The sequence below is a fragment of the Ferruginibacter sp. genome (assembly GCF_014377975.1).
Classification (GTDB): Bacteria; Bacteroidota; Bacteroidia; order Chitinophagales; family Chitinophagaceae; genus Ferruginibacter.
The window spans coordinates 1-57,671 of the sequence record NZ_JACMOO010000435.1; the positions used below are offsets into that span (position 1 = coordinate 1).

Sequence of the window (57,671 nt, forward strand, 5' to 3'; positions counted from 1 at the left end):
ACCAAAATGTTCGCCAATAGTTTTTAACGAATTTTTAGTAAACGCTTTGGCCAAAAACATCGTGATTTGCCTGGCTTGTACAATTTCCCTTTTGCGGGTTTTTTGAAGTAGCTTATCATAAGCCACATCAAAATACTCGCAAACCATTTTTTGGATAGCGTCAATCGTAATCTCCTTACTGGAAGATCTCACAAAATTTCGTAGTACTTTTTTTGCCAATTCAAGGTCTATTTCTCTTTTGTTGAGCGAAGATTGTGCCAACAATGATATCAAAGCCCCTTCAAGTTCACGAACATTACTGCTTATGTTGTAAGCAATATATTTTACCACTTCTTTAGGCATTTCCAAGCCGTCATTCTTCATTTTCTTCTCTAAAATCTCAATCTTGGTATCGTAGTCAGGCACTTGTATATCTGCGCTTAAACCCCACCTGAAACGACTTAAAAGACGTTCCTGTACACCTTCAAGATCTTTAGGGGGTTTATCACTGGTAAGTATTAGCTGTTTACCACTCTGGTGAAGGTGATTAAAGATAGAGAAAAAAGCATCCTGTGATTTTTCGGCCCTGTTAAAAAACTGTACGTCATCAATAATCAATACATCAATCAACTGATAAAAATGAATAAAGTCGTTGATTGCACCATTGCGCCCATGATCTATAAACTGATTTATAAATTTTTCTGAACTTACATACAATACCACTTTGTTATTGTGGATACGTTTTACTTCGTTGCCGATGGCCTGTGCAAGATGTGTTTTACCCAATCCAACACCTCCATAAATTACCAATGGATTGAAAGAAGTAGTACCCGGCTTTTCTGCTACCGTTTTACCTGCACGTCTTGCTACCCTGTTGCAGTCTCCTTCTATAAAATTATCAAATGTATACGCATGGTTTAACTGCGGATCTATCTGCATCTTTTTAAGACCAGGAATTACAAATGGGTTTTTAACCGGGTTGTTTATAATAAGAGGAAAATCCATTTCATTATTTGAATATGATTTAAAACCATGACCAGGTACATCCATTGTAAGCGGCTTATTTTTACTGTTACCGCTATCTACCATTATCCTGTATTCCAAACGGGCATCTTTACCCAACTCTCTCTTTAATGTTTTAGCAAGTAAGCTAATGTAATGTTCTTCCAGGTATTCAAAAAAGAACTGACTTGGTACCTGAATTGTTAATACTTTTTCTTTAAGTGCTACGGGTTTAATAGGTTCGAACCATGTTTTAAAATGTTGCCATTCTACAATGTCTTTGATTATCTCTAAACAATTAGACCATACTTTATCAAAAACTTTATCCATTGTTCCTTAAGCAATTTACGAAATTATAAAATTATCCACACTCAAAATATTTCAGCATCTTCTATTTATAGTAATTGAGAACCTATATTTGTTGGGGGGAGCGAATATCAAAATAATTTGTTGAAAAAAAAATTTTTTATTCACTTGTTTTTTACATTGTAACTACAGTATGGTACTTTGAGAAATTTTATTTTTCATTTTTTTAAAAAAACTATACAAATTTATCTCTGTAATTCAGTTCCAGTCTATGTTATATTTAAAACATTTTTTTCTGAACGTAGTTTTACTCTAATTTTTATTTTTGAACCTAATGCGCTTTTTATTACTTCGAAAAATAATATTTTTTTGGTTGAATCAAAGCTGCAGATTGCCCTATCAATCTTAGTAACACTATAAAAATAAAAACAGCTTCAACCGGTTCTTTTTATAGCTTACCGTTACGCGTTTATCTAACCCCCAACAGCAATAAATATTTTTTTCAGCTGATAATTTTAGTATCAGTACAATCAAAGCTAAAAGAGCAATATGTTACAAAAAACATTTTAAAGATTTTGGCATCGCATACTAAACCGGGTTTAGATACATGATAATTTAAACCACGGAAGGTATTCAATAAATATTGTAGCAAAGAAATAAAGAGTTAAAAATTTAATACTAATTAATATTACTTTTACACCCTAAAAAGCAACATTATGAGTTATGAATTAACCGGCAAATTGGTGGCCAAATACGATACAGTTCAACGTACCGAAACTTTTAAAACAAGGGAATTTGCAGTAGAAAAAATAGAAGATATAGGCGGCAGAACAATTACCAGCTATGCAAAATTTCAGTGTATTCAGGATAAAACTGCCATCATTGATAAAGTAAATATCGGCGATGAAATAAAAGTGTCTTTTAACATAAAAGGAAGTAAGTGGGAAAAGGATGGTAAGGTAAATTACATCACTAATTTAGATGCATGGCGTATTGAACAAGTATTACAGGCAGCCACAGATAAGGGCGTTGCCGATACTGAATATATGGAGCCATTGGATACTTTTTCTGCAACATCACCCGATGCAATTGATGATTTGCCCTTTTAAAATCCAATGCCATTGAAGCAATGAGTACACAAACTTTCCAACTTTTTACAATTCAAAAATAAAAGAAATAAGCTTTGAAGAAAAGTACTGATTTTCATACTTTTCAAAACGCCCTTTTAGGCAATTCAGAAGTATGCAACAACAAATTTCTCTTAAATTACTTCCTGAACAAGCAGCAGATTACAAAACTGTTATAGACTTGCTGGCAAAAACCACCGGTAAAAATGTTACTGCTATAACCGGTTATAACACCCTCAAAAAATCTGTTGATGCAAGAGGTAAATCCATCTGGGTAACCCTCACTGTTACTGCATTTATTGATGAACCCTTTCATAAAAGAATAATCCAACCGTTTGATTTTAAAAGTGTGCACCAGTCTCAAAAAAAAGTAGTAATTATTGGCGCCGGACCTGCAGGTTTATTTGCTGCATTACAGCTGATTGAACTTGGTATTAAACCTTTATTGCTGGAAAGAGGGAAAGATGTAAGGGCAAGGAGAAGAGACCTTGCCCTATTGAATAAAGAAGGTATCGTAAACCCCGAAAGTAATTATTGCTTTGGGGAAGGTGGCGCAGGAACTTACAGCGATGGGAAATTATATACCCGAAGTAACAAGCGGGGAAATATCGACAGAATATTGCATCTGTTTGTACATTTTGGTGCCGAAGAAAAAATATTATACGAAGCCCACCCACACATTGGAACCAACAAATTACCCGCCATTATAACTGCCATGCGGCAACAGATAGAAGCATGCGGCGGTGACTTTTTATTTGAAAAAAAAGTAACAGACATTATCATTGTAAATGAAAAAGTAAAAGCAGTTAAAACGGCTGATGGAAATATGTTTGATGGTGATGCGTTTATTTTGGCAACCGGCCATTCGGCCCATGATATTTTTGAACTGCTCCATCTAAAACAATTACTGATTGAAGCTAAACCATTTGCCTTGGGTGTCAGGGTAGAACATCCGCAAAGTTTAATAGACGCAGCACAATACCACTGTGCTGCAAGAGGAGAATTTTTACCTGCAGCAGCCTATAGCCTGGTGCAACAAATAAATGGCCGTGGTGTATTTTCATTTTGCATGTGTCCCGGCGGTATCATTGCTCCGGCTGCAACTTCACCCGGTCAGCTGGTGGTAAACGGATGGAGCCCATCTAAAAGAAATAACCCTTATGCCAACAGCGGTATGGTAGTGCAGGTAGGACTGGATGATGTAGTTAGAAAAAAAAATGTAAATACTACCAGTGAATTAGCGATGCTGGAGTTTCAGCAATATATAGAAGAAAAGGCATTTACTGCAGGCGGAGGAAAATTTGTAGCCCCTGCACAACGGATGGTTGATTTTTCGAGAAAAAAACTATCTGCCGATTTACCTGGATGCTCTTACCAGCCAGGAATTATAGCGGCGCCGCTGAATGAGGTTTTACCTGAATTTATTTACGATGCACTTGCAAAGGGATTTGTTGCATTCGGCAAAAAAATGAAAGGCTATTTTACCAATGAAGCGGTGGTAGTTGCCACGGAAAGCCGTACATCATCTCCAGTAAAAATACCCAGAGATGCAGAAAAATTAACCCATCCCCAACTTACTAATTTATATCCCTGTGCCGAAGGCGCCGGTTATGCCGGTGGCATTGTAAGTGCTGCCATGGATGGTGAACGCATCGCCAGGCAAATAGCAAATGTAAAAATTTGACAATTGCTCAATTCGAAAATGTGAAGATGTGAAAATTGCTTCATGTGAAGATGAAATCTTGCTTTAATATTATTATCTGTATTGAAAGAACTTTAAATTGAGCAATTTTCATATGTTCTGATTTTCTAATTATTTTCTTTAATCTTACATCCTAATAAAATAACCCATGAATATTCTGGAGCTGAAAAATGTACAAAAATATTTTACCACTCAAAAAGCTGTCGACAACATAAGTTTTTCTATCGAACAGGGAAGTATATTTGGATTGCTTGGGCCCAATGGCGCAGGCAAAACAACTTTGCTCCGGATGATCACAGGAATTTTTTATCCTGACAATGGTGAGATTTTTTTAAATGGTAAGCCTTTTGACCCGATAAAAGATGTGGGCCATATTGGTTATATGCCCGAAGAAAGGGGGTTGTATAAAAAAATGAAAATTGGCGAACAGGCGCTTTACCTGGCACAGTTAAAAGGCTTAAGCAGGGCCGATGCCATGAAAAAAATAAAGGCCTGGTTTATAAAATTTGAAATGGAAAGCTGGTGGAACAAAAAGGTAGAAGATTTAAGCAAAGGCATGAGCCAGAAATTACAATTTGTTATCACCGTTTTACATGAGCCTGAATTAATTATACTCGATGAGCCTTTTAGCGGATTAGACCCTGTAAATGCCAACCTGATAAAAAATGAAATTTTTAACCTGGCTAAAAATGGCAGTACGGTTATTTTTAGTACACACCGAATGGAGCAGGTAGAAGAAATTTGTAATCATATAATGTTAATCAATAAGGGTAAAAAAATTTTAGATGGCACAGTTACGCAAATAAAAAATCAGTTTAAACAAAATATTTACAGGCTGGGTGCCAGCACCAATGCGTATAATCTGATTACCCACATTTTTGAGGTAATTAAACATCAACCAAATGAGTTGATGCTAAAACTATTGCAGGACAGTACTACCAATGATGTACTAAAGTTTTTCATCAGCCAGGATATTCCTGTTCATTCTTTTAACGAAGTATTACCCACTATAAATGAAATTTTTATTCAACTGGTAGAAGGTACTCCCGAAGCAAGGCAATTTGAAACAATTAATTAATTTTTGATTACCATTTTACATCATCATATATGAATAAGATCTGGCTGATACTAAAGAGAGAATACTTAACCAGGGTACGCAATAAAACATTTTTATTGTCTACTTTTTTACTGCCCGTTGTAATGTTGCTGTTTATTTTTGGCAGTGCTTTTTTTGCTATATCATCAAAAGAAAAATTAAAAAAAGTTGCTGTAACCAATGACCCGGGTATATTTAGGGCAAATTTAAAAGGCGATTCTGTCAGTTTGATTTTTGATTTTACAACCAACGTTGACAGCACCAGTTTTTCTGCCAAAGGATATGATGCAGTATTGAATTTAAATAACGATTCTGTTACAAGGAAATTTACCATCCATTCAAAAAAACAATTGGGCATTGATGCACAGGGACTGATAGAAAGCAGGCTGGACAGAGCTTTTGAAATTAACCAATTGCAAAAAAAAGGCATCCGTAAAGAAACGCTTGATAGTATCAGCAAACAATCAACCGGAGCTTTTACCATTTACAACCGCTTAACTTCAGAAAAGGGAAAATCGCAGGAAGTGAATGCGCAGCTAAATTATGGGATAGGTTTTGCAAGCGGCATCCTGATTTATATTACCATGTTTATTTTTGGCGCCATGGTAATGAGGGGCGTAATGGAAGAAAAAACAAACCGCATTGCTGAAGTAATTGTGAGCAGTGTAAAACCATTTCAACTGATGATGGGTAAAATTTTAGGTATCGCCGCTGTAGGGTTAACACAATTTTTTTTATGGATTGTTTTAATATTGGTTTTGTCTACCGTAATAAGCGCATTTATTCCGCATGAGTTGGTACAGCAGGCTGGTGAAATGAACAAGAATATGCCCATGGGCGGTAACAATGCCCTGGCACTAAAACTGATGGATGTTAAACAAACGATAAGTCATGTAAACTGGATACAGATTATCAGTTGTTTTATATTTTATTTTTTGGGCGGTTATCTTTTCTATGCTTCCTTATTTGCAGCCATTGGCAGTGTGATAAATGAAGATCCGCAGGAAGCGCAATCACTGATGTTGCCCATCACCATGCCCATTATTTTTGCGTTTATAATTATGGCAAGTAATTTAAATACTCCTGATAGTACAGTAATGGTTTGGGCAAGTATGATCCCTTTTACATCACCCATTGTAATGATGGCGCGTATTCCAAGCGGTATTCCGTGGCAACAACTGGTGGTATCAATGGCCCTGCTGATTGCCGGCTTTTTATTTACTACCTGGCTTGCAGCTAAAATTTACAGAACCGGTATCTTAATGTATGGCAAAAAAGCAAGTTGGAAAGAGATGTTTAAGTGGGCTTTCAGAAAATCATAAAGGAAGCGGTAATTCAGGTTCATCTCCAAAAACACTTTTATAAATTTCTGATTTTGCATAGGTATATATTAAACCGCTAATTAAGAATAAAGTGCAGATAAAACAGCCGGCAAAAAACCCTATAATACCAAAAATAACAGAAGATGTTTTTACCATTATAAAAGGTTCAGTTGGTTTGTCAAGTACTGAAATGATGGGAGTAGCTTTTTGCAAACGCCAGGTAGCTTCTTCTCTGTTGTTTACAGATAAATCCCGCTGCCTTAAAATGCGGCTTTTTTCCATTGATAAATTTTCTTTCGGCAAGCCATATTCCAATCGGTCGGCTGGGGTAAAGTAAGTTGTATTTTGCAACACGACGGCTTTTTTATCTACCTGGGTTAGCATATCCTGCAATGAATCTATTTTCTTTATTGTAAAATAATAATCGGCCAGTGCTTTCGAAATTTTTAAATCTATGTAAAACTGTGATAATTTTTCTATAAAAACATTTGTAATGGGAGTTATCAGTTTTTTATCGGAACTGCTAAAATATATTTCCAGTACACCATTTTTACTCATCTTCGCAGTAATATCTTCACTTAATAATTCGCCTCCTAACGATGCTATTGCTTCACTATCAGCAGGTATTTTAATGGTATTTTCCCAAAAAGATGCATGAGCATTTAAATCATCGGCAATTAATTCGGTAATCGTTTTATTATCAAATTGCGGTAAGCGGGTAAGTGCTACTTTCTGCCTTACATTGCGGCTTAAAGTAAGTTCAACAATATTAATAGCCGCATCGCCACTAAAGCTTTTAGAATTGCCTTCTATTCCTAAAATACCATTTAAAGCACTGGTTGAAATTGAATTTTCGGTTTGAGTGGATAAGGGAAAAACGGTTGCTTTAGCTGTATAAACCGGCCTGTTATGCCTTACATAAAAAAAGAATAATAAGGCAAAGAAAATACCACACCCTATCACGGCTATTTTGTACTGTTTAAGCTTATAAAAAATGCTTCTTATTAATACTGTACTTGTCAATTTTTTTTATTTAATCTTAAAAATCAGATAGGTAATAATTAATGGAATTGCCGTTGTAGCAGCGGTTGCCAATGCATTTGTAAAATCTTTATTTTCTGGCCTTGTTGGAACAGTAATGGTAGCCCCTTCCTCCACTTTAGGATAAAGATGAAAAAATAAAACATTCCTTGTCTGCTTGCTTTTACCATTGGCATAAGTTACGTAAATTCTTTTACGCCATGGCCGTACACCAAAACCTCCGGCCTTATCAATATAATAATTCAGGTTGGCATGTTCTTTATCAAAAGTAATTTTTAAAGGGGATTGTACCTTTCCGCGTACTGTAATAAATGGATTTATTTCGGGAATATATACGACATCATTTTCCTGCAATATAATATCGTAGGCAGAATTCTGATATTTTATCGCCGAGTATAAATCTATACTTACTGGTTCTTCGAGGTTAAGTATTGCACTGTCCTTAATTAAATTTCCGAGTGAATCTTTCTTTGGTTTATATAGAATTTTTTCTCTTAAAAAGTCAAGCTTTTTTCTAAACAGTATTGCGCCTCCAATATTGGCATTTTCTAAAATACCTCCTGCCCGCTTTATATAAGATGATAACCGTTCATACCTGTTAAGCCGGGGATAATACCCTGCATATTTTATCAGGCCTAAAATCTGAATATTTTGCTGTAATTCAAAGGTTGGATTTTTTCTTACGAATACCTGGTCGTATGGTTTTAAAATAACTTTAGCTGCGGCAGAATCCAGTTCCAGGTTTGATTGAATAGCGTATGACCTAATTATATTACGGGTTGGTTTTAATCCTTGCCTGGCAGAATCAATATCTACAATGCTCGAAATTTCAAGCCTGCCGTATTCTGCAGATTCCTTTAAACCTCCTGATAAATATAGCAAGTCCTGCAGGTTCATACCGCCGTATTTCCTCACATGTCCTTCCTTGCGTACCTCACCAAAAATATCAACGAATTGCTGGTCACCAAATTCATTAGATGAAAATAATTGGACTATATCATTTGGCATTAATATCACATTATTGATACTTGAACCGTTGTTGCTATTTTGAAAATCACTTAGATCTACTTCCAGCCTATCCGATTTGATACTGGTAGAATCTCCTGCACCGCGAAATATGTAGGCTCTTGAGAGGTAAGTACTTTTTGTAATTCCACCAGCCCTGTTAATTACATCAAACAAATGATCATTTTTTCTTATTTCGTAAGTGCCTGGATATTTTACGGGGCCTTTTATCTCAACTTTATTTACAAACCCCGCTTTTATTAAATCTGCTCTTACAACATCTCCATCTTTTAACTCATAATCCTGATTGGATAATTTTATGATGGCTGTTACATTTACATCATGAATTACCTGGTCTTCATTTTCATTTCGTATAACTTTCACGGCCGATGTAAGGGCATCAGATGTAAACCCACCCGAAAATTTAATCAATGCTTTTATGCCTTCGTCTTTCTTAAGTTGATAATACATGGGGCGTTTAAACTGGCCTGTTGCCAGTACTTTCATCACTTCATTACTTACAAATACAAAATCATTATTTTGCAAATAAATACGGCTTTGCATCTCGCCCGAGGCAAGGTATTTATATACATCAATTGTTTCAATAATTTTACCGTTTCGCTTAACCTGTATGTCTCTTAAACTACCAAATTCGGTAACCCCTCCTGCCAGGCCAATTACATTGTAAGCATTGGAAAATGCAGAAACGGTAACAGGCCCCGGGCTTTCAACCTCTCCTCCAACATTTACATTAATAGTACGTGGCGCTCCCAGGGTTATTTGTATATTGGTATTTGCCGGTACCACACTTTTAAACCTTGCATAAATTAATGAACGGGCCATTTCAAAAGTTAGCCCCTGTACAGAAATTTTACCCAAACTGTTGGGAAAGATAGCACCATCGCGGGCTACCACATAATCCTCCTGGTATTCGCCGCCGCCCCATAAAGCCACTACTATATGATCGCCTACACCAATTGGATAATCAAGCGGTGGCGTGGATAGCTCCCCGATATCATACATAGCTGCATTCTGAAAAACATTTGCACCATATATTTTTTTAGGGCTATACATTAACGTCCCTCCGTTTTCATTTAAGATGCTGTCTTTGTCAAGCGTTTTATTTTCAAGCCTTTTGGCTATTACCGGATTTTCCTTGCTTCTGTCAGTCCCTTTTTTACTTTGGTTATTGTCTTTAAAATAACTATCAAAGCCCGATTTTGTCAACTGCGTTGGATCCACCCCAGCGGGTAATAATTCCTTCAGGCTTTGTGAGGAAGGCTCTGTGTTTTGGCTGTAAGCGGATAGGGAAAGAAACGTTATACTAAATAACACCACTGCAAATTTCTTCACTAAAAACTTAAAAATACATTGCATTTGTTATGGGTTAATGAACAATAATTTTTGAAACTAAGCAAATATAATAATTTATTTCAGTGGACGTTGTAAAGCAAATTCAAACTCTTTCCACAGCTCATCTACAATATCGGCGGCGGGTTGAATGTTTTTGATCAGAGTACTTACCTGTCCGATTTCTAGTTCTCCATTCTCAAGGTCGCCTTCAAACATTCCGTTTTTTGCCCTTCCCTTTCCCAATAAATTTTTTAAAGTGTCAACAGAAACGCCGTTCAGTTCTGCTTGTTGCACATCTGTAAAAAATTTATTCTTCAGTAGTCTTACGGGAGTTAGTTGTTTTAATGAAAGCTGCGTGTCTCCTTCAGCGGCGTTAATTACAGCCTCTTTAAATTTTTGATGTGCGGATGATTCGTAGCTGGCAACAAAACGGCTGCCTGCCTGTATCCCTTCGGCACCTAACACCATAGCAGCCAGCATTTGCCTTCCGGTAGCAATGCCGCCTGCAGCAATTACCGGTATGGCTACTGCATTGCAAACTGCAGGAATTAAAACAAGGGTAGTTGTTTCTTCTCTTCCATTGTGGCCACCTGCCTCAAAACCTTCTGCTACAACAGCATCGCATCCTGCCTGTTGCGCCTTTACGGCAAACCTGCTGCTACTAACCACATGCACTACTTTTATACCGGCCTGTTTTAGTACTGTTGTCCATGTGGCAGGGTTACCCGCAGAAGTGAATACCACCGGTACTTTTTCTTCAATAATTATTTGAATGTGCTGATCAATATTTGGATACAACAGCGGAACGTTTACTCCGAAAGGCTTATTTGTAGCTGCCCTGCATTTTTGAATGTGTTCTTTTAACACCAGCGGCTGCATACTGCCACTTCCAATTAAACCTAATCCGCCGGCATTGCTTACTGCACTTGCCAGCCGCCAGCCACTGGCCCAAACCATCCCTGCCTGTATAATGGGATAACGGATACCAAAGAGTTGTGTAATTCTGTTAGTGAAAGACGACATGTGTTGCTGCTTTTGCTAAACTTGTAACAATAAATAAATCGCAGACTGCTACCGGCTTATCCGAGGTCAATATCTGTGTTATCCCCAATATTCAACGACCTTGTTTCTCCTTTAATACCCGTATCGCTGCCTATTAAAGAATCGTCAAGCACCACATCATATAATTTTGAAAACGATCCGATGATAGAGTCTTTTACAATGGTGTAATTCAATAAAGTATTATCGCCTATTGTAACATTGGGACCAATGACAGAATTTTTTATATCACAACCTTCGCCAATACTAACCGGCGGAATGATAATGGTATTTTCGTACTTATCCAGCTCTGGTACTTTACCACCAAATTTTTTCAGCAGGGTGGCGTTGGATAGCAGCAGGGTTTCTTTTTTACCACAATCAAACCAGTTTTGCACCTTAAAAAATTTGAATTTTGTACCGCTTTGTATCATGCATTCCAATGCATCTGTAAGGCTTAATTCATTGCGTGCAATATCTTTTTTCTCTATAATTTTTTTAAGACAGGTAAACAATAAATCGGTTTCCCTTATTTTATAAATGCCCACCAGTGCCATATTACTTTTAGGAATGGCCGGCTTTTCAACAACCCGGCTTATAAACCCGTCATCCTCAATTTCCGCCACACCAAAATTGCGGGGATCATCTACTTTTTTTACGCCCAGCATGGAGAAAGGAACATTCAGTATTTGTTTTACGTCATACTCGGCAATGGTATCTCCCAATACTATAAACACTTCTTCGCTGCCAATAATTTCTTTGGCAAGATCAATGGCATGGCCGGTTCCGTATCTTTCGTTCTGATAAACAAAATGACAAACAAGGTGTGGATATTTTGCCTTTACATAATCCTGAATTTTTTCTCCCAGGTAGCCTACAATAAATATAAAATCATTGATCCCTGCTTCGTGCAACTGATCAATAATAATACTTAAAACGGTTTTACCCGCTAAAGGTATTAAAGCCTTTGGCTGTGTGTAAGTGTGTGGACGCAATTTTGTGCCTGCGCCTGCAACGGGAATAATGGCCTTCATGATAAAACCTTACACTGCTAAGTGCTGTATTTTTATTGATAATAAGATGTTACTCTATTTAAACAGTTTGTGAATGTAGTGATTTTTGTGTAGACTTTACATCATAAACAATGCCCTTATTTTTAAAGGGACTGTCAAAGTAATATTGGCTTTGTATCTTTGCAACTTAAAAATATCGCATGCAGAGAGATACATTGGTTTTTGATTTAATACGCCAGGAAATGAACCGCCAAAGGCATGGCATTGAACTGATTGCTTCAGAAAATTTTACTTCCCTACAGGTAATGCAGGCATCGGGCTGTGTTATGACCAATAAATATGCAGAAGGTTATCCGGGCCGAAGGTATTATGCAGGGTGCGAAATTGTAGACCAAACGGAACAATTAGCCATTGACCGCCTGAAACAGATTTTTAGCTGCGATTATGCCAATGTACAACCCCATAGTGGAGCACAAGCCAATGCAGCCGTAGCTTTAGCGGTGTTGCAGCCTGGTGATATCATACTGGGACTGGATTTAAGCATGGGCGGACATCTTACCCATGGCTCACCGGTAAATTATTCCGGCAAATTGTACGAAGCACATTTTTATGGCGTAGTAAAAGAAACAGGGTTAATTGATTATGATACTTTGGAAGAAAAAGCCAGGGCATTGAAACCAAAACTGATTTTTTGCGGAGCCTCTGCCTATAGCCGCGACTGGGATTATGCACGCATACGAAAAGTGGCCGACGAAGTGGGTGCTTTTGTTCAGTGTGATATGGCACATCCTGCCGGTTTAATTGCCAAAGGATTATTAAGTTCGCCGTTTGAACATTGCCATTTTGTTACCTCTACCACCCATAAAACTTTGCGGGGCCCCAGGGGAGGAATTATTTTAATGAAAAAAGATTTTGAAAACCCGTTTGGTTTAAAGGATATAAAAGGCAATACCCGCCTGATGAGTAACCTGATGGACATGGCTGTTTTTCCGGGCATACAGGGCGGCCCGTTGCAACATATTATTGCAGCAAAAGCAATCGCCTTTGGAGAAATATTAACCGATGAATTTACAGATTACGCCAAACAGGTAGTAGTAAATGCACAGGCCATGGCCAAAGCTTTTGTAGAAAAAGGATATCAGTTGATAAGCAATGGTACCGACAATCACCTAATGCTGATTGACCTGCGCAACAAAAATATCAGTGGTAAAAAAGCTGAGCAGGCACTGGTAAAGGCAGATATTACCTTAAATAAAAACATGGTTCCTTTTGATGATAAAAGTGCTTTTGTTACATCCGGTATACGGATAGGAACGGCAGCCATCACCACCCGTGGTATGAAGGAAGAACACATGCAGTTTGTAGTAAATGTATTAGACAATGTGCTGATGAATGCCGGTGATGAAAAAGTAATCAGCACCATCCGGGGCCAGGTAAATGAATTTATGGGTCAATTTATTTTATATCCTGAACTTGGATAAAAATTAAAATTATTGTATGATACAGCGCATTCAATCTATCTGGCTTTTAGCAGCATCCATCGTTAGTTTTCTAACCTTAAAGCTATCTTTTTACAGCGGTACTTATTTGCCCGATAACTTATACCACCAGCTAAATGGTACAGAAAATTTAACGCTGATGATACCCACCATCGCATTGGGCATACTAACCTTACTCACCATTTTTTTATTTAAAAACAGGGTAACACAGCTGAGGCTTTGTATGGCTGCTATTTTACTTGATGTATTGTTAATCGTCTTGTATTTCCGGTCTCTGAAAGATTTTTCCAGGGGCGATTTTGCTTTTACTGCGGTGTTGCATCTTGTTGTAATATCCGCACTGGTATTGGCTGCCAGCGGAATTAACAAAGATGAAAAATTGATAAAAGATAGTAACAGGTTAAGGTAATACAACACATTTATTAAAAAATTCTGGTCTGCTATTTACAGGTCAGGATTTTTTTTGCCCTGCATTTGCCCCTGATTTAACTTCATTGGCGTCGCACTTTTCAACATCATCTTTCAATTATCCTTTAACCTTCCCGTTGAAGGGTATCAATGCGAAGGCAACCGGCAAAAATAATTTTCTTTTCTTATTTTACAGTAATCTAAAACCGTCTACTATTTTCTTCAATTTCGTTTCTCAGAAAAAGACAAATACATAATTTTTACAAAAACCTTCCCGTATAACTTTCCCTGCATTTTTTTAAATCTGCCGGCTTACCTGCAAAAACAAGATTACCTCCGGCATCACCCGCTTCGGGGCCAAGATCAATTACCCAGTCTGCAGATTTTATTACATCGGTATTGTGTTCAATTACTAAAATGGTATGGCCCTGTTCTATCAATGCATTAAAAGAAGTAAGCAGTTTTTTTATATCATGAAAATGTAGCCCGGTAGTTGGTTCATCAAAAATAAATAAAATATTACCCTGCGATTTCCCCTTGCCTAAAAACGAAGCCAGCTTTACCCGCTGCGCTTCGCCACCAGAAAGCGTATTACTGCTTTGGCCCAGCTTTACATAACCAAGGCCTACGTTGCTTAAGGGCTGTATTTTTTTTGCTACATCGGCTTCTTCCTTAAAAAATTCAATGGCATCATCTACGCTCATATCCAGCACATCATAAATACTTTTTGTTTTGTAGGTAACCTCCAGCACTTCTTCTTTAAACCGTTTACCACCGCATACTTCACAGGTTAAATGTACATCTGCCAGAAACTGCATTTCAACCACCTGTTCACCTTCACCTTTACAGGCATCGCACCTGCCGCCATCCACATTAAATGAAAAGTGTTTGGGTAAAAATCCCCGCATTTTACTAAGCGGTTGTTTGCTATACAATTCCCTTATTTCATCATACGCTTTAATGTAGGTAACCGGGTTACTGCGGGAAGATTTGCCGATAGGATTCTGGTCTACCATTTCTATCTGGGCAATCGCATCCAGATCGCCGGTAACGGATTTGTGTAAACCGGCTTTGTCCACTCCTTCGCCTTTAATTTTTTGTAAAGCAGGATACAATATTTGTTTTACCAATGTTGTTTTACCGCTGCCGCTTACACCACTTACCACACAAAAAACATTCAATGGAAATTGTACATTTATATTTTTAAGATTGTTTTGCCGGGCACCTTCTACTGTAATACTCTGGTTCCATTTGCGTAAGTGTTTGGGTACTTCAATGCTCAATGCACCACTAAGATATTTTCCCGTTAAACTATTTTTATCAGCAATCAATTCCTTGTAATTGCCTGCTGCTACTACTTCCCCACCCAGGTGGCTGGCTAATGGCCCCATATCGATAATGTAATCTGCTTCCCGCATCATCATCTCATCATGCTCTACCACCACCACTGTATTTCCCAGGTCTCTTAATTCTTTTAACACACGTATCAGTCTTTCGGTATCCCTGCTGTGCAGGCCAATGGATGGTTCATCCAGGATGTATAAAGAACTGGTAAGATTGCTGCCTAAACTTCTTGTAAGTTGTATCCGCTGGCTTTCGCCACCACTTAAAGAATTAGCCAGCCGATTTAAAGTAAGATAGTCCAGCCCTACATCTGTGAGTGTTTTAATGCGGTGATGAATTTCTATCAAAATTCTTTTGGCTACTTTTTCATCATAGGCACTCAGCGTTAACTGATCAAACCAAACCTGCAGATCTTTTACGGGTAATTCACACAATTCTCCAATATGTTTACCGCACACTTTTACATACAATGCTTCTTTACGCAGGCGGTATCCTTTGCAATCAGGGCAAAGAGTTTTACCACGATAGCGGCTTAACAATACACGGTATTGCACCTTGTATAAATTTTGCTCTACTTCTTTAAAAAAATCGTTGATGCCATTGGCGTAACTATTACCTTCCCATAACAACAGGTATTGTTCTTTTGTAAGGTCAATGATGGGCGTATGTACCGGAAAATTAAAATTCTTTGCTGCCTTTATAAATTGCTCTTTCCACAAACTCAGTTTTTCTCCTTTCCAAGGTGCTACTGCACCTTCATAAACACTTAACTGTTTATTTGGAATTACAAGGTCGGAATCAATACCCAATACCAGTGAAAAACCCTCGCAGGTTGGGCAGGCACCAAAGGGATTGTTAAACGAAAATAAATTGGGTACCGGCTCTTCAAACTGTATTCCATCCAGCTCAAATTTATTGCTGAAGGATAATATTTTTTTACCGTTTATTTCCAGCATCAGGCTTCCTTCGCCTTCATAAAAAGCAATCCCAACCGAATCGCTTATCCGGTGGGTATCATCTTCATCAAATGTTTTTACAACCAGCCTGTCAATCAAAAGACAGGTTTCTGCTGAAAGATTAACCGGTGTATTTTCCAGTAAGTCTTCAATGCGGTGCGGCTCAAAAGCTCCGGCATTTAAAGGGTTTGGAGAAGCCACTCTTGAAAATCCTTTTTGCATCAGAATATTTAATTCTTCTTTTACATCCCGGTTGGCATGCAGTTTAAAAGGCACCAGCAACAATACTTTATCACCATCCTTTAAATTGCGAATAGCTTTTAACACATCAGCTACATCATCTTTTTTTACTTCCCTTTCGCTTATGGGTGAAATGGTTTTGCCGGTTCTTGCAAACAACAACCGCAGGTAGTCGTAAATTTCCGTCATGCTGCCTACGGTGCTCCTGGGCGTACGGGTAATTACTTTTTGTTCTATCGCAATGGCAGGACAAAGCCCCTTTATGTAATCTACATCGGGCTTGTTCATACGCTGCATAAACTGCCTGGCATAAGCACTTAAACTTTCGGCGTAACGCCGCTGGCCTTCGGCAAATAATGTATCAATGGTTAAGGAAGATTTACCCGAACCTGAAACGCCCGTAACCACCACCAGTTTATTGCGTGGTATTGTTACCGTTACATCTTTCAGATTGTGAACCCTTGCACCTTTTATAAAAATTCCGTCAGCATTATTTACAGAAATAATCGCCTTTTTTTTATTGATTGATTTTGTAGTAGTCATAATTGATTTGCAAAAATAGTGTGTTCTTTTTGTGCTGTATAAATATTGTGAGCGTCTTGCCAAAATCCAGGCACTTATTTTTATCGTTCATTGTGTGTGTAATTCTTATTACAAAAGATGCCAAAAAAAAAATTTAAGAAAAATTTGGCAATTCAAAATTTCTTCCTATTTTCACAGTCCAATATCCAGTAAAGTGAAAAGCCTGAACGCCTATCTATAGAACTTCTACGCTCAATTCTCTCTTATTGGTTTCCAAACAAAAGTCCTAAACCAACAAAAACTGTAGAAGTTTATGAAATGCCTGATTAATTTAACCGACCAGCAGTTAGTACATCTTTACATGGATGGAGACACTGACGCTCTTTCAACACTTGTAACACGTTACAAGGACCGAATTTACACCTCAATTTATTTGCTTGTAAAAGACAAGTACCTGGCAGAAGACCTGTTTCAGGATGTGTTTATCCGTATTATTGATACGCTGAAAGGCAGACGATATACAGATGAGGGTAAATTTTTGCCCTGGGCACTGCGCATTGCACACAATCTTTGCGTAGATCATTTTAGAAAAGTAAAACGTAGTCCGAGCATTAAAACCAGCGACGACCGTGATATTTTTGAAGTGCTTAATTTCTTTGAACCAAGTGCTGAGCATAAGATGATGCAAAATCAAAGTCATGACAGGGTTCGCAGAATGATTGACCTTTTACCTGAAGACCAACGTGAAGTGATCATTATGCGTCACTATGCAGACCTTAGTTTTAAAGAAATTGCGGATCTTACCAAATGCAGTATCAACACAGCTCTAGGCCGTATGCGCTATGGCTTGATCAACATGCGTAAAATGATGGCAGAAAAACAAATTGCATTATAAAACTTAGTATGTAACCCCCGTTTAAAATAAAACCCTTCACAATTGTGAAGGGTTTTATTTTTTTGATAAGAAAAGTATTGCGCTATTGCTTTTTATATATTTCCAACACTCTATCCAGATGGGCGGCAAACTCTTTTGCCCCTTTAGTCGGGTCGTATCCATAGCCACCTGGCACTAATAAATTGCCATCACTGTTTACAAACACATAATTGGGCTGGCCGCTGGCCTGTATCAGTTGCTGTTGCAAATCTTCATTTCTATCGCCCACTGTTACAACCTGTCCATTCAAAGCTTTGGAAAAAAACTTTTCATTGTCGGGTAATTCTTCATCATCATAATCGCTGAATAAAGAAACTACTACGAAATCATTTTTCATTTTTGATATTACAGCGGGGTCTGACCAGATAGTTGCTTCAAATTTTCTGCAGTTTACACATTGTATGCCGGTAAAATCTATCATGATGGGTTTATGTAAAACCTTTGATGCAGCCTGTGCTTCTTTATAATCGTAGTAAATAGTTAAGTTATTTTGTTTGGCAGCCAGTGGTTCATAATTACTCAATCGCTTTACATATTTTACTGGTGGCAATGCTGCTGAAGTTAAGGAAACATTGTTACCGGAAGCGGAGGTTTTTTCAGATTGGCTGTACAATATAAAATCCTGCGTGCCGGCTGCCGGCACAAAAGCAGAAACTGCATTTAATGGCGCTCCCCATAAACCAGGAATTAAATACAATGAAAATGCCAGGGATGCAATAGCCAGGAATAACCTTGGTATCGGTATGTATTGCAGGCCCCAGTCATTTTTTGGCAACTCACTATCGTGTTTAAAAGTTAGTTTACCCAATAAATAAAAACCAAGTAAAGTAAAAATAACTACCCATAATACAATAAACACTTCCCTGTCTAAAATACGCAGGTTTTTTGCAACATCTACATTGCTTAAAAACTTAAGCGCAAACGCCAGCTCAACAAACCCCAATGTTACTTTTAATGCATTCTGCCAACCGCCACTTTTGGTTAACACTGTCAATAGTTTTGGGAAAAAAGCGAAAATAATAAAAGGAAATGCCAGACCAAAGCCAAAAGCAAACATTCCAATCACCGGCCCAAAATTGCCAGCTTTGCCGCCTGATGTACCCAATATTAGTGCAACAAAATTACCAGTACAGCTAAAGGAAACTACTACCAACGTAAATGCCATGAAGAAAATACCAGCGTAGCTTTTTGAATTTGATTTACTATCAAGTTTATTTGCCCAGGAAGAAGGCAGGTTTATATCGAACGCACCTAAAAAGGAAATGCCGAAAATTAAAAACATAAGAAATAGAAAACTATTAAATATCCAGTTTGTGGACATATTGTTCCAAAAAGTTCTCGGAATTATGGATGCAAATGCGCCAATGGCAGCATAGATAAATATTATTGAAATTGCATAAAACAGAACATTTTTCCTGCCTTCTTTTGGAGTTTTACTTCTTTTTAAAAACAGGCTAACAGTTACTGGCACCAGGGCGTAAACGCAGGGAGTTATAAAAGCCAAAAGGCCGGCACCAATACCCCTTAATAATAATGTAAACCATGATTTTTCAGAATCGGGGTTTGTTGCTGTTGTAACTTTTGAAATTTCAGTAGATGCACTTTTGTATTCAAACTGCATTGAGATCCGTTGATCAGCCGATTCTACACTTTCGCCTTTTTGATAATAGTAATTGATATTGCCGATGATGCGGATACTATCACCCGAAATTAACTTTATTTTCTGCTGCCATTGCACAGAATCCGTATAAAATTTTATCGCAGCATTATTGAATGCGGCATCTGTTTTAGTTTGCAGATTTCCCTTTTCAATAACGCTGTCGGCTAAATACTTTTTTATAGTTGAATCAAATGTGATTATGGTATTTACAGGTAAATCGCCCGAAATTTTTTGAATAGAAAATAACTTTATACCAGGGGCAGGCTTTGCGGTAATATGCAATATAAACTCCCCGTTGCCTTTATCTTCTTTATTAAAACTAAACTGCACAGGTTGCTTATCCTGTGCAGCAAGGGTGAGTAATAAAAAAAAACTCACCACCGATAATACTACCTGTTTTATCATTTTAAAATTATAAACTTCTAATTTAATGCGATATTGAAATTTTGTGTTGTGGGCGGCATACAGGTTCTGTCGTTGCAAATCATGGATTCTACCGTACCACTTATATTGGTTTTAATTTTGCCTTTAACCATTACTTTTTTTACAAAATCAACTTTGCCCTCAAAATACCTTACATCAACTTTAAAGTTTTTATCAAAATACGAAACCATTTTACCCACTTCTTTCGGTTGTGCTGTGGGCACAGTTACCAATGCATTGTTAGTAAATTTAAAAGCTGTTGGTATTGGTCCACCTTCTGGTGTTGTTTGAGAATAAATATGCCAGCCCGCTGGAGGAGTTGCTATCATGTGAAGCTCATAATAATTATTAGCCCCTTTTTTTGCAACAAAGCTCCAGGCAATTTTTTGCTGCGCATTTACGGTGATAAATAACAGGGTGAAGGCGATAACTGCAATTATTCTTTTCATTTTTAATATTTAAATTGGTATAATAACAAAGTAACTACCAATTAGCTTTTTAAGGTGTTAAACATTGTTAATTAGTTGTATAAACCAACTATTATTTAATTGATACCGAATAAATGGGCAAATACTTTTCGGCCGTCTTCATTGCCCAATGCACTACTACAGGCTCTTTCAGGGTGAGGCATCATACCATACACATTTCTTTCTTTATTGCAGATACCCGCTATATTATGGATAGCCCCGTTGGGGTTGCTTTCGTGGTTTACGGTACATTTTTCATCACAATACCTGTAAATAATTTGGCGGTGCATTTCCAATTCTTCAAGTGTTTCGTCATCTGCAAAATACCTGCCTTCGCCATGTGCTACCGGAATTTTTAAAGCCTGGCAGGCATCAGCAGCAGCTTCTTTTATAAAAACATTTTTACAAACAAATTGCTGCTGGCTATTGCGCAATAGTATACCTGGCAGTAAGCCGCTCTCGCACAAAATCTGAAAACCATTGCAAATACCTAATACCTTTCCACCTTTATTGGCAAATTCAATAACGCTTTGCATCATCGGACTAAATTTGGCGATGGCACCGCAGCGCAGATAATCGCCAAAGCTAAAACCGCCAGGTAATACAATGCAATCATCGGTAGTAAACATGCTGATGTCTTTGTGTTTATGCCAAAGCTCAATTACTTCCTGCTTTAGACCAATTTTCAGGGTTTCTATCATGTCTCTGTCGCAATTGCTGCCTGGAAAAATTACTACGCCAAATTTCATATAAATGATTTGTGATTTTATTTTTTATTTAAAAGCCTGGATCTGCCTAATCTTAATTGTATGCAAAAGTACAATTACATTTTAATTATTGTACGAAGTAACTAAATGCAATAACAAAAGCTACCATGAGCCAATGCAACAGCAGCGGAAACCATTTTTTTGTTGGATACAAAAAAGCACTTCCCACAAAGGCCGAAAGCGGTACGGCACACAAAATCCAATATTGAAAGCTATGTGCAGTATTAATAAAAGGAATAAAAACAGCTACGAGGAAATAAAGAAAAACCAGGTTCCAGCTTTTACGGGTTTGGATCAGTTGGCGGCGAAAATTTTGCTGTATGTAAAATAATCCGATTACGGTGGCAAACAATACAATAATGATGGCAGCCAGGGCCCAATTGGATTTATAAAATACGGGAAAGCCTACTGAAAAGCCTGGTAACTTATAGCCCTTCCATTTATCAGTTAAAAAAATATAAGCCAGCAAAAAATAATAGGGTGTAATAATACCCAGCAAGGCTATCAGCCATTCTGCCGGTTTAAATGGCCGGGTTACCGTTAGGCCAACAATAATTAAAATAGCAAAGGCTATAGAAGGAAAATAAAAAAAGGTAGATAAACCGATGATGATACCAATATTGAACAAGGCAGATCTTGCGTTTTTATTATTGTACAATCCGCTCATATTTGCCCAGACCCATATCAGTAAAGTATTTACAATGAGCGGTGCTGATAAAACATTCCATTCTTTAAACAAGGAAGTTATCAGCAGGTAAGCCATTGCTGCCAGGTAATTCGGTTTTTGCATTAAACGCTGGTCGTTGGCCAGCTTATTAAAAGTAACAGCCTGTGTATACAATAATATAAAACTAATAAAGGAATAAATAACCGGCACGCTATTGCCAATGGATGAAAGCTTTGTCAGTAAAGCTTTAAATAAAAAGCCATCCGTTTGTTGCGGCACCGGTATGGTGGGGTGCAAAAAAACAGGCAGCTTTAGAAGCAGCCCATATACCAGTAATAAAAAAGTATTGTAAGGGTTGTTGGCTTTAAATGTGCCTGTCACAATAAGAATCAGTTTTATGCACTGCAAAAGTGCAGTTTAATTATGGCTTTAAAAAATCAATCCAACACCATGAACAGTACTAAAAATCAATTTTAGCAAAACATATCTGCTGACGGAAAGAACAAGGTACTATCATTTGCCTCGCACCAGTTTGTTTGGCAAATCTTATCATAAACTCGTACCCTTTATCATAACTTTTTAAACTGGGATTGCGGATCAAAGTGCCATCTGCAGATACTACATTGTCAATCAGCAACTGGTTTCTTTTATCAGAATTGTTGAATAAAAAATGAATTCCTACACCGGTATTAAATGTTGCGAAGGATAGATAATTATCGGTAACGTCTGCAAACTGCTCCTTGTGTATAATATTACTCCATTCAGTCACCCCTTTGTTATCAATACTCTGTACTAAAATATTATAGTAGTAATACCTGTTGTTATAATAGTTATTAAACCCGTTATAGGGTCTGTAATAGCCGCCATAATAAGGGCTGTAATAGTTATAATAATACGGATTGCTGAATGGGGAATTGTATAAATAATCCCAGCGGTTCCATTGATTGTTGCCTGTACTTTGGGTAGAAAAATCTTCCGCCACCAATAAATATCCTCCATCTTTTTTTAAGATAATGTTGCGGATAAAGAAATCGTTGAACACATATTTCAAACCACCTTTTTCTTTGGCGATACTTCTAATACTATCCGGCAGCGGGGTAAAAATGCTGGTATAAATGCTATCGCCTTTTGAATCCCATACCGAAGCATAGATGCCATTAATATTTCCGCGGCGTTCGCCATAATAAAGCGAATTTAATAAATAGCGTTTGTTTACATTATCAACTTTTATTTTCACTTCATCGATATATGTTTTATTTAGTGGAAGCACTTTAAACGAAAACGTATCCTGCTGTGCTGCTTTGGTAATAAGCTCTAATTTACCAATATCGTCCCTGTTACTTGATTTGATCGATTTTGCAAACACTAAGTTGCCTTCATCGTCCACAAAAAAATCGCTTAAAACCTCTTTTCTTTCATTGTATTCCAATATATTCCTGCTTTTATGCAAAGGCTGCAACTGGTTATTATACAAAATACTGGCAAAGTTAAGCCGGTCATCTTTTTTTTGCATTTTGAATACTATTATTTTCTGCTTATCCTCACTAACAATAACATTATAAATCTTGTTATCTCCAAATGTGCCCACCTGGGTTGTATCCAGTAAAATGGGTTCGTTTAGTTTTTTGCTATCCCCATCTAATTTTGCAGCCATGCAGTATACAACACCTCTTTTTTGATATTGATAAATGAGATAAAAAAAATCAGGATACAATACAAAATCAACATTATATGCTTTTGAAGGAATAAAATCCAAGTCTACTTTTTCTTTCAGCTCCATTTCTCCCTGGTAAACTGAAACAGCATACCTTGAACTCACATTTTTAAATACCAGTATGTTACTGTTTATTCTACCGATGATTTCAAAATCCATGTCGCGGCTGTTTTCTTTTAATACCTCCGAATAAGAAATTTTTTGTGCAAAAGAAAATACAGGTAATAAAAATAACAATACAATAAACAATACTTTTTCTTTCATGATAAGGGAAAATTTTATAATTTAAAATTAAGCTATAATCTTTTAATAAAAGTATAAACAAGACGGCAGAACTTTTGTTTTTACATAATTATAACCAATGTTTTATTTATGTTAAAAACATAACCAGTACCTTAAAATCTGTCTTTTAACAAACACGGAACATCGTAATCGTATTATTATAAATAAATTTATGCAGATAGTATTAATAACAGGCGGTACAGGAATGATCGGCAAGGAACTTACAAACCAATTGCTGCAGAAAGGTTACCAGGTGATTGTATTAACCAGGCAACTGCCTGAGAATAATTCAATATTGCCGAATATCAGTTATGCTCTTTGGGATGTAAAAAATAAAACCATTGATATTGGGGCGGTACAAAAAGCAGATCATATAATACACCTGGCCGGTGCAGGGGTAGTAGATAAAAAATGGACCGAAGCATACAAAAAAGAAATTCAGGATAGCCGTACTGAAAGCAGTAAATTAATAGTAACCGCATTAAAAAATAATACCAACAAAGTAAAAACCGTGGTAAGCGCTTCTGCCATTGGATGGTATGGAGCAGATATAACACCAGGTGCAAATCCTTTTGTAGAAACAGATGATGCATCGGATGATTTTTTGGGCAAAACATGCAAGTTGTGGGAACAAAGTATTACCCCGGTTGAGGCTATGCAAATAAGATTGGTAAAACTGCGTACAGGCATTGTGCTAAGTAACAGCGGCGGCGCTTTGGCGGAATTTAAAAAACCAGTAAAACTAGGTATAGCGGGCATTTTGGGCGATGGCAAACAAATGGTGAGCTGGATACATATTGATGACCTTTGCAGGATGTACATTGCTGCGATTGAAAATGAAAACTTATCCGGTGTTTACAATGCTGTAGCACCAATGCCTGTTAGCAACAAAAAACTTACCATTGAACTGGCAAAACAAATGAATGGCCAGTTTTTTATACCGGTTCATGTACCGGTTTTTGTTTTAAAAATAATGATGGGTACCCGGAGTATTGAAATATTAAAAAGTAACACGGTAAGCTGTGCAAAAATTCAACAAACCGGCTTTGCTTTTTTATATCCTGAAATTGAAATTGCACTGAAGCAATTGTGCAGTAAATAATTTTACACAAAGTGAAACAGAACTATAAGTCTGTTTTTACAATACGGTTAAAACTCCACCAGCAAAATAACAACAGGTAGGCAACACACAAAGTCATCACCACACTGGTATAATCGGTTGGCATCACTCCTCTTGCAAGACTCTTTAACGGATTATCAGGAAAAGTTAGCAGGCCATCGGCAGCATTCATTGGCAGGTAATCGCCCATGCTGCCCAGGTCAATCGTGTTATCTCTTCTTAATTTAATGCTCCAAACATCCAGCAATTGTGAAATAAAATTTTCAAATCCCATGTAAATGAAAAAGATACCTGTTGCAAAACCTGTGCGCCGGATAAGTACACTAAAGAGCAATGCTACCATGTTATAGGTAAGCGCTTTTAAAAAGAAAAAACCGGTATGAGAAAAGCCTTCCATCGAAAAGGATGTACCGGAGGCCCAGCCAAACCCCAGGGCAGTTATAATTACCAGGATGGTACTTACTACTGCAGCAATTAATGCCATTACCATTTTTACTTCTATAAATTGTTTACGGCTCCAGCCATCAATAATATTTTGGCGGTGGGTACGGTAAGTAAATTCGTTTGTAACCAGCATAATGATCAGTAAAGCGGGCAGCAATAGTATCCAGCCGGCAGCATAGCTGGTAGTTTGCCAGGTTTTATCAAAATCATAAGGCGAAAAATTACCTATTAATTTTGCAGCTTTTACCTGACTGAACATATTTTTATTTACGCTGTAAATAACATAATTAATGGCCACTACACCCAAGGCAAAAAAGCTGCTTAAAATAATAAAGGCGTTGTAGTTTTTAATTTTAAGCCATTCTATCTTTAATAATTTTATCATAAAAAAGAGAATTTTATCAGTTGGTCAGTTCAAAAAATTTAGATTCAAGACTTTTCTTTTTCAGTTGCATATAATTCAGCACAACCCCATTTTTAAAACAAAAACGGTTTATATTTTCCAGGTTGGTAGTACCTGCCGGGTAAAATAACTGCACAAGATTATCCTGTTCCCTGATACTGCTATAGCCAGTTAATTGTTTAAGAACAGCTTTTAGTTTTTCCAAATCCGGTGCTCCCAGTTCAACAATATCATCATTGGCTAATATTTCATTTACATTACCAGTTGCTACCAGCTTTCCTTTTTTTAAAATGGCAACATGGGTACACACTTTTTCAACTTCATCCAATAAATGGCTTGCCATAATAATGGTTTTGCCCTGCTGGTGCAATTGTTTTATCAGTTGCCGTATTTCTGCAATCCCAACCGGATCAAGCCCGTTGGTAGGTTCATCCAAAATCAAAACATCCGGGTCGCCCAGCAAGCAAGACGCAATGGCGAGACGCTGTTTCATACCCAGAGAATAGGTACTGAATTTAGAATTTTTTCTTTCGGTGAGGTTTACCATTTCCAGTACTTTATCAATATCCTTGTCACCTCTTTCTTTGATAGCGGCGGTAATTTTTAAGTTTCGCACTGCGGATAAGTAATGGTAAAAATTAGGCGTTTCTAAAAAAGTACCAATCTTTCTGCGGCTGTTTTCATCCGGCACTTCATCAAATAAGGTATAGCTGCCGGAAGTAGCTTTTAAAATATCCATGATAATGCCAAGCATGGTAGTTTTTCCGCTGCCATTTGGCCCCAGTATACCAAATACCGATCCTTTGGGAACACTGAATGTTACGCTATTGAGTGCTTGCACAGATCCGTAATTTTTACAGAGGTTTTCAACAGAAACAATTGACATAAGCGCTTTATAATTTAGGATTTGAAGATAAGTGATTTTATAACGGCTGGCTGTAGCAATTGGGATAAGTGGCAGTTACGACTGGTGCTGCTGATGCCAGATGCTGGTAAAATTTCCAATAACAGCAATGCCATTTCTGTTATAAGAAAGCCTTGACAATTGCAGGTTATCAATATCTTCCTGCTGCACTTTTCTGCTAAAAGGATTTATCGTTCCTCCAGGCGCAAGTGGCGCAGCTACCGGACTGTATTGATATTCCGGATCAACAATAGTTCCTCTTGGATACATGATGCCAGGCACTCCTTTACCACGTATATCCAGCACTTCGGGATGTTCCAGGCCAATGGTATGGCCATATTCATGCGCTGCTGTGGTTGAATTATTCAGCAGGTTATCTACTTTAAAATAGCCGGTATTGCTGCCCACACCATCTACAAAGGAAATATTTCCCTGGGCAAATTCTTCCAGCCGGAAATAATTATTACGTGGATTGGCATTTTCAAAAATCATTTCCGGGGTAAGCGATCTTGCCCAAATACCTTCAATATCGAATACTACATTGCATGCCACATTTTTAATGATCACTTTTCCTTTGGCTTCATTCCAGTGATCGGCAATATCTCTTGCTATAGCAATACTGAATGCATCGCTGGCGGCATCTCCGTAAAAAAAAAGTACAGAATGGATACAGAGCTGGTGAATATTTATCTTTAATGCTGCTTCTCCCATGATTATAAAAATGACTGTAAACACTTACGGACAAGATAATTCAAAAAAAATTGTTACCTGTGGCAAAGGTGATTAAATATACCTGGATTGATGCAGGTAAACTTAGTCTCCACAGCGTAATAATTGCAGAATATTCATGGATGTTGAAAATTAATTTTATAAATTGAGTAAATTTATTTTATGAGCCAATTTTATGTAGATCCCAATATAGCAAAAGCCAGTACGATTTCAACAGATGTTTATACCAGTAAAGCCATTTTTGAAGCAGCTAAAGAGAAAATATTTGCGTCCTCCTGGCAATTTATTGGCAGCAGGGAAATAGTAAAATTCAACGGTGATGTACAACCTTTTACCTTGTTGGAAAATTATATGAACGAGCCGTTGATGCTTACTAAAGATACGGCAGGTGAAGTGCATTGCCTAAGCAACGTATGTACCCACCGCGGCAATTTAATTTCATACAAACAATGCAGCAAAGCAACTAACTTACGATGCAAATACCATGGCCGTTTATTTGAGTTATCCGGAAAATTTATTTCGATGCCAGAATTTAAAGAGGTAGAAAATTTTCCCTGCGAAGCAGATAATTTACCCGTATTGCCTTTGTTTAACTGGGGCAATTTATTATTTACCAGCCTGCATAAAAAAGACGAGGCACCTATTTATTTAAGTGAGATGATGGAACGCCTGCACTGGTTGCCCTTAGATGAATTTGTGTACCGAGGAGACCTCAGTAAAACTTTTGATATTGATGCCAGCTGGGCTTTGTACTGCGAAAATTACCTCGAAGGTTTTCACATACCTTTTGTACACGCTTCATTAAATTCCGCATTAAGTTTTGGAGATTACACAACAGAGCTGTACGCTAAAGCCAGCCTGCAATTGGGCGTAAGTAAAGATGCCGCCAATTGTTTTGATTTACCCAAAACTTCTATTGATTACGGGACCAATGTGGCAGCATATTATTTTTGGGTTTATCCAAATATGATGTTCAATTTTTATCCCTGGGGATTGTCGGTGAATATTGTAAGCCCTGTTGCGGTAAACAAAACAAAGGTTGAGTTTTTAACTTTTATGTGGAAGGAAGAAAAGTACGATAAAGGTGCGGGCAGCGATTTGGATAAGGTTGAAATGGAAGATGAAGAAATAGTACACAGCGTACAAAAGGGCATCGTATCAAGATTTTATCAGCATGGCCGGTATTCTGTAACAAGAGAAACCGGCACACATCATTTTCACCGTTTGCTGGCAGAGAGTTTGAATCATTGATTCGATGGCGCAAATAAATAGGTTTTATTTTATCACTCAACGCCAGTTAGTATGCAGGTTAAGGGAAAGAATATTTTTCTTACCTTCACCCAAAAATGTACAATGATGATACCCAAAAAAAAATTGAGAATATCATTCAAGGAAGCGTCATCAATGGGATTAAAGATCATTGCACAACAATCCGCAATTTCCTTTGCGCAAGCTTTAGCACAAGTACAACGGTTAAAAGAAACTTCGAAAGTAACGCACTCATTAAAAAAGAACAGGAATTAATTTTAAGGGCATATGCCACCGACCATCAGCTTTGGATCAATTAATTGCCAAAACATTATCTCGCCAGAGGTGGAGAATCAAAAGTTTATTTAGATGATAAAAACACACATGTTGTAAAAGTAAACGATGCCGTGTATTATGCAACATAGCTTGAATATTTTAATAGTCTCTTATTGCACAACCTTATTTTTAGTGATACAGCCTATATCTTATTGGGGTTTATTGAGGTACTCACTGATCTGTATGCAGTTGTCTGGCAGCCCTTCATCATTGCTGATGGGCAGGCAGAACTGGAAGATATTCGGGATTTTTTGGAATTTAACGGATTTCAAAATACCAGGCGGCAGGCCTATTTAAATAAAGAATTTGGACTTATTCTGGAAGACATACATGATGAAAATGTTATTGTTAAAAACGAAAAGTTATTTTTTATTGATACTGTTTTTATATAGTTAAGCCAGAAGCGATTTAAGAAAAATAGAATTTTCGGTAAATAAATTATTCAGAATATACAGAAAGTAATCGTATAAAGATTTAACAAACATAGCCGTTTCTCTGTTTTACGAGAACAGGGTACGCCCTTTTTCATCGTTTGCTGGCAGAGAGTTTGAATCATTGATTCGATGCATTTAATAAATATTCAGCCAATTTCTTTTTTAGGATAGGCGTATTTTTTCTTTTGAATTTATCGTAAAAAAGAAAGGCACACGAAGATTTTACATACCCGATACAACCGGAAATTTTCCTGTTTTCCCAAATTATTTTGTCGTTTCTCCTTAACCAAATTGAGATATAATTTTCTTTACATTTGGCATTAATAATTTTGCTGCTTAAAATATTTCATATTGAAACAAACAACAAAAGCACTTGACAAAATTTCGGCAGCAGGCCTCTTAATTTCAATAGGTATTGTATTTGGTGATATTGGCACTTCACCCCTGTATACCTATAATGCGATTCTGGAGAAATATCCGGTGGATAAAACACTTGCATTTGGTGCCGTGTCTGCTATTTTCTGGACCCTGATTTTTCAAACCACTATCAAATATATTATCATCACCCTAAGAGCCGACAATGATGGGGAGGGTGGTATATTTTCGCTGTATGCCTTAATAAAAAAATACAGTAAATACCTGGTGATACCAGCCATTTTGGGCGCAAGCTTCTTATTGGCCGACAGCATCATCACACCGCCTATTTCAGTAACATCGGCCATTGAAGGATTGAAAATGATTTACCCTGATATTCCTGTAATTCCCATTGTGCTGGCCATACTTGTTTTTCTTTTCCTTATTCAAAGGGCGGGTACTTCATTGATCGGAAAAATATTCGGCCCCATTATGCTGGTTTGGTTTACCATGATCGGCATATTGGGCATCAGCAGTATATGGCAAAACCCAGCCATTTTTAAAGCGCTCAATCCGGTGTATGCATACAATATGATTGCGCACTATCCGAGAGGTTTTTATTTATTGGGAGGCGTTTTTCTTTGTACAACGGGTGCCGAAGCACTGTACAGTGATATGGGTCATTGCGGCCGAAATAATATCCGCATCAGTTGGTTCTACATCCAGATTTGCCTGGTGCTTTGCTATTTGGGTCAGGCCCAGTACCTGATGCAGCATATTGGTGAATCTGGTAACACACTTAACCCTTTTTTCGGATTGGTACACAAATGGTTTTTATTGCCTGCCATCATCATAGCCACGATGGCAACCATTATTGCCAGCCAGGCTTTACTTAGCGGAACTTTTACGCTGATCACGGAAGCTATCCGGCTAAACCTGTGGCCGAAAATGAGGATTGTTTATCCTAACAACATGCGGGGACAAATGTATATCCCTGGTATGAACTGGCTGCTATTGGTGGCTTGTTGTACCGCAGTAGTCGGATTCCGCACTTCGGATAATATGACCGCTGCCTTTGGTTTATCCGTTACCATTACCATGCTGATGACTACATTTTTGATCACTGCTTATCTCTATATCAAAAGGGTAAACAGAATATTGGTATTCCTGATGTTTGTGGTTTACCTGTGTATTGAAGGGTCTTTTCTTTTCGCCAATCTGCAAAAATTTGCGCATGGCGGATGGGTTACACTAATGCTTGGACTTATTTATGCCTTTATTATGTACGTTTGGTACAGGGTAACGCATATTAAAACAAGCGCCAATAATTTTGTTGATACCGCTTCCGTATTGCCGCAACTGAAACAATTGAGTAATGATGACAGCGTTCCATTTTTTGCGGGTAACCTTGTTTACCTTACCGCCAGTAACGGCTCAGGGCAAATTGAAAACAAAATAGCCTATTCCATATTTGACCACCAACCCAAACGTGCCAGTCTATATTGGTTTGTACATGTAGAAGTACAAGACGAGCCTTTTACCACTGCATATGAATACACGATTGTGGCACCCCAGGATATAATATATGTAAAGCTGAAACTGGGTTTTAGGGTAGCGCCGAAAATACAGGTTTATTTGCAAAAGATCATCAGCGAAATGGCAGACCGGAAAGAAATTGAGGTGGCGCCCAAATACGCTTTTTCAGAAATATCCAAAAAAACCGGGGATGCAAAGTTTGTCATAATTCAGAATTTTTTAAGTAATCAAAACGATTTAAGTGTAGGCGATACGCTGGTATTGAATGTATATTTTCTCGTCAGCCACTTTAGCTTAAGTCCGGAACAGGAGTTTAGTATTGACGACAGTGATGTGATTTTGGAAAAATATCCACTGCTGCTTTCTGCGCCTAAAGAGATTGCCTTAACCAGGTTAAACTAAGGCCAGGAACGCAAAGATGCAGAAAAGTATTCTGGCTTGCAAGGGCTTACACAAAGGAGAAATGGAAGATGAAGCAATGGTACGCAATGTTTGGTAAGGCATCGTATCAAGCTTTTATCAACACAGCATTATTCTGTTACAAGAGAACAAGGCACGCATTATTTTCATCGTTTGCCGGCAGCAAGTTTAAATCGTTGAAAAGATGGCGCAAATAAATAGGTTTTATTTTATAACTCAACACCCCAGTATGCTTTCGCTGCGACATCTCTCAATGGGATTAAGCAGAACCGGGAACATTGTATCTATCTGGATTACGCTTTGCTTTTATTTGAAATATACTCGTCTTCCGGGCAATGTCACTCAACGGGCTAAAGCATTGCCGAAGACCTTGCTACGCAGTGTTCAAGGCATTTACAGGCAACTTCTGCATTGTACATTATTTCAATCGATTTACATATAAGTCTTCCCCATTACGAATGTTTTTCATAATCAGTTGATCTGTCTTATTATTAAATCTTATAACGAATGTGCTATCCTCTGAATCAACTAAATTCTCCTCTTTGCTAAGTTTTAAACGACTGGTATCAGCTCCATAGGGGTGGTAAGAATATATACTATCATTGGCTTTAAGAATTTGAGCAGTATCAAACTTTAATCTTATGGTATTATACACAACCCATGTTCCTGCGTATTTAAATCCATTTGGTTTTTGTTTATGTATATTACAGGAGTAACAAAAAGTAATGATAAAAAACAAAAAATAAGATCTAGATATTTTATTCATTTTGCATTTTTAAGAATTTTAATTCCTCAACGGCTTACCACTTTTCAAAATACTCTGTATTCTTTCCAATGTTTTCTTCTCGCCGGTAAGGCTTAAAAATGCTTCTCTTTCCAGGTCTAATAAATATTGTTCGCTTACTAAGGTGGGTTCGCTTAAATCGCCGCCACACATTACGTACGCTAATTTTTTTGCTACCGTAACATCATGTGCCGTGGCATAATTTGCTTTGTTCATTCCGTTGATACCTGCCAGCAGGGTGCCCAATGCAGCCCTGCCCATCACTTTAATATCCGTACGCTGTACAGGCATAATATAACCATCATTGTACAGCTCAATAACGGCTTGTTTCGCTTCTGTAATCCTTTTTCGGCGGTTGATGCTTACCTGGTCACGGCCCTTGCGGTAAATACCCATCTCAAAAGCTTCCGCTGCAGAGGTTGCAACCTTAGCGGTAGCAATGGTGAGGAAACGATTTTGTATGGTAAGAATATCTACTTCGCCTTCCTGTGTTTCGTCTGCCGCCCTTAACACAAACTCTTTTGTACCGCCACCGCCGGGTATTACACCAATACCTACTTCCACCAAACCGGTATAGGTTTCAGCAGCAGCAATTACTTTATCGGCATGCAAACAAATTTCGCATCCACCACCCAATGCCAAACCATGCGGTGCCAGTACTACCGGGATGGCTGAGTAACGCACCCGCATCATCGTGTTTTGAAATATCCTGATGGCCATATCTATTTCATCATAATCCTGTTCAATGGCCAGCATAAAAATCATTCCTATGTTTGCGCCTGCACTAAAGTTTGTGCCGTCATTTGCAATTACGAGACCTTTATATTTTTCTTCTGCCAACGCAATTGATTTCTGAATGCCTTCCAGCACTTCGCCACCGATGCTACCCATTTTTGTATACCATTCCAGGCCCAATACATCATCCCCCAAATGATAAGTACGACAGGCACTGTTTTTCCAGATGGTTTGGTTGGCAAAGTTTTTCATTACAATAAATGCCTCCCCAACTCCGCCAACGGAAGGGCTTTGGTAACCTCCCGTTGTTAGGGAATAATATAAACGCTGACCATTTTCTACTTTGTAAAACGTTGTTATACCTTTCGCAATCATCTCTTCTACCCAAGGTGCTACCTTAAATCCGGCTGCCTTCATGGCTTCCATTGTTTTGGCTACACCCAGCGCATCCCAGCTTTCGAAAGCGCCAATCTCCCAGCCAAAACCCGCCATCATGCCATCATCTATGCGGTACAGTTCATCACTTATTTCCGGAATACGGTGAGAAATATAGGCAAATAAATTATAGTGAAACAGCCGGTAAAATTCTCCCGCTTTATCTGTGCCTGAACACAATGCTTTTAACCTTATTTTTAAATCATCAATGGGTTTGGCGGTTTCTATCGTTGCAAATCTTGGTTTGGTTCTTGGCTCATATTGCAGCGTTGAAAGATTCAGCACCTGGATTTCTTTTTCTCCTTTTGGCGAAGCAGGCATCTTCTTAAAGAAGCCCTGACCTGTTTTATCGCCCAGCCATTTATTTTCTACCATTTTATTTAACCATGCAGGAATTACAAATTGTTCCTTTGCTTCATCATCAGGGCAATTTTCATACACACCATTGGCCACTTTTACCAGCGTATCAATACCTACTACATCTGCCGTGCGAAAGGTAGCTGATTTTGGCCGGCCAATAATTGGCCCCGTCAGTGTATCAATTTCATCAACCGATAACTGCAATTTCTCCATCGTATTCATAATGGCCATTATTCCGAACACCCCGACACGATTGGCTATAAACGCCGGGGTGTCTTTACACAGCACGGTTGTTTTCCCCAATTGCAGACTACCATATTGCATTAAAAAATCAACTACCGCAGCATCGGTAAACGGAGTGGGAATAATTTCAAGCAATCTTAAATACCTGGGCGGATTAAAAAAATGTGTTCCACAAAAATACTTTTTAAAGTCATCGCTTCTTCCTTCGGCCATCAGGTGAATGGGAATGCCGGATGTATTGGAAGTAATTAACGTGCCGGCTTTACGAAATTTCTCTACTTCTGCAAAAATAGATTGTTTGACATCCAGCCTTTCAACCACTACCTCAATTACCCAGTCGCAACCGGCAATGTCTTTCATGTTATCTGTGAAATTGCCGGTGCTGATTTTCTTCAAGGCATCTTTTGTATAAACCGGCGAAGGGTTTGATTTTAAGGCTGCAGCAAGCGCATCATTAACAATCCTGTTTTTTACGGACGAATTATCTAAGTTCAAATTCTTTGCCTTCTCTGCATCGTTTAATTCCTTAGGCGCAATATCCAGTAACAATACCTTTAAACCCACGCCTGCAAAATGACAGGCAATCCGGCTACCCATTACACCACTGCCTAGAACCGCTACTTTTTTGATGATTCTTTTCATACGTATTTTTTTGACCTTTAGAGATTGCCGAAATTAGTTAGTTAAACAACTATTTTATACTTCGAAGGTAGGATTTTTAAATTATGGGAGAAATAATAAATGGGCGCAGGGAAACTGCTGCAATTTTAAAAAAGATTGAAAGTTTTACAATACACAATACTGCCAAACAGAAATAAATAATCACCTTTTATAATCAGTGATATAGCACAATTTTTACCTGCTGATCATTGTCAAGCGTGCGTTTAAAAATATTGCTTACAAAACTATACCGGTCATTTTCTGCCCAAATAAGAATGGGGTAATTGGGAAAGAATTTTTTAAGCAACGGGTATTGAAAATAATATCCTGACAAGGCACTTGCGGGATACATTTTCAGATTCAAAGCAATGGTATCAATTGCCTGGACAATCTCTTTTTCTGTATGCAGGTAAGGATTAAAAAAGGGCGTGTAATAACTGGTAAAAAATCCGCTGTCGCAGAAAGAATGCAGGTATTGCGGCGAAGATGACTCCACAATTACTTTATTTTGAAGCTGGTAACGCTGGCGCAAAAAGGAAATATATGCCCCGGACTTTTTTTCATTGGCAATAGAAAGATTTTTAAAATCAAGCCAGATAGAAGCCGTTAATTTACGGGTAGCATAAACGTTTAAAATATCTTCGATAAAAGGGCGGGTTGTTTCTGTAGAATCATGATAAACCTGCAATAAATTTTTGACAGTATCAAAATATACATCCATTTCCAACCCTGCGGCATCCGCCGCAATTTGATCCATTTTTTGAACTGTATTTACAGCCTTGATCCATTTTTTTTTGCTAATGATAAGCGGGTTATCACAAAGCTTTAAATATTGGGGAGAACGGTTGTCGGTAAATGATTTCGGAATTAAAACCCTGCTCATGCCTTTATGTAAAATAATATCCGCGGCCAGGCATAACAGCAATATGAGCAGCGACAGTGTATATTTGTTGAGTATAAAACTATTTTTCTTCATTTAAATAAGTCCATCGTTTGTTTACTTTAAAAACCGCTGTTGTAAAAGAAAAAACGGCATGGCTATTTCTTTCAAAGCTACTTATTTTACTAAGCGCTTTAAAATGTGTTTTCTTTTTTTATAACTATCGTGTTGCCAACGGATGGTCTGTAACGGGTGTAGCAAATGTATTTCAACTCATTAAATGGTCGCTTTTTTATGATGTGGCTTGTATTACACTGCTTCATCTTCCCTTATTTATTTTCTTTTTATTGCCACGAAAGTTAATACAAAAAAAAATAATCCGGGTTACAATAATTATCTTTTACAGCCTCGCAAATACCCTTTTACTTTTACTGAATACGGTAGATATTTTTTACTTCCGGTTTCACCTGCAAAGAGCCGATGCCGACCTGCTGTATGTTTTGCGAAATCCCTTTGCCAATGGCACTTTCCATGTGATACTTCTTGTATTGGCAATTATCTTTTATTGTGTGTTTATAGCCCGGTTTATTTACACCAGTTTAATAAAAATGTTAACGCAGCAAGCCACTGGCGTTCATTTTGTATGGACTACTATTTTACTTTTTATTTTATCAGGCTTATATTTTTTAAGTGGACAAAAAAAAATAGTACCTACTTATCCATTGACCCAACTGGAAGCGGTACAATTACCACTGGCTCAAAATTCTTTTCATACTTTTCTCTACTCTGTATATCGTAAAAATGAAACCGCGTTACCTGCGGCAGATTATATGACAACAGCACAAATGGAATCATTATTTTCTATTCATAAAAAAAATAATCCGGTTACTGGTACTAAAAAAAATATTGTGCTATTTATTATGGAAAGCGTGCCCTACGATTTTTTTGACAGCAGCAGCCGGTATAAAGTAAGCATGCCATTTGTTGACAGCCTGATAAATAAAAGTACTTTTTTCAGCAACGCTTTCAGTTTTTCTTACAATTCAAACAAAGGGATTACGGCCCTGCTTGCAGGCTTGCCTACCCTAACTGATATTCCATTGTACCACTCCAGTTATACGGCTATCAACCGAAGTCTTATCGGGAAATTACTGGCAAAAAATAATTACAGCTCCTCATTTTTTATTGGTGATAATTATGACGACATGGGGTTTGCGCAATGCTGCAAGTGGCTGGGTATACAACACTATTATTGTATGCAGGATATACCCGGTTACCGGCAAATGGAAAAACACAGCATGGGCTTACATGATGAATATGTGTTATCGTTTATGCAAAATAAACTGGCCGCAAAGCAACAACCATTTTTTGCAGTGCAGTATAATATTTCCACCCATTATCCCAACGATTTACCTAAATTATTTATTGACAAATATCCACTACAGAATACCACACCGCCCATGAAGACCATGCAATACTATAATGATTGCCTGCAACAATTTTTTAAAGACGCTGCTACAAAAGACTGGTACAAAAACACCGTATTTATTTTTTGCTCCGATCATTGGGCCGACCCGGATATTAAAAATTTCAGAATAGATGAGACCGGCGGCTTTAGAATTCCCCTGTTTATTTATGACCCTGCAAACGAAAAGAAAAAAATAGTCACTACTCCTGTCAGCCAGTTGGATGTATTCAACACCATCCTGCACTTTGGCAGCAAAGCAGATAGTATTATAAGTTATGGCAGCAACCTCGCTGACACCACTTTGCAAAAAGACAGAACCATTTTTACAAGAATGAACAGCGCCGTGTATGAAGCCATCAACAATGAATACGTGCTGGGCTTTAACGCCGTGGAAGGCAAGCCGATGTACTGTTTTGATTATTTAAAAGATCCACAGAAGAAAAATAACCTGTTGCATGAAGTCATTTATTCAACCAAAATTGACAGCATGATTTTACAGATGAAGGCCTTTTTGCAAACTGCATCTAACCATTACCGTAATAATCATGCTGCCAATGAATGATATCAGTTTATTTTTGTGAAGCCTCCCTTTTATTGATGCCAGAAGATAAAAAAAGTACAAGTGAGTGACACAACAATGTCGCCATGAAAAACAAATGCACATCAAAAAAAATATTTTTTATTAACTCACCCCGCTGCCATTTTTTACAGCTTCGTCAGGGTTTACAAATTTTAATTTTCCATCGGCATCTTCCGCCATTAATATCATGCCATTGCTTTCTATTCCCCTCATTTTTCGTGGAGCCAGATTGGTTACCACAGTAACCTGTTTGCCTACAATAGCAGCAGGTTCAAAATGCAGGGCAATGCCACTAACAATGGTTCTTGTTTCAAAGCCAAGATCTACTTCCAGTTTTAATAATTTGTCTGCCTTAGCAACTTTTTCTGCAGCAACGATGGTTCCTACTTTTAAATCAATTTTTACAAAATCTTCGAACCCAATTTCGGGCTTCACCTCCCGGCCCTCCGCAGGAGCGTTCTGTGAGGTAGTATTATTTTGAGTATCCTGCGTAACAGGTAAAATATTTAACGCCACTCCTTCGGAGAGGTTTGAGGAAGCTGTATCCATTTTTATTTTCTCGCTTTTAGTTTTCAATTTTTCTACCTGTTCTGCTACCTCTGTATCGTCTATTTTTCTGAACAATAATTGTGGTTCCCGTAACGAATAGCCCACACTTAATAAATTGGGTTTGCCGGCATTTTCCCAGTCTAGTATTTTATTTACCACCTTCATCATGTAACACATTTTTTTTGCTGCGTGGGGTAAAAACGGATTGATATAAACAGCCAGGTTAGCCGTTAATTGTAAACAAATATGTAAACAGTTATCAATTAATTGTTGCGCTTCAGGATTTGCTTCCAGACTTTTAGCCACAATCCACGGTTGTTTTTCCTGCATGTATTTATTGCCTTTTCTTGCCAGGTCAATCACTTCATATTGTGCATCTCTAAACTTATAACTTTCAATTAAACCGGCAATAGAAGCTTTTGCATTGAAGATATCAGACAGTAAAGCTTTATCAATATCATCAATAATTGCCGGATGCAAGGGTGGTACTTTTCCTTTGCACAATTTATGCATCAACACAAAAGCCCGGTTTACAAAATTACCAAACACATCCACCAATTCGCCTTTTACCGAGTCCTGAAAACCTTTCCAGGTAAACTCACTGTCTTTGGTTTCAGGTGCAATGGCGTATAAATAATAACGCAGTGCATCCACCATCTGGTCGCCCCCATTTTCTTTCTTTACAAAATCATTGATGTAATCTTCCATCTCAATACTCCATCCCCTGCTGGTGCTCATCTTATCCCCTTCCAAGTTCATAAATTCATTGCTAGGTACATTATCCGGTAAAATATTACCATGCAGTTTCAACATTACCGGAAATATGATGGCATGAAATACAATATTGTCTTTACCTATAAAATGAATCAGCTTGGTATCGTCATTGTACCAATAAGGTTTCCAGTCTTTATTATTATCAATGGCCCATTGTTTGGTGGCGCTGATATAACCAATGGGTGCATCGAACCAAACGTACAATACTTTGCCTTCGCCACCTTCCACCTCATTCGGCAATTTTATACCCCAATCCAAATCTCTGGTAACAGCCCTTGGTTGTAAACCTGCATCCAGCCAGCTTTTACATTGTCCTAACACATTGGCTTTCCAATCGTCTTTATGCTCTTCCAATATCCATTTCCGTAAAAATTCCTCGTGCCTATTTAAAGGCAGGTACCAATGTTGGGTTAACTTTTTTATGGGCGTGTTGCCACTCAAAGTGCTCTTCGGATTAATCAGTTCTTCCGGACTTAATGTTGATCCACACTTTTCACATTGATCTCCAAAAGCATTTTCATTGCCGCATACCGGGCAGGTTCCTTTAATATACCGGTCGGCCAAAAAAGTACTTGAAGCCTCATCAAAATACTGTTCCGTTTCCTTAATTTCCAGGTCACCGTTGTCATTCAGCATCGTAAAAAACTCCCGGGCAGTTTCATGATGAATGGGTGCAGAAGTGCGGTGATAAATATCAAAAGAAATACCCAGATCGGCCATATTGCTTTTTAACATGGCATGGTATTTATCTACAATTTCACGCGGCGTAGTATTTTCCTTCATCGCCTGTATGGTAATAGCAGCACCATGTTCATCGCTGCCGCATACATACACCACGTCTTTTTTTTGTGCCCGCAGGTAACGTACATAAATATCTGCCGGCAAATAAGCTCCGGCCAAATGTCCGATGTGTTTGGGACCATTGGCATAAGGCAAGGCAGAAGTAATTAAATATCTTTTTGGATCTGTCATACTATTTTTTTGTACCCGGCTTTTTTACTGCTATGTGCATTGGTGGCGTCGCACTCTTCTACATATTATTTCTAATGAACGCCCTCAAACCGTAACAGTGTACAGGTAAATAATCTACTTAACTTTTTAAAATACCTAACCCTGTAACTATTTTAAAGAAAGCGCTGCAAATTTACCTAAAGCAAGTACAATACCCAAACAAACAATAAAGTCTACGCTTATGGTGTAGACTTTATAAATATTCCAACAGAAAAATTATTTTATTAGTTAATTTTTAAAATTGTCTTAATAACGTAGGATTGCGCATTTCAAGAAAAGTCTCCTTAAAAACATTAAAAAACTAACTGTCTTGCTTCATCTATCTGGTGAAGATTATTAATAGATTTTACTGCAGCTCAGCAATAGCTCTCACAATCAATGAACCGTTGGCAGCTTTTAATGCAATGACATTGCCTTTAGCCAAGTCCACCATGCCTTTGTACAGCTCGGTTTTACCGTTGTCTTTTACTTCCATCATTAGCTGAAATTTATCACCTGCTTTGGTTTTTGTATCAAGGAAAAAGTTATCAGTTGGTGTAGCTTCTGCGTAGTTTGTTGCAGTATCTTTTGTAGCTGATTGCCATCCTTGCATCATTGCAGGTGTAAAATTTTTCGTTTCAATTTCGCCTTCAAATAATGCATGACGCTTGTCTGCTTCGCCAGAACTTACCTCGATTGTTTTGGCTGGCACAAAAATATTATCAATAAAATTTCCTGCTGTATCGGCAGTCCAGATGGCGATAACCGGGGTAATCACTTCCGCATTTTTTTGAATAATCAACTGTATCACTTTTCCTTGTTTGTCTTTATTGGTAACAATCTCATTAAAAGAGGTTTTCTCAACCCGGCCACCTTTTCTGCCGCCACCGCCACGGGTAAGGTCTTCACCAAAATGTTGTATTTGCGCAAAAGGGGGCAGGCTAAATCCTGCACCCAGCAAAAAAACAGCCACTACCACTGCCGCTACAAGAAATTCCTTTTTAATCTTACCTTCTTTTCGTTCTTTAGAATATACTTTTAATGAAGGCCAGTTATTTTTAATATGAAAAATAGCAAAGCTGGTGAATACCAATCCCAGTAATACATGGATGGACGTAACAAACTCTGGCTTCAATCCAAAATAAAGTAACAGGCCTGTTGTTGCCAGGAATAAAAAAGCCAGTGCAATACTGAGGCTGATGATATTTTTCTTTTTCATTATTGTTTTTCAATTTACTGCAAACATAGTATTCAATTGTTATGATGTGTTGAAAATGAGATAACAAGGTAAAATGTTGCGACGAAAAAATTGCGCTAATCTTACCTTTTGCAAATTATTACAGCTGTTTCCATTTTTTTTATAAGATTTAATAACACAATGAAAATATTTTTTCGGTAAGTCAATAATTTTATTTTTAATTTTTGAATGGGCGTTTACATTTATAGCACATGTAACTTTTAAGAAATAAATCAGCAATCATTTTTTTTAAGGAACAGGAAATAAACCTGCGAAATATTTCTGAGGATTGTATTATTTTTGAAATTCAAAACGATGAATTAAGATTGTTAAGGCGCTATTAAAATTGCGCTAATCTTTGCTCATTACCAGGTAATTTTGTATTAAAAGAACATCATAAAAATGACTCGGCAATACAAATACTGAAAGAAAGAACCAGCCCGGATAATATTTACAGGCGGTCGTTTTTTGTGTTTAATAAACCTTCCAGATCAAACTGGAAAATCAACGGACTGTTTATAAAAGCTATTGGTGTAAAAGGTAAAATCAAGCTTGATGTTTGAACAGTTTAACAAGATGGATTATGCTGCGTTTATTAATTTTCCGAAAGCAAAACCGTTGCCAGATGTGTTATCAAGTTTATGCAAATGATTTACTATTCATAAAATTTCACCCCTGCTGCTGCATTACTATAATATTTAAAATAAAGCACTGAAAAATATGTAATCGCAGTTAAACCATCTAGAGGTGGGATATGATCTTTTACCGAAAAGTTATCCATGCCGGAGTTGCAAAAATTATAGGAAACAATTTTAGACAATCAAGCCGATAAGAGAAATTCTCAACGCGACATTTTAGACAAGGATATTTTAAAAAGATTGAATGAAACAAAAAAAGGAATGGTGCACAAAACGCACTGGTTATACAAAATTCAATTTGCGTAAAAAACAGAAAGCGTTTTAGGGAGGTATGGGTTTTAAATTATTGCATTCGATAAAACTGAAATGAACTTATGAACCGGAAAAATTTCCTCTCCACCATAGTACCGCTGGCCGCCAGTTTTACCAATATTTCAAAAAGCCTGGAGCCTGATGTACCCGATGCAAAACCCGTTACGCCTGCTTACTTAAAAAAGGGTGATACCATTGCCATTACCTGTCCTGCAGGTTTTATAACCAGTGAAGAAATTGTACCAGCCATAGGTAAACTAACTGATTGGGGGTTTACAGTAAAAGTGGGAACTACTGTTGGTAAAAGAGATTTTACTTTTGGCGGCACAGATGACGAGCGGAGAGATGATTTTCAACAGATGTTGGATGATAAAAAGGTAAAAGCCATTTTATGTGCAAGGGGTGGCTACGGCACTATAAGAATAATTGATGGCCTTGATTTTAAACAGCTGGAACAGCACCCGAAGTGGATTATCGGTTTCAGCGATATTACCGTATTGCATAGCCACCTTAACCACAACTATGGCATCGCTTCCATCCATGCAAAAATGTGTAACAGTTTTCCGGCAGACTGGAACCTGGCAGAAGAGGTACAGAAGCAAAGTATAGAAAGTATTTTTAAATGTCTTAGCGGCGAAAAAATGAAGTACGATTTTGTACCCAACGCAAAAAATAAAACGGGTATTGCAATGGGTACTTTAGTAGGGGGAAATTTAAAAACGTTGGAATCTTTAGCAGGGAGTAACAGTGACCTTGTTACAAAAAATAAAATATTATTTGTAGAAGACACCGGCGAGTATTTGTACAGTATAGATCGCATGTTCTGGAACCTTAAACGAACCGGTAAACTAACTTCGCTGGCAGGATTAATTATCGGCGGCTTTAAAATAAAACCCGATGATGCCGGAGAAGAGTTTGGAAAATCATTGGAAGAAATTGTATTGGAAAAAGTAAAGGAGTATCATTATCCCGTTTGCTTTGATTTTCCGGTGGGGCATCAAAAAAATAATGTTGCTTTAAAGTGCGGGATTAAACATACCCTGCAAGTTCAATCAAACGACTGTAATTTAATAGAGACGATATGATAAAAATTCCACCCTATTTAAAAAAAGGCGACACCATTGGTATCACCTGTCCTGCCGGTTTTATGGCTAAAGAGAAAGCACAAAAATGTACCGATACCTTACAGCAATGGGGCTACCAGGTAATGGCAGGCAAAACGCTGGGCAGCAATTCGCCCAATTACTTTTCAGGTACTGATGAAGAACGCCTGAATGAATTGCAGGCCATGCTGGATGATGACAGCATCCACGCCATTTTGTGTGGCCGCGGTGGCTATGGTGCGGGCAGAATCATTGACCAGCTTGATTTTAAAAAATTTAAACGAAAGCCCAAATGGATCATTGGGTTTAGCGATATTACTGTTTTGCACACCCATGTTTTTACAACCTGTAAAACGGCCAGCATACATGCACCAATGGCCGCCGCATTCAATGATGGTGGTGCTGAAAATGAATATGTGCAATCCTTAAAAAGGATGCTGGCAGGTAAAAAAAATAAATACAGTTGCGCCGCAAATATCCATAATAGCCAAGGAACTGCTACCGGCGAACTGGTGGGTGGAAATCTTTCTTTGCTGGCACATTTAACCGGCACACCGTCTGATATCAACACAAAAAATAAAATTCTTTTTATTGAAGATATCGGGGAATATATTTATAGCATCGACCGTATGCTGTACCAGTTAAAACGCAGTGGTAAATTTGATAATCTGGCCGGTTTAATTATTGGCGGATTCACTGATATAAAAGATACCGACCGTCCCTTTGGGAAAACCATGGATGGAGCCATTTATGCTATTGTAAAAGATTACACCTACCCGATATGTTTTCATTTTCCAGTAAGCCATGGTACAGAAAACTATGCATTAAAAATTGGCGGTGTTTATACGCTGGCAGTAGGTAAAAATAAAATAGTATTGTCAGAGCAATAAATCATCGCAGCAACGAATCCAGCTTTTGATGAAACATTGGGTAGGCGTTCAGGTTATGATGCGTGCCCCCTTTAATGGTTATAAACTGATCGGTTGTTTTTAAAACATTTTTTAATTTAGCTGCGCAGCGATAAGGAATTACGCCGTCATCTGTACCATGAAAGATGGTGATGGGTACTTTTACTTTTGATAAATATTGATAAGAAGGAATTTTATAATTTGCCATACTACCGGCAGGATAAATGGGGGCATAACATCTAAATAAATCAGCGATGCTGCTGTAAGGCGTTTCTAATATTAATTGCCTGCAGTTTTTTACAGATGCCAGGTAAGCAGCAATGCCGGTACCCAATGATTTACCGTAAATAACAATCTGATTTTTATTAAATGTTCCTGCGGCCAGGTCGTAAATTTTTTCTGCCTGCTGGTACAGTATTTTTTCATTTCTTGTACCTAAACTTTTACCAAAGCCAGGGTAATCTTCCATCCATACTTCGTAACCATGTTTGGTAAAACTGGCGGCAAATTTTGCATAGCGGTTAATGTTGCCTTTATTGCCATGAAAATAAATGACAACTCCTTTACGCATAGAATCTGCCGGAAAAAATTTTATCATATTGATGGTATCTTTTTTACCAAATGCAATATCCGTTTCTTTAAAAGGCACATCAAATTGATACACATAATTTCTTGCAAGCCGTACAGGATGAAATAAAAAATATTCCTGCAAAAAATATAAGGCAACGCCTATAAAAACATATAAAAATACCAGCCACTTTAACCACTGCATTGTTTTATTTTTTTTGCTTTTATTCATGAATAACTGATTATTTAAAGGTATAAATTTTTCTGTCCGGGATATCAGGGCGCTAAAATATCCCTGATAAATTTATGGTATTCCGGAAAAGAAGGCAGGTTGTTATGGCCACCTCCCACAATACGCATCAATGTTATTTTGCGTGGGTTTAAAGCCTGTAATTTTTCACTGTTACTGATGGGAATCAGCCAATCCCTCGTTCCGTGCAGGATATAGGTATGGCAATTTACTTTTGGTATCCACTTATCGGTACGCATGTGAAAACGCAATACAAAGCGCATAGGTAAAATGGGTAAAAAACGTTCTACCGCTTTTATAAAACTAAAATACGGGGCATCTAAAATTAAGTACCGGGGTTTGTTTTCACTGGCCAGGTTTGCTGCAAATCCGCTGCCAAGGCTTCTTCCATAAACAATCAGGTGGTTTTCGTGGTGCTTTGTTGCCAGGGTATCATATACAAACTGCATATCGCTGTGCATATCTTTTTCGTTACGCTTGCCGGTGCTTTTTCCAAAGCCACGATAATCTACCAATACCACATCATACTGGTAGCGATAAAAGTCTTTGGCATATTTTGCCCAGCCTTTAATGCTTCTTGAGTTGCCATGAAAATAGAGGATAAGGCCCAACGGTTTTTCAACATAAAAATGAAGGCCGTTGATGCTCACACCTTCGGCTACATCAAAAAATAATTCTTTAAAAGGTGCGTCATATTTGTACTTAAAATCGGGCTGTAATTTTTCCGGTTTAAAAATAAAACGTTCCTGCACCAGGTAGGCAATTGCTAATAAAACAAGGTAGCCGAGGATGATATATATTATGGTGGATGACAAGATGATTTATTTTATAATTCGCTTACTAATATCTCCTTTTGTTGTTTGAGCATTCGCACGATATGCTCTAAAGAATTTTCTCTTTTTTGATTTACTGCTTTCAACACTGAACTAAAAGGAAATCCTCTCAGCATAATATGATCAATCTGGCATAAAAAGTCAGTGCCATATTCATGGGTTATTACAGTTCAGGTCGAACCCAATGTTTTATTAACGTAATGGCCAAATGCTGAACCGATTGAAGTAGCAAATTCAGTTTCGGTACAATTAAAGTTTTTAGGATTTTTATTCCATAAGTCAATTAGAAAATCAAGATTTTCAGCTGTATAATTCTTCAATGAATGCCCGGGCATATACTTTTTAAGCAATGTATCTGCAAGTATTAAACATTCAAATATAAATTTGCAATCTTTTTCAGCAAGCGCTGCAAATTCTTGCTTTATCATTTGAGATACAGCTTCTTTGAAGTAAATAGTTTTACCATCGATATTTGTTGAGCGACGTTCAAAATCGTCGTCTGATATTTCATGATATTTTTTATACATTAAAATATTCTTAAGTTAATAATCTATCAATTGAGAGAACATTGGCATTGCTGAATGTACAAATAATAAACCAGCCAAAACAATTGAACGCTGCATTTTGCGTGAGGGATAGAAAACGAAAGCCCAAAGGTGAGGCTTTGTGCAAAGGTTCGTGCCGGCGACCTGGAGTGGATAGCGTGCCCCCTTAAGAATCCCGGGGGCACGCCCAAATTATTTTTAAACTATTAAATATTACCAAACGTTTTCTTCCAGGCTTCGGTACCACCAACAAGATTGTATAAATTATTGAAAGGATATTTTTCCTGCAACCGCTGAATGGCAATCTGGCTGCGAACGCCGGCCCGGCAATAAATAACCACTGGTTTTTCCTTTTCTATTTCAGAAAGATGCTTGGTTATTTCTGCCAGCGGAAACAAAATGCCACCAATGTTATAAGCTTCATGTTCATGCGGTTCACGGGTATCTATCAGTTGAAAATCTGTGTGGTCACTTATCCACTTTTGTAATCCGGCTGCACTGATATTTTTTATCTGCATAAATATTTTATCCTTCTATACTGCTATACTTCTTCCTCTTCGTCGGTATAAATTCTTCTTAATTTAAACCTGCTGGTTGGGGCTACCACCAATGGATATTTTTCAACCGATACATTGCTTTGCTGCAGGCCAAAACCTTTTTCTTCGCTCAGAGAAATTTCTTTTATCCAGAAATAGAGATGCATGATGATGCGTTCCATAAAAGGCAATTCATTGTCCTGCGATAAAAATTTTTCCATTACCACAAACTGAAAATCGCCTACTACATTGTTGCGCTGCTGGCTTTCATAACGGCTGGTAACATTCACTTCTTTATTGGCCACCAAATCTTCTACTACTTTTTTAAACATCAGGTTTATCCGCGGCGCTATCCGGAAGCCCAGCCTGAATTCTACGCGGATAATATCATTGGGAATAATATGATCTACGACGTACTCGCAGGTATAGGGATCATCCAATGTATCCAAATGTACAAACCAAAAAATATCGGCCCGTTTTGGCTTACCGCTCAATATGCTGTAAATAATTTTGTGCTCAATTTCTTTGGGGTTATTGGCACTTGTCATATACACCAGATGGGTAGCGTATTTGGGTACTGTGGTATCATTACTCAATTCTTCCAGCTTTGGAACGTATTCTTCCATGCGAACAAATTCAACATACCTGTTTTTTATTTTTCGGCTGCGATACCACACGTACATTACCACAAACAGGCCGCCAGCAACCAGCAAAGCTATAAAGCCGCCATGCGGAAATTTATCGAGGTTGGCAAAAAGAAAACTTATTTCAATGGAGAGATACACCGCTAAGAACAGGTAGATCCATATCCTTGCTGTTCTTCTCGAAATTAAATAATTGGCAAACAAAATAGTAGTGGACAGCATACACAAGGTAATGGCCAAACCATAGGCTGCTTCCATGGCACTGGAAGATTTAAAATACAATACAATGGAACAGCAGCCGATGAACAGTAAAAGGTTAATACCGGGGATATACAACTGGCCCTTTGCTTCGGATGGATAATTGATTTTCATTTTTGGCCACAGGTTCAGGCGGATGGCTTCGGCAATTAAAGTAAAGGAACCACTGATTAATGCCTGGCTGGCAATAATGGCTGCTAAAGTAGCAATCACCAATCCTATCAGTCTGAACTGTTCGGGCATTACACCAAAAAAAGGATTAAAGCCACCCTTGATCATTTCATCTGAAATAACATGGCCGCCGTGATGAGACAATAACCAGGCTCCCTGGCCAAGGTAATTTAATATAAGGCACAATTTTACAAATATCCATGAATACCGGATGTTGGCACGGCCACAGTGACCAAGATCGCTGTACAACGCTTCTGCACCCGTGGTACATAAAAAAACGGCGCCCAATATCCAAAACCCTTTGGGATATTGGGTTAATAATTTAAAGGCATAATAGGGATTAAAGGCTCTAAAAATTTCCCAGTCGTCGGTTAGGTGAATAAGGCCAAACACAGCAAGCATGCTGAACCAGATCATCATAATGGGGCCAAACAATTTACCGATAGAAGCCGTACCAAATTGCTGTAAAAAAAACAGAAACAACAAAATACCCAGCACGATATAAATAATAGTACCCTGCTCAATATGTTTAAAGGCATCTATTTGTTTTAAACCCTCAATGGCCGATGCAACCGAGATAGGCGGGGTAATCATACCATCTGCCATCAGGGCTGCACCACCTATCATGGCAGGAATTACCAGCCATCTTTTTTGCCGCCTTACCAATGTATATAAAGAAAAAATACCACCCTCACCTTTGTTATCGGCCCTTAATGTAAGTATTACATATTTAATGGTTGTTTGTAAAGTAAGGGTCCAGATAATACAGGATAATCCTCCTACAATGAGTAGTTCGCTTATTTCTTTACTGTTTACGATGGCGTTAAAAACGTACAATGGAGAGGTTCCTATATCTCCATAAATAATTCCTAAAGCAACAATTAAACCTGCGGCTGTTACCTTATTTACTGGCGTTGACACTACTTTTTAATTTTTAGTACGATGGCTTTGGCAGCAGCGGTAAACGCTATTTCATACTGCAAATACCGTTGCAAATGTATATTGAAAGCCTTTATTTTGAATAGAAAAATTTTAACACTCCGGTACTACCCTGGTTTCGGCAAAACAAAACTTATTTCGAATGTTTATTTTAAAATGTAAACAGGTTTGTAGCTGCCTGAATTGTACCATAAAAAATGGAATGTTATGGACAACATTATACTTTTGTCTGCCAATAAAATACATCCGGCATTTACTTTATCTTTAATAAAATTGTATGATCAAATACTCCTTTCTTTTTTTCGTTGCCTTTTGTTTTATTTTTTTACAGGTGCCAGCGCAAAAAATGGTCTTAAAAAATATACATTCTTTCGGCGCAAAGGGAGATGGCAAAACAAATGATACAGAGGCATTTTTAAAAGCCGCTGCTTTTTTTAATGAACGGACGGGAAATGGTACACTGCTGATTCCAGAAGGTGTCTACATCATCGGCAAACAACTTTTTAGTAACGGCGATGTAAATAAATCTACTTACCAGGGCATTCGCATTCTTGACTTTAAAAATAGCAATAACCTGATAATACAGGGAGAAAAAGGCACCCTGTTAAAATATGCAGATAATTTAAAATTTGGAAGTTTTGATCCTGTTACCGGTAACATATTTAATGGCAATAATCCTTCGCAACCTGATCCAAAATATGCAGGGGATATTGGTTATTGTATTGGTTTAACCGACTGCAAAAATATTACTGTTAAAACGCTTGTTTTAAATGGAAATAATAAAATGATTCAATTGGGTGGTTTGTATGATGACAAAGGAATTCAATTAATGCATGTAGGGATTTATATACACAATACACAAGGCGTTTATATCGATAATATAAATGCCAGTTATTTTGCACTGGATGGCATTATAGTAACCAATGTTGCTTCTGATAAAAAGGACGATATTAATATTACGAATTCAATATTTGAATACAACTTCAGGCAGGGATTATCATGGGTTGGAGGAAATTATCTGCAGGCAAAAAACTGCAGGTTTAATCATACGGGCAAAAGTGTTTATTGTTCTCCACCGGGCGCTGGTGTAGATATTGAGGCTGAAGTTGGTCCTATCACCAATGGTATTTTTGAGCATTGTGAGTTTATTGACAATACAGGCTGTGGCGTGGTAACCGGCGGCGGTGTTACCAGCAATTGTACATTTACCGATTGCACTTTTTGGGGAATTAATAACTGGTCAATTTGGGTAAGCGCACCCGCATTTACTTTTATTGGATGTAAAATATATGGTAGTATTGTACATGGATACAATGCATCCAATGCAACGGAAGCTACCCGTTTTATACGATGTTATTTTGAAGATAAAGCCTACAAAGGGCAACCTTCCTACGGCAAATATTTGCTGGAATGCGACGGGCCCAGAAGGATATCTTTTGACAGCTGCACATTCGTCCCGCATGCAAAACCAATTGCATGGCTAAATACAAGCAATGCAAAAACATCCGAAGAAAAAGCAACAATAAGCAACAGTCAATTTATAATTCCGGAAAAAGAAGGTAATAACACACCCGTATCTTTTTCGTTTATAAATTTTTTTAACAACACTACAGAATTTAAAAAATATTAAGCTGTAAAGAATAAAATGATGTGTTCTTATATTTTATTTTTATATACCCTTCGCCTCCAATAACTTTAATAATATCAAGGTGGTAAAAGCAAGTGTTACTTCATAGCTATTTTGTAATTTTTCCGGTTGATCCGGTTTCTCCTGGCATTAATTCAAAAATAAAGTCTGGATTAAGACCTTCTTCTGCCCGGTGAGAAACATACAATACAGCCGTTTTACTTTCCATGGCTATTTTATTAATCAATGAAGTTATAATAATCACATTGTGATCATCCAAACCGGCAGTTGGTTCGTCCAGTATCAACAGGGGCGGGTATTTTACCATGGCCCGTACAATTAATATCATGCGCTGTTGCCCCAACGAAAGCAGGTAAAAAGGTTTTTTCTTCAGCGGCAAATAACCAATCAATGCAAGCCATTCATTGGCTAATCGTATTTTTCTATCGGAGGGTTTTATGTACAAACCAACTGAATCATAAAAACCCGACAGCACCATTTGCTCTACACTATTGTACCTGCTAAATAAGTCTGTTATAGAGCTGGTAAAATAACCAATCTTTTCTTTGATCGACCATACCGTTTCGCCACTTCCTTTTCTTTTTCCAAACAGTACCAGGTCTTGTCCGTAGCCTTTTGGATTATCGCCGGTGATCATGGATAATAAAGTTGTTTTACCTGCACCATTCGGCCCCGTCAGTTGCCAGAATTCACCTGCATTAATTTGCCAGCAAATATTATTTACAATCATCCTGTCTTCGTATTGTACACTAACATTATTAAACTGAATAAGCGGATTATTAAATGTATTGTACGCATGATCGGATAAGGGTATGGTACCATTGAACAACGGTATTTTTTTATCTTCCTGCTCCCGGATATAACCGGCAATGTTATTGAGGCGTACTATGCTGTTATCATCCGTAACACTCACTGCATTTTTTATAAAAGGCAGATAATCTATTGCCCGGTTTATAAGCTGGATGATGGTAATGCGCTGGCCAATATCGTGGAGCATTGCCAGCAGTTTTTTTTGTGAATCAATATCAAGATTATCGAAAGGATTATCAGCTATGATAAAGTCCGGCTCCTGTAAAAGCAAATAGTGCAGCAGAGCTTTTTTTTGCTCGCCCCCTGATAAAGAGCGCAAGTGCCGATTGGCTGTGGCAGCTACTTCTACCTGGTCGTGCCGCTCCTCCTCTTCTATAATTTCTTTTATGGAAAGGGCAGAAAACAATACTCCTTTTAATCCACTAAAGCCTTCAAAAACTGCAGGCAATTTATTACTTAATAACTGTTGTATCAATAACTGCTTGTTGGCATTATCCGTTAAAAAAACTGCCCAATGATTTTTGTTGTTCATGTTTTTCAAAATAATTTAAATGTACTCCGGTACTTTTCCCTAAAATAAATTACATAGAGATATTTGTAAAGAAATTAAAATTACTATTTTAATCCTCCTGGTGCTGTACCAAAACACAGGCCCCTTACTTTGAAGTAAAGGGCCATTATACAAACTATGAGAATAAACAAAACTGAACGCCCTGCTGCACACAAAGCGCATTGCGTCAATCTGGTTTTTTACCGTCTAAAAATGTGTTGATGGTGCCTATTTCGGCCTGGTTATTTTCATCTGATTTTACTGTATAGTTACTATAAAAACTTTCTACATCCGCGATAGAATTGTGCAATTCCATATTGCGGCGAAGGTAAGCAGGTACCGTTTCAAACTCATTATTCGGATCGGCCGCGTTAATATTGAATGACAAATTACGCAGTTTTGCAATGCGATCCATAGCCCGGCGCCGTAGTTCCTCCGTTTCGTCAGGCATTGCCCGCTCCTCAACATTGGACATCATGATTGGCTGAGTTTGTTGTACAATTGGTTGTTGCTCTTCCTCCACCGCTTTTTGGGAATCCTTAACCACCATTTGCATTTCAAATAAAGGCTCGTCTTCCCTTACCGTAATCCGCAAAGAGGTTAGTTCTTCCGTAGTGTTGGATTTCGTGTCCGGCTGGTCCTCTACATATATATTCGAGGGCTTTGCCAAAAAACCACCTGCAGACGATACAGGTGCGCTAGCTTCTTTATTGTGTAATGAAAATATCGTTTTGGTAATGGAAGTGGTTGCTGGTTTCTCAACAGGTATGGGTAGCTCGGGTATATCAAACTCTATTACAGGACTTTGATCTGAAGCCGAAGATATTTCAAAAAACACAGGTTCATCCTTTGATTTTTCCCCAGTAGTTTTACTAAGTAAATTTACCACAGCTACTTCATGGGTTGATGCTGCTACAGGCATTGCTACTTCATGCGCTATTTTTTCAACCGGGTTTTCTTTTATTTTAATTGCTGGTTTTAGCACTTCCATATCTTCAAATTGCAATGTGGGCTGCTGCATTTTCACCACTTCCTTTTCGGGTGTTGCCAGGGTCATAACAATCTTATCATCTTTCTTTTGTTCTTTGGGTTGGTTAATGGTTTTTGCAAACGGATCTTTGTGTTCAAAGCCTGTTGCAATCAGCGTAATACTGATGGCTGCGCCCAGCGAATTATCATAGCCCAATCCTAAAATCACATCACTGTCGGGGCCTGCCTGCGCCATTAAATAATTCTGGATAACCTCTACCTCATCCATGGTAAATTCATTCTCTCCTTCGCAACTGTTGATGTTGATGAGAATCCATTTAGCGCCGCGGATATCATTGTCATTCAACAGCGGAGAGTTCAATGCATTTTCAATGGCCATCTGTGCCCTGTTTTCACCTTCGGCAGATGCGCTGCCTAAAATGGCAACACCACCCTTGCTCATTACCGTACAAACGTCGGCAAAATCCACGTTTATCTGGCCAGTGCTGTTAATTACATCCGTGATACATTTGGCTGCTGTAGCCAGTACATTGTCTGCTTTGGCAAAAGCCTCCTTCATTTTTAAATTACCAAACTGGTGGCGCAATTTATCATTGCTTATTACCAGCAAAGTGTCTACATGATCTTTCAGTAAACTGATACCCGCTTCTGCCTGCGCAAGTCTTTTTTTACCTTCATAAGCAAACGGTGTAGTAACAATACCTACGGTAAGTATACCCAGATCTTTACAAATTTTTGCAAGAATCGGAGCGCCCCCCGTGCCGGTACCACCGCCCATGCCTGCTGTAATAAATGCCATTTTGGTATTCACTTCCAGGATGCGTTTTATTTCTTCCAGGCTTTCTTCTGTAGCCTGTTTACCAATATCCGGGTTAGCGCCCGCCCCAAGGCCCTGCGTTAAATGTGGCCCCAACTGAATTTTATTGGGCACTTTACTTTGAGCTATGGCTTGTGCATCTGTATTGCAGATGATGAAGTTTACGCCTTCAATATTTTGCGAAAACATGTGGTTCACCGCATTGCTTCCGCCACCACCAACACCAATCACTTTAATGATTGACGATTGTTCTTTTGGCAAATCAAAATGTATCATAGTTTGTTTTCTCCTAAATACAGTTTCCTTAAATGAATTAATATGAAACTGCATTTTTTAATTTAGGCACATTATTTTTCAGTTAGTAAGGCAGAAAAAATATGCTGTTATTGTAAATGGGGTTAGTGATAAAAGTGCATTATTTATTGAGCATTTATAAAAACCTTTTATTAAATAAGCCTGGTTCGTCTATCTATCTTTCAAATGTTCTTCCGCCGCGGCGAAAAGATAGTTGGTGCGCTTTATAACTTCGAATCTTCCTCTTCTTTAAACAGGTCTATCAGTCCAATTTTAAAAGAGTCCATAAATCCCTTTAATGATTTCCGTTCTTTTACTTTTACAACTTTTACCATGTCTTCTTCTGGTGCTTCCTTAACCGTATCAAGGGTTTCATCTACTGGTAACTGCTGTAAAGCCCTTGGTACTTCCACCTTGCGGAATTGCTCATCAAAACGCTTGTTCTTATTTTCAAAATCATTGTATCCCTTTAATATTAAACCAATACAGGTGCTGTACATTGGTTTTGCCAGTTCATCAATATGTCCACCCGCCAGATGTTCGTTCGGGTAGCCGATCCTTGCATTTAAACCCGTAACATATTCTGTTAACTGTATCAGGTGTTTTAACTGAGATCCGCCGCCGGTGAGTATTACACCCCCATTAAGCAAGCGGGTATCCAATCCAACCTGTTTTAAATGATAGCTTACAAAATCCATTATTTCACTCATGCGTGCCTGTATAATGCTGGCCAGATTTTTAACACTTATTTCTTTTGGCTGCATACCACGCAAACCCGGGATAGTTATAAAAGCGTTGGCTTTTGCTTCGTCGGCCAACGCACTGCCAAACTGCACTTTCATTTGTTCGGCCTGTGTTTTTAAAACCCCCAGTCCGTTTTTAATATCGTTGGTAATATTTTCGCCACCAAAGGGAATTACCGCGGTGTGTTTTAAAATGCCTTCGTAAAAAACTGCAAGGTCTGTAGTACCGCCACCAATATCAACAATGGCCACACCTGCTTCCAGGTCCTGGTCGCACATTACGGCTGCCGCAGATGCCAGTGGTTGTAACACAAGATCCTGCGTTTTTAATCCTGCTTTTTCAACACTGCGGTTAATATTGCGAATGGCATTTTTGTCGCCGGTGATGATGTGAAAGTTAGCACCCACTTTTACGCCGCTGTAGCCAATGGGGTTCGGAATATTTTGAAAATTATCTACTGTAAATTCCTGCGGAATAACATCAATAATCTGGTCGCCTGCCGGAATGTAAGTGCGGTACTGATCTGCAATCAGCCGGTCAATTTCTTCCTGCCTGATTTCTTCTTCTGTTGTTTGGCGAACAATATCGCCACGGGTTTGCAAACTTTTAATATGATGGCCTGCAATACCAACATATACTTCACTCAGCACCAGGTTAGGGTTTGAAGCATAACAGTTTTCCAATGCCGTTTGAATTGCCTTGATCGTTTGATCTATATTCAGTACCATTCCATGTTGTACGCCATTACTGTTGGCACGGCCAAAGCCGAGTATCTCCAGTTTGCCATATTCGTTTTTGCGTCCGGCAATGGCTGCAATTTTTGTAGTACCGATATCCAGACCAACAATAACAGGATTGGTATTAGCCACCCCGCTTTCATTTGCTGTGTTTTGTTCGTTGCTCATAGTTTGTGTGTTTGTATGTGTTTGTGTGTGTGTTTTCTATTTTTTGTTTACTGAACTTTAAGTCCCATCCTGTATTATAAATATTTTGCTATCATTTTATCTTTAGTCAACATCGCTGTGTCACTCACTTTTACCGCATACCTTTTTTTAACTTTTATCTAAGCGTATGGGCTGCATTCAATTGCTGTTGTTATCATTTTTTGTTATTGTTCAATAAAATTTCTCTTTTACTCCTTTACTATTTTATGCTTTCAAACGTATGTTAATATTCATTGCCCGCTTTTTTAACCGCCGGTTTAGCCGGAGGTTTGGTTATTGGTTTTGGCAATAATGCCTTTGGTTTTACCATAGGTTTTAATGCTGGCTTTAATACTGGTTTTAATGCTGGTTTTACAACTGCCCGTTTTAATTTTACTGCTGTGTTTACTTGCTTTTCCGTTACCGCTTTTTTTACCGGTAACAATATTGGTTTAGGCACTTTTATAACAGCCGGTTTTATACCAGGGGCTTGCTTTACAACTGCATCAGTTTGTGGCGAAAGTCTTTTTCGGGCAAAGGCGTCATGCTCGTCATCCCGTTGTATTGACTGTTGTATTAAATCAATGCTGGTAGTATTGTTTTCATTATCGGCTGCAATGCTGTGCATCGAATCGTTTGACAATCGTTCCGTATTTTCAGCCATCGCCTGCATCAATTGTACAGTACGCAGACTATCGGATGATTTATCTTCTGCACCTTTTCTTTTGGCAACCACCTGCCCTTTGTATTGCACATTTATTTCGTTGTATCTATTCCATCCTGCTTTTACCATTACGTCTTTGTAAAATAATTGCAGCTTATAAAATTTTTCTTCTACATCTGTTGCATCGCCAAAAACAATTATCGAGTTACCAATTTTTGGCACCATTTCAAAGTTTCTTTGCGGGGTTATATCTACCTGGTCAATCATAGCCATCGTAAACCTGTCTTTTTGTATGGCCATACTAACGGTTAAAATATCTTTTAATAAAGCACTGTCCTGCGGTAATAAAACAATCTTATCCGAAGGAAACCCGGTAAATACAGGCAACCTGGCCGAAAACTTTTCACTCAATGGCAACATGGTGAGCGAACTGTCAATGTAGAAAGTAGTGCCGGTAGTAGTAAATACTCTTGCCACGGGTTCCCTTTCTATCACCTTTACCATTAGCTTGTTATTGTTATCAAAAAACAATTGAGCTGTTTTAACCCAGATGTCTTTTTGCAACGAGTTTTCCAATAGTTTTAAATCAAAAGCACTGGTTGCTTTACCCGTTGCACTGCCACCAACAATACCGTTAATTATATTGAGTATATCTTTTTTATCAACAAAAAAATTATTACTCACTCCTTCAATGGCAATGCTTATCCCACTGCAATGTTGCGCATCCTTTCTTTTGATAGCGGCTACCAGCAATACAATAACTCCAACAGCTGTGGCAAGCCATACGGAAGTCATTATCCATTTTACTATCGTTTTTTTATTTGCCAGAAGAAACTATTTTTTTAATTGGTTCAATCAATGTGTCTATATCACCTGCGCCCGCCGTTATTATCAATGTTCCTTCAAAACCTTCTTCTACATGTGCTTCGTTTTCCTGCGCCAAATGTTTTAACAGGTTTTCTTTGCTGAGCACCATTTTATTTTCGCTGTGCATTCTTTGTACAATCATTTCACTACTTACCCCTTGCAGGGGTAAT

43 protein-coding genes and 1 pseudogene (1 of these 44 running past the window's edge) are annotated in these 57,671 nt (G+C 38.0%); 15 read left to right on the plus strand and 29 right to left on the minus strand.

The window, feature by feature from the left end:
* On the minus strand, positions 1 to 1,311 hold a 1,311-nt coding region (gene dnaA / locus H7254_RS20960; protein ID WP_301934832.1), incomplete at its 3' end, for a chromosomal replication initiator protein DnaA.
* Between the two features lie 692 nt (positions 1,312 to 2,003).
* Between dnaA and H7254_RS20965 the strand changes: the two genes are divergently transcribed.
* From H7254_RS20965 to H7254_RS20980, 4 genes are all read left to right on the plus strand, one after another.
* Entirely contained in the window at positions 2,004 to 2,396 is a 393-nt protein-coding gene (locus H7254_RS20965) for a DUF3127 domain-containing protein (RefSeq protein ID WP_301922017.1), read from the plus strand.
* Between the two features lie 133 nt (positions 2,397 to 2,529).
* Entirely contained in the window at positions 2,530 to 4,098 is a 1,569-nt protein-coding gene (locus tag H7254_RS20970) for an NAD(P)/FAD-dependent oxidoreductase (RefSeq protein ID WP_301934833.1), read from the plus strand.
* Between the two features lie 166 nt (positions 4,099 to 4,264).
* Positions 4,265 to 5,194: an ABC transporter ATP-binding protein gene (locus H7254_RS20975; protein WP_301934834.1), complete on the plus strand. Its 930-nt coding sequence runs from the start codon at positions 4,265 to 4,267 to the stop codon at positions 5,192 to 5,194.
* A gap of 29 nt (positions 5,195 to 5,223) precedes the next feature.
* Entirely contained in the window at positions 5,224 to 6,534 is a 1,311-nt protein-coding gene (locus H7254_RS20980; RefSeq protein WP_301934835.1) for an ABC transporter permease, read from the plus strand.
* Here H7254_RS20980 and H7254_RS20985 read toward each other — a convergent pair.
* Genes H7254_RS20985 through H7254_RS21000 form a run of 4 tightly spaced genes read right to left on the minus strand, consistent with a single transcriptional unit; the run spans position 6,529 to position 12,005 of the window.
* Entirely contained in the window at positions 6,529 to 7,557 is a 1,029-nt protein-coding gene (locus H7254_RS20985) for a hypothetical protein (RefSeq protein ID WP_301934836.1), read from the minus strand. The genes H7254_RS20980 and H7254_RS20985 overlap by 6 nt on opposite strands.
* Positions 7,558 to 7,563: 6 nt before the next feature.
* The gene (locus H7254_RS20990) at positions 7,564 to 9,957 is read right to left on the minus strand and encodes an SLBB domain-containing protein (RefSeq protein WP_301934837.1); all 2,394 of its coding nucleotides are present in this window, start codon (positions 9,955 to 9,957) and stop codon (positions 7,564 to 7,566) included.
* A 51-nt stretch (positions 9,958 to 10,008) separates the two neighbouring features.
* On the minus strand, positions 10,009 to 10,956 hold the full coding sequence (locus H7254_RS20995) for a nitronate monooxygenase family protein (RefSeq protein WP_301934838.1): 948 nt from the start codon (positions 10,954 to 10,956) through the stop codon (positions 10,009 to 10,011).
* 56 nt (positions 10,957 to 11,012) lie between these two features.
* The gene (locus H7254_RS21000; protein ID WP_301934839.1) at positions 11,013 to 12,005 is read right to left on the minus strand and encodes a sugar phosphate nucleotidyltransferase; all 993 of its coding nucleotides are present in this window, start codon (positions 12,003 to 12,005) and stop codon (positions 11,013 to 11,015) included.
* A 179-nt stretch (positions 12,006 to 12,184) separates the two neighbouring features.
* Here H7254_RS21000 and glyA point away from each other — a divergent pair, with 179 nt between their 5' ends.
* A complete protein-coding gene (gene glyA / locus H7254_RS21005; RefSeq protein WP_301934840.1) occupies positions 12,185 to 13,465 on the plus strand; it encodes a serine hydroxymethyltransferase in 1,281 nt (426 codons plus the stop codon).
* A gap of 16 nt (positions 13,466 to 13,481) precedes the next feature.
* Positions 13,482 to 13,892 (plus strand): DUF4293 domain-containing protein, encoded by a 411-nt coding sequence (locus H7254_RS21010; protein WP_301924403.1) that lies wholly within the window; start codon positions 13,482 to 13,484, stop codon positions 13,890 to 13,892.
* 259 nt (positions 13,893 to 14,151) lie between these two features.
* Here the strand turns inward: H7254_RS21010 and uvrA are convergent, their stop codons facing one another.
* Complete coding sequence (uvrA, locus tag H7254_RS21015) at positions 14,152 to 16,974, minus strand: excinuclease ABC subunit UvrA (RefSeq protein WP_301934841.1); 2,823 nt, start codon at positions 16,972 to 16,974, stop codon at positions 14,152 to 14,154.
* Between the two features lie 292 nt (positions 16,975 to 17,266).
* Between uvrA and H7254_RS21020 the strand changes: the two genes are divergently transcribed.
* Complete coding sequence (locus H7254_RS21020; protein WP_301934842.1) at positions 17,267 to 17,848, plus strand: RNA polymerase sigma factor; 582 nt, start codon at positions 17,267 to 17,269, stop codon at positions 17,846 to 17,848.
* 82 nt (positions 17,849 to 17,930) lie between these two features.
* On the opposite strand, the gene H7254_RS21025 is transcribed toward H7254_RS21020, so the two are convergent.
* The 5 genes from H7254_RS21025 to H7254_RS21045 form a co-directional block, all read right to left on the minus strand.
* Positions 17,931 to 19,952, minus strand: coding sequence for a protein-disulfide reductase DsbD (locus H7254_RS21025; protein ID WP_301934843.1), 2,022 nt, complete (start codon positions 19,950 to 19,952; stop codon positions 17,931 to 17,933).
* A 17-nt stretch (positions 19,953 to 19,969) separates the two neighbouring features.
* Entirely contained in the window at positions 19,970 to 20,419 is a 450-nt protein-coding gene (locus tag H7254_RS21030) for a protein-disulfide reductase DsbD domain-containing protein (RefSeq protein ID WP_301924407.1), read from the minus strand.
* Positions 20,420 to 20,514: 95 nt separating this feature from the next.
* Positions 20,515 to 21,186 (minus strand): phosphoribosylformylglycinamidine synthase subunit PurQ, encoded by a 672-nt coding sequence (gene purQ, locus H7254_RS21035; protein WP_301934844.1) that lies wholly within the window; start codon positions 21,184 to 21,186, stop codon positions 20,515 to 20,517.
* A gap of 85 nt (positions 21,187 to 21,271) precedes the next feature.
* Entirely contained in the window at positions 21,272 to 22,252 is a 981-nt protein-coding gene (locus H7254_RS21040) for a DUF6427 family protein (RefSeq protein WP_301934845.1), read from the minus strand.
* A 79-nt stretch (positions 22,253 to 22,331) separates the two neighbouring features.
* A complete protein-coding gene (locus tag H7254_RS21045) occupies positions 22,332 to 23,849 on the minus strand; it encodes a hypothetical protein (protein ID WP_301934846.1) in 1,518 nt (505 codons plus the stop codon).
* Positions 23,850 to 24,039: 190 nt separating this feature from the next.
* On the opposite strand from H7254_RS21045, the gene H7254_RS21050 reads away from it, so the two are divergent.
* Complete coding sequence (locus H7254_RS21050; protein ID WP_301934847.1) at positions 24,040 to 24,969, plus strand: TIGR01777 family oxidoreductase; 930 nt, start codon at positions 24,040 to 24,042, stop codon at positions 24,967 to 24,969.
* 22 nt (positions 24,970 to 24,991) lie between these two features.
* On the opposite strand, the gene H7254_RS21055 is transcribed toward H7254_RS21050, so the two are convergent.
* From H7254_RS21055 to H7254_RS21065, 3 genes are all read right to left on the minus strand, one after another.
* Positions 24,992 to 25,816 carry an ABC transporter permease gene (locus tag H7254_RS21055; RefSeq protein ID WP_301934848.1) on the minus strand — a complete coding sequence of 275 codons (825 nt, stop codon included), beginning with the start codon at positions 25,814 to 25,816 and terminating at the stop codon, positions 24,992 to 24,994.
* Between the two features lie 16 nt (positions 25,817 to 25,832).
* Positions 25,833 to 26,720, minus strand: coding sequence for an ABC transporter ATP-binding protein (locus H7254_RS21060; protein ID WP_367875471.1), 888 nt, complete (start codon positions 26,718 to 26,720; stop codon positions 25,833 to 25,835).
* Between the two features lie 75 nt (positions 26,721 to 26,795).
* Entirely contained in the window at positions 26,796 to 27,449 is a 654-nt protein-coding gene (locus H7254_RS21065; RefSeq protein ID WP_301934850.1) for a peptidase M10, read from the minus strand.
* A gap of 180 nt (positions 27,450 to 27,629) precedes the next feature.
* Between H7254_RS21065 and H7254_RS21070 the strand changes: the two genes are divergently transcribed.
* From H7254_RS21070 to H7254_RS21080, 3 genes and pseudogenes are all read left to right on the plus strand, one after another.
* Entirely contained in the window at positions 27,630 to 28,718 is a 1,089-nt protein-coding gene (locus H7254_RS21070) for an aromatic ring-hydroxylating dioxygenase subunit alpha (protein ID WP_301934851.1), read from the plus strand.
* Positions 28,719 to 29,035: 317 nt separating this feature from the next.
* Positions 29,036 to 29,443, plus strand: a pseudogene (locus H7254_RS21075) (hypothetical protein).
* A 393-nt stretch (positions 29,444 to 29,836) separates the two neighbouring features.
* Positions 29,837 to 31,777, plus strand: coding sequence for a KUP/HAK/KT family potassium transporter (locus H7254_RS21080; protein WP_301934852.1), 1,941 nt, complete (start codon positions 29,837 to 29,839; stop codon positions 31,775 to 31,777).
* A gap of 436 nt (positions 31,778 to 32,213) precedes the next feature.
* On the opposite strand, the gene H7254_RS21085 is transcribed toward H7254_RS21080, so the two are convergent.
* The 3 genes from H7254_RS21085 to H7254_RS21095 form a co-directional block, all read right to left on the minus strand.
* Positions 32,214 to 32,561, minus strand: coding sequence for a hypothetical protein (locus H7254_RS21085; protein ID WP_301934853.1), 348 nt, complete (start codon positions 32,559 to 32,561; stop codon positions 32,214 to 32,216).
* 18 nt (positions 32,562 to 32,579) lie between these two features.
* Positions 32,580 to 34,994, minus strand: coding sequence for a 3-hydroxyacyl-CoA dehydrogenase/enoyl-CoA hydratase family protein (locus tag H7254_RS21090; RefSeq protein WP_301934854.1), 2,415 nt, complete (start codon positions 34,992 to 34,994; stop codon positions 32,580 to 32,582).
* A gap of 193 nt (positions 34,995 to 35,187) precedes the next feature.
* Positions 35,188 to 35,988 carry a hypothetical protein gene (locus H7254_RS21095; protein WP_301934855.1) on the minus strand — a complete coding sequence of 267 codons (801 nt, stop codon included), beginning with the start codon at positions 35,986 to 35,988 and terminating at the stop codon, positions 35,188 to 35,190.
* Between the two features lie 17 nt (positions 35,989 to 36,005).
* Here H7254_RS21095 and H7254_RS21100 point away from each other — a divergent pair, with 17 nt between their 5' ends.
* Complete coding sequence (locus tag H7254_RS21100) at positions 36,006 to 37,922, plus strand: LTA synthase family protein (protein WP_301934856.1); 1,917 nt, start codon at positions 36,006 to 36,008, stop codon at positions 37,920 to 37,922.
* 120 nt (positions 37,923 to 38,042) lie between these two features.
* On the opposite strand, the gene metG is transcribed toward H7254_RS21100, so the two are convergent.
* Both metG and H7254_RS21110 read right to left on the minus strand, forming a co-directional pair.
* Positions 38,043 to 40,235, minus strand: coding sequence for a methionine--tRNA ligase (gene metG / locus H7254_RS21105; RefSeq protein ID WP_301934857.1), 2,193 nt, complete (start codon positions 40,233 to 40,235; stop codon positions 38,043 to 38,045).
* 385 nt (positions 40,236 to 40,620) lie between these two features.
* On the minus strand, positions 40,621 to 41,472 hold the full coding sequence (locus tag H7254_RS21110) for a DUF4405 domain-containing protein (RefSeq protein WP_301934858.1): 852 nt from the start codon (positions 41,470 to 41,472) through the stop codon (positions 40,621 to 40,623).
* A 1,030-nt stretch (positions 41,473 to 42,502) separates the two neighbouring features.
* Between H7254_RS21110 and H7254_RS21115 the strand changes: the two genes are divergently transcribed.
* Positions 42,503 to 43,525 (plus strand): LD-carboxypeptidase, encoded by a 1,023-nt coding sequence (locus tag H7254_RS21115; RefSeq protein WP_301934859.1) that lies wholly within the window; start codon positions 42,503 to 42,505, stop codon positions 43,523 to 43,525.
* A complete protein-coding gene (locus H7254_RS21120) occupies positions 43,522 to 44,433 on the plus strand; it encodes an LD-carboxypeptidase (protein ID WP_301934860.1) in 912 nt (303 codons plus the stop codon). The genes H7254_RS21115 and H7254_RS21120 overlap by 4 nt, the downstream gene beginning before the upstream one ends.
* A 1-nt stretch (position 44,434) precedes the next feature.
* Here H7254_RS21120 and H7254_RS21125 read toward each other — a convergent pair whose 3' ends face one another.
* From H7254_RS21125 to H7254_RS21145, 5 genes are all read right to left on the minus strand, one after another.
* On the minus strand, positions 44,435 to 45,223 hold the full coding sequence (locus tag H7254_RS21125; RefSeq protein WP_301934861.1) for an alpha/beta hydrolase: 789 nt from the start codon (positions 45,221 to 45,223) through the stop codon (positions 44,435 to 44,437).
* 71 nt (positions 45,224 to 45,294) lie between these two features.
* Complete coding sequence (locus H7254_RS21130) at positions 45,295 to 46,083, minus strand: alpha/beta hydrolase (RefSeq protein WP_301924428.1); 789 nt, start codon at positions 46,081 to 46,083, stop codon at positions 45,295 to 45,297.
* Positions 46,084 to 46,271: 188 nt separating this feature from the next.
* Positions 46,272 to 46,628 (minus strand): hypothetical protein, encoded by a 357-nt coding sequence (locus H7254_RS21135; protein WP_301934862.1) that lies wholly within the window; start codon positions 46,626 to 46,628, stop codon positions 46,272 to 46,274.
* Positions 46,629 to 46,852: 224 nt separating this feature from the next.
* Positions 46,853 to 47,164: a rhodanese-like domain-containing protein gene (locus H7254_RS21140; protein ID WP_301934863.1), complete on the minus strand. Its 312-nt coding sequence runs from the start codon at positions 47,162 to 47,164 to the stop codon at positions 46,853 to 46,855.
* 23 nt (positions 47,165 to 47,187) lie between these two features.
* Positions 47,188 to 49,176 carry a KUP/HAK/KT family potassium transporter gene (locus tag H7254_RS21145; protein WP_301934864.1) on the minus strand — a complete coding sequence of 663 codons (1,989 nt, stop codon included), beginning with the start codon at positions 49,174 to 49,176 and terminating at the stop codon, positions 47,188 to 47,190.
* Positions 49,177 to 49,540: 364 nt separating this feature from the next.
* Here H7254_RS21145 and H7254_RS21150 point away from each other — a divergent pair, with 364 nt between their 5' ends.
* The gene (locus H7254_RS21150; RefSeq protein WP_301934865.1) at positions 49,541 to 50,824 is read left to right on the plus strand and encodes a right-handed parallel beta-helix repeat-containing protein; all 1,284 of its coding nucleotides are present in this window, start codon (positions 49,541 to 49,543) and stop codon (positions 50,822 to 50,824) included.
* Between the two features lie 106 nt (positions 50,825 to 50,930).
* On the opposite strand, the gene H7254_RS21155 is transcribed toward H7254_RS21150, so the two are convergent.
* From H7254_RS21155 to murC, 5 genes are all read right to left on the minus strand, one after another.
* Positions 50,931 to 52,184, minus strand: coding sequence for an ATP-binding cassette domain-containing protein (locus tag H7254_RS21155; RefSeq protein WP_301934866.1), 1,254 nt, complete (start codon positions 52,182 to 52,184; stop codon positions 50,931 to 50,933).
* A gap of 205 nt (positions 52,185 to 52,389) precedes the next feature.
* A complete protein-coding gene (gene ftsZ / locus H7254_RS21160) occupies positions 52,390 to 54,285 on the minus strand; it encodes a cell division protein FtsZ (RefSeq protein WP_301934867.1) in 1,896 nt (631 codons plus the stop codon).
* A gap of 242 nt (positions 54,286 to 54,527) precedes the next feature.
* Positions 54,528 to 55,952: a cell division protein FtsA gene (ftsA, locus tag H7254_RS21165; RefSeq protein WP_301934868.1), complete on the minus strand. Its 1,425-nt coding sequence runs from the start codon at positions 55,950 to 55,952 to the stop codon at positions 54,528 to 54,530.
* Between the two features lie 262 nt (positions 55,953 to 56,214).
* Complete coding sequence (locus tag H7254_RS21170; protein ID WP_301934869.1) at positions 56,215 to 57,429, minus strand: hypothetical protein; 1,215 nt, start codon at positions 57,427 to 57,429, stop codon at positions 56,215 to 56,217.
* 22 nt (positions 57,430 to 57,451) lie between these two features.
* Positions 57,452 to 57,671, minus strand: partial view of a UDP-N-acetylmuramate--L-alanine ligase gene (murC, locus tag H7254_RS21175; protein WP_301934870.1) — the 3' portion only. It continues 1,229 nt past the right edge of the window; the window shows 220 of its 1,449 coding nt (coding positions 1,230–1,449); the start codon falls outside the window, past its right edge; the stop codon is at positions 57,452 to 57,454.

Coding starts and splice junctions, on each gene's coding strand:
- H7254_RS20970 (WP_301934833.1), top strand. CDS start 2,530: ATGCAACAACAAATTTCTCTTAAATTACTTCCTGAACAAGCAGCAGAT.
- H7254_RS21115 (WP_301934859.1), top strand. CDS start 42,503: ATGAACCGGAAAAATTTCCTCTCCACCATAGTACCGCTGGCCGCCAGT.
- H7254_RS20975 (WP_301934834.1), top strand. CDS start 4,265: ATGAATATTCTGGAGCTGAAAAATGTACAAAAATATTTTACCACTCAA.
- purQ (WP_301934844.1), bottom strand. CDS start 21,186: ATGAAATTTGGCGTAGTAATTTTTCCAGGCAGCAATTGCGACAGAGAC.
- H7254_RS21120 (WP_301934860.1), top strand. CDS start 43,522: ATGATAAAAATTCCACCCTATTTAAAAAAAGGCGACACCATTGGTATC.
- glyA (WP_301934840.1), top strand. CDS start 12,185: ATGCAGAGAGATACATTGGTTTTTGATTTAATACGCCAGGAAATGAAC.
- H7254_RS21140 (WP_301934863.1), bottom strand. CDS start 47,164: ATGCAGATAAAAAATATCAGTGCAGCCGGATTACAAAAGTGGATAAGT.
- H7254_RS21020 (WP_301934842.1), top strand. CDS start 17,267: ATGAAATGCCTGATTAATTTAACCGACCAGCAGTTAGTACATCTTTAC.
- H7254_RS21090 (WP_301934854.1), bottom strand. CDS start 34,994: ATGAAAAGAATCATCAAAAAAGTAGCGGTTCTAGGCAGTGGTGTAATG.
- uvrA (WP_301934841.1), bottom strand. CDS start 16,974: ATGACTACTACAAAATCAATCAATAAAAAAAAGGCGATTATTTCTGTA.
- H7254_RS21000 (WP_301934839.1), bottom strand. CDS start 12,005: ATGAAGGCCATTATTCCCGTTGCAGGCGCAGGCACAAAATTGCGTCCA.
- H7254_RS21150 (WP_301934865.1), top strand. CDS start 49,541: ATGGTCTTAAAAAATATACATTCTTTCGGCGCAAAGGGAGATGGCAAA.
- H7254_RS21050 (WP_301934847.1), top strand. CDS start 24,040: ATGCAGATAGTATTAATAACAGGCGGTACAGGAATGATCGGCAAGGAA.
- ftsA (WP_301934868.1), bottom strand. CDS start 55,952: ATGAGCAACGAACAAAACACAGCAAATGAAAGCGGGGTGGCTAATACC.
- metG (WP_301934857.1), bottom strand. CDS start 40,235: ATGACAGATCCAAAAAGATATTTAATTACTTCTGCCTTGCCTTATGCC.
- H7254_RS21110 (WP_301934858.1), bottom strand. CDS start 41,472: ATGAAAAAGAAAAATATCATCAGCCTCAGTATTGCACTGGCTTTTTTA.
- H7254_RS20990 (WP_301934837.1), bottom strand. CDS start 9,957: ATGCAATGTATTTTTAAGTTTTTAGTGAAGAAATTTGCAGTGGTGTTA.
- H7254_RS21085 (WP_301934853.1), bottom strand. CDS start 32,561: ATGAATAAAATATCTAGATCTTATTTTTTGTTTTTTATCATTACTTTT.
- H7254_RS21135 (WP_301934862.1), bottom strand. CDS start 46,628: ATGTATAAAAAATATCATGAAATATCAGACGACGATTTTGAACGTCGC.
- H7254_RS21125 (WP_301934861.1), bottom strand. CDS start 45,223: ATGCAGTGGTTAAAGTGGCTGGTATTTTTATATGTTTTTATAGGCGTT.
- H7254_RS21025 (WP_301934843.1), bottom strand. CDS start 19,952: ATGATAAAACAGGTAGTATTATCGGTGGTGAGTTTTTTTTTATTACTC.
- H7254_RS21055 (WP_301934848.1), bottom strand. CDS start 25,816: ATGATAAAATTATTAAAGATAGAATGGCTTAAAATTAAAAACTACAAC.
- H7254_RS20980 (WP_301934835.1), top strand. CDS start 5,224: ATGAATAAGATCTGGCTGATACTAAAGAGAGAATACTTAACCAGGGTA.
- H7254_RS21010 (WP_301924403.1), top strand. CDS start 13,482: ATGATACAGCGCATTCAATCTATCTGGCTTTTAGCAGCATCCATCGTT.
- ftsZ (WP_301934867.1), bottom strand. CDS start 54,285: ATGATACATTTTGATTTGCCAAAAGAACAATCGTCAATCATTAAAGTG.
- H7254_RS20965 (WP_301922017.1), top strand. CDS start 2,004: ATGAGTTATGAATTAACCGGCAAATTGGTGGCCAAATACGATACAGTT.
- H7254_RS20995 (WP_301934838.1), bottom strand. CDS start 10,956: ATGTCGTCTTTCACTAACAGAATTACACAACTCTTTGGTATCCGTTAT.
- H7254_RS21060 (WP_367875471.1), bottom strand. CDS start 26,720: ATGTCAATTGTTTCTGTTGAAAACCTCTGTAAAAATTACGGATCTGTG.
- H7254_RS21070 (WP_301934851.1), top strand. CDS start 27,630: ATGAGCCAATTTTATGTAGATCCCAATATAGCAAAAGCCAGTACGATT.
- H7254_RS21065 (WP_301934850.1), bottom strand. CDS start 27,449: ATGGGAGAAGCAGCATTAAAGATAAATATTCACCAGCTCTGTATCCAT.
- H7254_RS21170 (WP_301934869.1), bottom strand. CDS start 57,429: ATGACTTCCGTATGGCTTGCCACAGCTGTTGGAGTTATTGTATTGCTG.
- H7254_RS21095 (WP_301934855.1), bottom strand. CDS start 35,988: ATGAAGAAAAATAGTTTTATACTCAACAAATATACACTGTCGCTGCTC.
- H7254_RS21030 (WP_301924407.1), bottom strand. CDS start 20,419: ATGAAAAGAATAATTGCAGTTATCGCCTTCACCCTGTTATTTATCACC.
- H7254_RS21045 (WP_301934846.1), bottom strand. CDS start 23,849: ATGAAAGAAAAAGTATTGTTTATTGTATTGTTATTTTTATTACCTGTA.
- H7254_RS21155 (WP_301934866.1), bottom strand. CDS start 52,184: ATGAACAACAAAAATCATTGGGCAGTTTTTTTAACGGATAATGCCAAC.